Source organism: Comamonas granuli NBRC 101663 (assembly GCF_000739995.1).
Taxonomy (GTDB): domain Bacteria; phylum Pseudomonadota; class Gammaproteobacteria; order Burkholderiales; family Burkholderiaceae_C; genus Simplicispira; species Simplicispira granuli.
On sequence record NZ_BBJX01000013.1, the window covers coordinates 1 to 55152 of the forward strand.

At 67.9% G+C, this 55152-nt stretch carries 56 protein-coding genes, 1 tRNA gene and 2 pseudogenes (1 of these 59 only partly in view); 46 read left to right on the top strand and 13 right to left on the bottom strand.

Annotated features, from left to right (window positions below; all coding sequences use genetic code 11):
• On the top strand, positions 1–436 hold a 436-nt coding region (locus tag CGR01S_RS12910), incomplete at its 5' end, for a methyl-accepting chemotaxis protein (RefSeq protein WP_042427856.1).
• A 31-nt stretch (positions 437–467) separates the two neighbouring features.
• On the opposite strand, the gene gph is transcribed toward CGR01S_RS12910, so the two are convergent.
• The gene (gene gph, locus CGR01S_RS12915; protein WP_084690680.1) at positions 468–1181 is read right to left on the bottom strand and encodes a phosphoglycolate phosphatase; all 714 of its coding nucleotides are present in this window, start codon (positions 1179–1181) and stop codon (positions 468–470) included.
• Positions 1178–1858, bottom strand: coding sequence for a ribulose-phosphate 3-epimerase (gene rpe, locus CGR01S_RS12920; protein WP_042427859.1), 681 nt, complete (start codon positions 1856–1858; stop codon positions 1178–1180). The genes gph and rpe overlap by 4 nt, the downstream gene beginning before the upstream one ends.
• 30 nt (positions 1859–1888) lie before the next feature.
• On the opposite strand from rpe, the gene apaG reads away from it, so the two are divergent.
• From apaG to thiL, 5 genes are all read left to right on the top strand, one after another.
• Positions 1889–2290, top strand: a complete 402-nt coding sequence (gene apaG, locus CGR01S_RS12925; RefSeq protein WP_042428230.1) for a Co2+/Mg2+ efflux facilitator ApaG/CorD — start codon at positions 1889–1891, stop codon at positions 2288–2290.
• Positions 2290–4281 (top strand): transporter-like protein TlpB, encoded by a 1992-nt coding sequence (tlpB, locus tag CGR01S_RS12930; protein ID WP_042427862.1) that lies wholly within the window; start codon positions 2290–2292, stop codon positions 4279–4281. The genes apaG and tlpB overlap by 1 nt, the downstream gene beginning before the upstream one ends.
• A gap of 152 nt (positions 4282–4433) precedes the next feature.
• Complete coding sequence (locus tag CGR01S_RS12935) at positions 4434–5693, top strand: cation:proton antiporter (RefSeq protein ID WP_042427865.1); 1260 nt, start codon at positions 4434–4436, stop codon at positions 5691–5693.
• Positions 5683–6798, top strand: a complete 1116-nt coding sequence (locus tag CGR01S_RS12940) for a YbdK family carboxylate-amine ligase (protein ID WP_042427868.1) — start codon at positions 5683–5685, stop codon at positions 6796–6798. Before CGR01S_RS12935 ends, CGR01S_RS12940 begins: the two co-directional genes overlap by 11 nt.
• 15 nt (positions 6799–6813) lie before the next feature.
• Entirely contained in the window at positions 6814–7797 is a 984-nt protein-coding gene (gene thiL / locus CGR01S_RS12945; protein WP_042427871.1) for a thiamine-phosphate kinase, read from the top strand.
• A gap of 14 nt (positions 7798–7811) precedes the next feature.
• Here the strand turns inward: thiL and CGR01S_RS12950 are convergent, their stop codons facing one another.
• The gene (locus CGR01S_RS12950; RefSeq protein WP_042427873.1) at positions 7812–8708 is read right to left on the bottom strand and encodes a LysR family transcriptional regulator; all 897 of its coding nucleotides are present in this window, start codon (positions 8706–8708) and stop codon (positions 7812–7814) included.
• A gap of 102 nt (positions 8709–8810) precedes the next feature.
• Between CGR01S_RS12950 and CGR01S_RS12955 the strand changes: the two genes are divergently transcribed.
• The 5 genes from CGR01S_RS12955 to CGR01S_RS12975 all read left to right on the top strand — a co-directional run bounded on the left by CGR01S_RS12955 (position 8811) and on the right by CGR01S_RS12975 (position 11610).
• Positions 8811–9488 carry a Bax inhibitor-1/YccA family protein gene (locus CGR01S_RS12955; RefSeq protein ID WP_042427875.1) on the top strand — a complete coding sequence of 226 codons (678 nt, stop codon included), beginning with the start codon at positions 8811–8813 and terminating at the stop codon, positions 9486–9488.
• A 25-nt stretch (positions 9489–9513) separates the two neighbouring features.
• Positions 9514–9963, top strand: coding sequence for a hypothetical protein (locus tag CGR01S_RS12960; RefSeq protein WP_042427878.1), 450 nt, complete (start codon positions 9514–9516; stop codon positions 9961–9963).
• Positions 9964–10079: 116 nt separating this feature from the next.
• Entirely contained in the window at positions 10080–10556 is a 477-nt protein-coding gene (locus tag CGR01S_RS12965; RefSeq protein WP_042427881.1) for a universal stress protein, read from the top strand.
• A complete protein-coding gene (locus tag CGR01S_RS12970; protein WP_042427884.1) occupies positions 10556–11077 on the top strand; it encodes a phosphatidylglycerophosphatase A family protein in 522 nt (173 codons plus the stop codon). Before CGR01S_RS12965 ends, CGR01S_RS12970 begins: the two co-directional genes overlap by 1 nt.
• Before the next feature lie 113 nt (positions 11078–11190).
• Positions 11191–11610 (top strand): CinA family protein, encoded by a 420-nt coding sequence (locus CGR01S_RS12975; protein ID WP_439644748.1) that lies wholly within the window; start codon positions 11191–11193, stop codon positions 11608–11610.
• Here CGR01S_RS12975 and queA read toward each other — a convergent pair.
• Together queA and CGR01S_RS12985 are read right to left on the bottom strand one after the other, a co-directional pair.
• Positions 11599–12702, bottom strand: coding sequence for a tRNA preQ1(34) S-adenosylmethionine ribosyltransferase-isomerase QueA (gene queA, locus CGR01S_RS12980; protein WP_042427889.1), 1104 nt, complete (start codon positions 12700–12702; stop codon positions 11599–11601). The genes CGR01S_RS12975 and queA overlap by 12 nt on opposite strands.
• A gap of 102 nt (positions 12703–12804) precedes the next feature.
• A complete protein-coding gene (locus tag CGR01S_RS12985) occupies positions 12805–14085 on the bottom strand; it encodes a cyclic di-GMP phosphodiesterase (protein ID WP_042427891.1) in 1281 nt (426 codons plus the stop codon).
• 98 nt (positions 14086–14183) lie between these two features.
• On the opposite strand from CGR01S_RS12985, the gene recG reads away from it, so the two are divergent.
• Positions 14184–16277: an ATP-dependent DNA helicase RecG gene (recG, locus tag CGR01S_RS12990; protein WP_042427895.1), complete on the top strand. Its 2094-nt coding sequence runs from the start codon at positions 14184–14186 to the stop codon at positions 16275–16277.
• Here recG and CGR01S_RS12995 read toward each other — a convergent pair.
• Positions 16267–19047, bottom strand: a complete 2781-nt coding sequence (locus tag CGR01S_RS12995) for a bifunctional diguanylate cyclase/phosphodiesterase (protein ID WP_042427899.1) — start codon at positions 19045–19047, stop codon at positions 16267–16269. The genes recG and CGR01S_RS12995 overlap by 11 nt on opposite strands.
• A gap of 92 nt (positions 19048–19139) precedes the next feature.
• Between CGR01S_RS12995 and CGR01S_RS13000 the strand changes: the two genes are divergently transcribed.
• From CGR01S_RS13000 to ubiA, 3 genes are all read left to right on the top strand, one after another.
• Entirely contained in the window at positions 19140–20105 is a 966-nt protein-coding gene (locus tag CGR01S_RS13000; RefSeq protein WP_042427903.1) for a LysR substrate-binding domain-containing protein, read from the top strand.
• Positions 20106–20207: 102 nt separating this feature from the next.
• Positions 20208–20708, top strand: coding sequence for a Dps family protein (locus CGR01S_RS13005; protein WP_042427906.1), 501 nt, complete (start codon positions 20208–20210; stop codon positions 20706–20708).
• Between the two features lie 66 nt (positions 20709–20774).
• Positions 20775–21638 carry a 4-hydroxybenzoate octaprenyltransferase gene (ubiA, locus tag CGR01S_RS13010; RefSeq protein ID WP_042427909.1) on the top strand — a complete coding sequence of 288 codons (864 nt, stop codon included), beginning with the start codon at positions 20775–20777 and terminating at the stop codon, positions 21636–21638.
• 11 nt (positions 21639–21649) lie between these two features.
• Here the strand turns inward: ubiA and proC are convergent, their stop codons facing one another.
• From proC to CGR01S_RS13025, 3 genes are all read right to left on the bottom strand, one after another.
• On the bottom strand, positions 21650–22474 hold the full coding sequence (proC, locus tag CGR01S_RS13015; protein WP_042428232.1) for a pyrroline-5-carboxylate reductase: 825 nt from the start codon (positions 22472–22474) through the stop codon (positions 21650–21652).
• A 147-nt stretch (positions 22475–22621) separates the two neighbouring features.
• Positions 22622–24121: a glycerol kinase GlpK gene (glpK, locus tag CGR01S_RS13020; RefSeq protein ID WP_042427910.1), complete on the bottom strand. Its 1500-nt coding sequence runs from the start codon at positions 24119–24121 to the stop codon at positions 22622–22624.
• Between the two features lie 21 nt (positions 24122–24142).
• Entirely contained in the window at positions 24143–24910 is a 768-nt protein-coding gene (locus CGR01S_RS13025; protein WP_042427914.1) for a DeoR/GlpR family DNA-binding transcription regulator, read from the bottom strand.
• A gap of 188 nt (positions 24911–25098) precedes the next feature.
• Here CGR01S_RS13025 and CGR01S_RS13030 point away from each other — a divergent pair, with 188 nt between their 5' ends.
• The 25 genes from CGR01S_RS13030 (at position 25099) to CGR01S_RS13150 (ending at position 41970) form a co-directional block, all read left to right on the top strand.
• Entirely contained in the window at positions 25099–26178 is a 1080-nt protein-coding gene (locus CGR01S_RS13030) for an ABC transporter ATP-binding protein (protein WP_042427917.1), read from the top strand.
• Position 26179: 1 nt separating this feature from the next.
• A complete protein-coding gene (locus tag CGR01S_RS13035; protein ID WP_042428234.1) occupies positions 26180–27256 on the top strand; it encodes an ABC transporter ATP-binding protein in 1077 nt (358 codons plus the stop codon).
• Complete coding sequence (locus CGR01S_RS13040) at positions 27253–28149, top strand: carbohydrate ABC transporter permease (RefSeq protein WP_042427919.1); 897 nt, start codon at positions 27253–27255, stop codon at positions 28147–28149. The genes CGR01S_RS13035 and CGR01S_RS13040 overlap by 4 nt, the downstream gene beginning before the upstream one ends.
• Complete coding sequence (locus CGR01S_RS13045) at positions 28142–28954, top strand: carbohydrate ABC transporter permease (RefSeq protein WP_042427922.1); 813 nt, start codon at positions 28142–28144, stop codon at positions 28952–28954. The genes CGR01S_RS13040 and CGR01S_RS13045 overlap by 8 nt, the downstream gene beginning before the upstream one ends.
• 1 nt (position 28955) lies before the next feature.
• Entirely contained in the window at positions 28956–29264 is a 309-nt protein-coding gene (locus CGR01S_RS13050) for a DUF2160 domain-containing protein (protein WP_042427925.1), read from the top strand.
• A 179-nt stretch (positions 29265–29443) separates the two neighbouring features.
• Positions 29444–31177, top strand: a complete 1734-nt coding sequence (locus CGR01S_RS13055; RefSeq protein ID WP_042427928.1) for an ABC transporter substrate-binding protein — start codon at positions 29444–29446, stop codon at positions 31175–31177.
• Between the two features lie 91 nt (positions 31178–31268).
• The gene (locus CGR01S_RS13060; RefSeq protein WP_156967573.1) at positions 31269–32870 is read left to right on the top strand and encodes a glycerol-3-phosphate dehydrogenase/oxidase; all 1602 of its coding nucleotides are present in this window, start codon (positions 31269–31271) and stop codon (positions 32868–32870) included.
• Positions 32871–33066: 196 nt separating this feature from the next.
• The gene (rplN, locus tag CGR01S_RS13065; RefSeq protein ID WP_042427935.1) at positions 33067–33435 is read left to right on the top strand and encodes a 50S ribosomal protein L14; all 369 of its coding nucleotides are present in this window, start codon (positions 33067–33069) and stop codon (positions 33433–33435) included.
• Between the two features lie 10 nt (positions 33436–33445).
• Positions 33446–33766, top strand: a complete 321-nt coding sequence (gene rplX, locus CGR01S_RS13070; RefSeq protein WP_042427939.1) for a 50S ribosomal protein L24 — start codon at positions 33446–33448, stop codon at positions 33764–33766.
• A 10-nt stretch (positions 33767–33776) separates the two neighbouring features.
• Positions 33777–34316, top strand: a complete 540-nt coding sequence (gene rplE / locus CGR01S_RS13075; RefSeq protein ID WP_042427941.1) for a 50S ribosomal protein L5 — start codon at positions 33777–33779, stop codon at positions 34314–34316.
• An 8-nt stretch (positions 34317–34324) separates the two neighbouring features.
• A complete protein-coding gene (rpsN, locus tag CGR01S_RS13080) occupies positions 34325–34630 on the top strand; it encodes a 30S ribosomal protein S14 (protein WP_042427944.1) in 306 nt (101 codons plus the stop codon).
• Positions 34631–34652: 22 nt separating this feature from the next.
• Positions 34653–35048, top strand: a complete 396-nt coding sequence (gene rpsH, locus CGR01S_RS13085) for a 30S ribosomal protein S8 (RefSeq protein WP_042427946.1) — start codon at positions 34653–34655, stop codon at positions 35046–35048.
• A gap of 25 nt (positions 35049–35073) precedes the next feature.
• Complete coding sequence (gene rplF / locus CGR01S_RS13090) at positions 35074–35607, top strand: 50S ribosomal protein L6 (protein WP_042427948.1); 534 nt, start codon at positions 35074–35076, stop codon at positions 35605–35607.
• A gap of 11 nt (positions 35608–35618) precedes the next feature.
• Positions 35619–35984: a 50S ribosomal protein L18 gene (gene rplR / locus CGR01S_RS13095; RefSeq protein ID WP_042427951.1), complete on the top strand. Its 366-nt coding sequence runs from the start codon at positions 35619–35621 to the stop codon at positions 35982–35984.
• 17 nt (positions 35985–36001) lie between these two features.
• Positions 36002–36520, top strand: coding sequence for a 30S ribosomal protein S5 (gene rpsE / locus CGR01S_RS13100; RefSeq protein WP_042427954.1), 519 nt, complete (start codon positions 36002–36004; stop codon positions 36518–36520).
• A 13-nt stretch (positions 36521–36533) separates the two neighbouring features.
• Positions 36534–36716 (top strand): 50S ribosomal protein L30, encoded by a 183-nt coding sequence (rpmD, locus tag CGR01S_RS13105; RefSeq protein WP_042427957.1) that lies wholly within the window; start codon positions 36534–36536, stop codon positions 36714–36716.
• Between the two features lie 10 nt (positions 36717–36726).
• The gene (rplO, locus tag CGR01S_RS13110; protein WP_042428236.1) at positions 36727–37158 is read left to right on the top strand and encodes a 50S ribosomal protein L15; all 432 of its coding nucleotides are present in this window, start codon (positions 36727–36729) and stop codon (positions 37156–37158) included.
• Positions 37159–37177: 19 nt separating this feature from the next.
• Positions 37178–38491 carry a preprotein translocase subunit SecY gene (secY, locus tag CGR01S_RS13115; protein WP_042427960.1) on the top strand — a complete coding sequence of 438 codons (1314 nt, stop codon included), beginning with the start codon at positions 37178–37180 and terminating at the stop codon, positions 38489–38491.
• Between the two features lie 146 nt (positions 38492–38637).
• On the top strand, positions 38638–38751 hold the full coding sequence (rpmJ, locus tag CGR01S_RS13120; protein WP_003050535.1) for a 50S ribosomal protein L36: 114 nt from the start codon (positions 38638–38640) through the stop codon (positions 38749–38751).
• Positions 38752–38775: 24 nt separating this feature from the next.
• Positions 38776–39141 (top strand): 30S ribosomal protein S13, encoded by a 366-nt coding sequence (gene rpsM / locus CGR01S_RS13125; RefSeq protein ID WP_042427963.1) that lies wholly within the window; start codon positions 38776–38778, stop codon positions 39139–39141.
• Between the two features lie 18 nt (positions 39142–39159).
• On the top strand, positions 39160–39564 hold the full coding sequence (gene rpsK / locus CGR01S_RS13130) for a 30S ribosomal protein S11 (RefSeq protein ID WP_042427966.1): 405 nt from the start codon (positions 39160–39162) through the stop codon (positions 39562–39564).
• A gap of 93 nt (positions 39565–39657) precedes the next feature.
• Positions 39658–40281, top strand: a complete 624-nt coding sequence (gene rpsD / locus CGR01S_RS13135) for a 30S ribosomal protein S4 (RefSeq protein ID WP_042427969.1) — start codon at positions 39658–39660, stop codon at positions 40279–40281.
• Positions 40282–40393: 112 nt separating this feature from the next.
• Positions 40394–41386, top strand: a complete 993-nt coding sequence (locus tag CGR01S_RS13140; RefSeq protein WP_042427972.1) for a DNA-directed RNA polymerase subunit alpha — start codon at positions 40394–40396, stop codon at positions 41384–41386.
• An 88-nt stretch (positions 41387–41474) separates the two neighbouring features.
• Entirely contained in the window at positions 41475–41879 is a 405-nt protein-coding gene (gene rplQ, locus CGR01S_RS13145; protein ID WP_042427975.1) for a 50S ribosomal protein L17, read from the top strand.
• 14 nt (positions 41880–41893) lie between these two features.
• A tRNA-Met gene (locus tag CGR01S_RS13150) sits at positions 41894–41970 on the top strand.
• Between the two features lie 278 nt (positions 41971–42248).
• Here CGR01S_RS13150 and CGR01S_RS13155 read toward each other — a convergent pair.
• The 4 genes and pseudogenes from CGR01S_RS13155 to CGR01S_RS16915 form a co-directional block, all read right to left on the bottom strand.
• A pseudogene (locus CGR01S_RS13155) lies at positions 42249–42871 on the bottom strand (tyrosine-type recombinase/integrase).
• 296 nt (positions 42872–43167) lie between these two features.
• A complete protein-coding gene (locus tag CGR01S_RS13160) occupies positions 43168–46299 on the bottom strand; it encodes an efflux RND transporter permease subunit (RefSeq protein ID WP_042427978.1) in 3132 nt (1043 codons plus the stop codon).
• A gap of 15 nt (positions 46300–46314) precedes the next feature.
• Positions 46315–46818: a copper-binding protein gene (locus CGR01S_RS16910; RefSeq protein ID WP_500778390.1), complete on the bottom strand. Its 504-nt coding sequence runs from the start codon at positions 46816–46818 to the stop codon at positions 46315–46317.
• Between the two features lie 24 nt (positions 46819–46842).
• A pseudogene (locus CGR01S_RS16915) lies at positions 46843–47634 on the bottom strand (IS5 family transposase); the annotation flags it as partial.
• Between the two features lie 1034 nt (positions 47635–48668).
• Between CGR01S_RS16915 and CGR01S_RS13170 the strand changes: the two are divergent.
• The 6 genes from CGR01S_RS13170 to CGR01S_RS17235 form a co-directional block, all read left to right on the top strand.
• Positions 48669–49163, top strand: a complete 495-nt coding sequence (locus CGR01S_RS13170) for a copper chaperone PCu(A)C (RefSeq protein WP_042427981.1) — start codon at positions 48669–48671, stop codon at positions 49161–49163.
• Positions 49164–49292: 129 nt separating this feature from the next.
• Positions 49293–50129 carry a PhaM family polyhydroxyalkanoate granule multifunctional regulatory protein gene (locus tag CGR01S_RS13175; protein WP_042427984.1) on the top strand — a complete coding sequence of 279 codons (837 nt, stop codon included), beginning with the start codon at positions 49293–49295 and terminating at the stop codon, positions 50127–50129.
• A 150-nt stretch (positions 50130–50279) separates the two neighbouring features.
• Complete coding sequence (locus tag CGR01S_RS13180) at positions 50280–51506, top strand: cache domain-containing protein (RefSeq protein ID WP_042427988.1); 1227 nt, start codon at positions 50280–50282, stop codon at positions 51504–51506.
• On the top strand, positions 51507–52412 hold the full coding sequence (locus CGR01S_RS13185) for a sensor histidine kinase (RefSeq protein WP_052382561.1): 906 nt from the start codon (positions 51507–51509) through the stop codon (positions 52410–52412).
• A 34-nt stretch (positions 52413–52446) separates the two neighbouring features.
• Positions 52447–53088 (top strand): response regulator, encoded by a 642-nt coding sequence (locus tag CGR01S_RS13190; RefSeq protein WP_042427992.1) that lies wholly within the window; start codon positions 52447–52449, stop codon positions 53086–53088.
• A 231-nt stretch (positions 53089–53319) separates the two neighbouring features.
• Positions 53320–55152, top strand: the 5' portion of a protein-coding gene (locus tag CGR01S_RS17235; protein WP_042427995.1) for a methyl-accepting chemotaxis protein. Its footprint extends 165 nt past the window's final position; the window shows 1833 of its 1998 coding nt (coding positions 1–1833); the start codon lies at positions 53320–53322; the stop codon falls past the right edge of the window.

Sequence of the window (55152 nt, forward strand, 5' to 3'; positions counted from 1 at the left end):
TGCCGCCAAGGAGATCAAGCAGCTCATCGGCGCCAGCGCCGAGCGCGTGGAGGCGGGTTCGGCCCTGGTGGACCGCGCCGGCTCCACCATGCAGGAGGTGGTGCAGGCCATCCGCCGTGTGGCCGACATCGTGGGCGAGATCAGCGCCGCCAGCAGTGAGCAGAGCACGGGCGTGGCCCAGGTGGGCGAGGCCATCACGCAGATGGACCAGGCCACGCAGCAAAACGCCGCGCTGGTCGAGCAAAGCGCGGCTGCTGCGGGCAGCCTGCGCAACCAGGCCGCGCAGCTCGTGCAGACCATGTCCATCTTCCACACCGGCACGGGCAGCAGCGCCGCGGCGCGCGCGCTCATGGACCGCACCGCCGCCGAGCCCGTGCAGGCTGCGGCGGCCCCGGCGGCCCTGGCGGGGCAGGGCGCGCAGCGCCGGCTGCGCTGAGAGCCGGCGCCGGGCCCGGGGCGGCGGCGCGTCAGCGCCCCAGTGCGGCGAGCGAATCCACCCAGGCGTCGGCGTCCACGCTGCGCGCGCTCTGGCCGTGGTTGTAGCCGTAGGTCACCAGCACCACGGGGCAGCCGGCGGCGCGCGCGGCCTGGGCGTCGTTGCTCGAATCGCCCACCATCAGCGTGCGTGCGGGCTGCGTGCCCAGGGCCTCGCAGGTCATCAGCAGGGGCAGCGGGTCGGGCTTCTTGCGCGCGAAGCTGTCGCCGCCGAAGACCCGCTCGAAATGCGGCGCCAGGCCCTTGGCCTGCAGCAGCGGCTCGGCAAAGGCGCGCGGCTTGTTGGTCAGGCAGGCCAGGCGCAGGCCCGCCGCGCGCAGCGCCGCCAGCCCTTCTGCCGCCCCGGGGTAGACGCGCGCATGCGTGCCGTTGATGCGCCGGTAGTGGCGTTGGTAGCTCTCCCAGGCAGCGGGGTACAACGCTTCGATTTCTGTAGCTGCAGGCGCTTGCCCTGATTGGGCCAGAACGTGCTCAAGCACTGAACGCAGCAAATGCTCCGAGCCCTTGCCGACCCGGTGGGCGACGGCGGCGGGGGCGATGCCGGGCAGGCCCAGGTCCTGCAGCATGCCGCCCAGGGCGGCGGCGAAATCGCCCAGCGTATCGACCAGGGTGCCATCGAGGTCCACGATGGCGGCGTCCAGGCGCGCGCGCAGCGCGCCAGCGCCGAGCAGGAGCGGGGCGTTCACGCCAGTTGCGCGCGCATGGCGCCGATCACGCTCTGGTAGTCGGGCTTGCCGAAGATGGCGCTGCCCGCGACGAAGGTGTCGGCCCCGGCGTCGGCCACGCGGCGGATGTTGTCCTGCTTGATGCCGCCGTCCACCTCCAGGCGGATGTCCTTGCCGCAGGCGTCGATGCGCCGGCGCACGGCCTCGATCTTGCGCAGCGCCATGTCGATGAAGCTCTGCCCGCCAAAGCCCGGGTTCACGCTCATGATGAGGATGAGGTCGATGTCCTCGATCACCCAGTCGAGCACGTCCAGCGGCTCGGCCGGGTTGAACACCAGCCCGGGCCGCACGCCCTTGGCGCGCAGGGCCTGGATGCTGCGGTGCACATGCCGGCTCGCGTCGGGGTGGAAGCTGATGTAGTCCGCCCCCGCGTCGGCAAAGGCGGCGGCCAGCGCGTCCACGGGCTCGATCATGAGGTGCACGTCGATGGGCACGGCCTGGCCCGCGGGCGTCACCGCGTGGGGCTTGAGGGCCTGGCAGACCATGGGGCCGAAGGTGAGGTTGGGCACGTAATGGTTGTCCATCACGTCGAAATGGATCCAGTCGGCACCGGCGGCGATGACGCTGCGCACCTCCTCGCCCAGGCGGGCGAAGTCGGCAGACAGGATCGAAGGGGCAATGCGGTAGGTGGGGCTCATGGCGCAATTGTCGCAGTTACCATGCGCGCCATGAGTCCCAAGCACGCTTTCACCGTCGAGGTCCAGCCGCAGTACCTGCCGCAGGAGTCCGCGCCCGGGCAAGGCATCTACCGCTTCGCGTACACCGTCACCGTCACCAACACGGGCGCGGAGGCGGCGCAGCTCGTCGCGCGCCACTGGGTCATCAGCGACGCGCAGGGCCATACGCAGGAGGTGCGTGGCCTGGGCGTGGTGGGCCGCCAGCCCCTGCTGCAGCCCGGCGAGTCGTTCCAGTACACCAGCGGCTGCCCGCTGCGCACGCCCACGGGCACCATGCACGGCAGCTACCACTGCGTGGGCGCGGATGGCACGCCCTTCGAGGTGCCCATTGCCCTGTTCCTGCTGGAGGCCGCTGCCGACGGGGCGCCCGGCGCGCCGCGGGTGCTGCATTGATGGCGGCTTGCGCGAACGCCCCGGTGCCGGTGGAGCTGGAGCTGCTGCTCGCGCGCCTGGACGCCAGCGCCCCCCTGGCCGAACGCCACCTCTGGCTGCTGGACCTGCTCGCCTGGGTGCGCGGCCCGGCCGATGCGGTGCCGGCCGCCTGCGCGCGCGTGCACGCCTTCGTCGATGCCGTGCAGGCCCACCCGGCGGTGCAGCAGCGCCTGCAGGCCTGGTGGCAGGCCCTGGCCGAGACGGTGGACATCACCACCTTGCTGGCCGACTTCGGCTTTGCCGCGCGCAACGCCATGTTCAGCGAGATCGGTGAGCGCCTGCGCCGCAAGCTCCTGCCCGGCAGCCCCGAGACCATCGACGCCTCGGAGCTGTTCGCCCTGGCGCTGCCCACGGCGTTCGATGCCCAGTGGCTGGCCGCGCTGCCCGAGGACCTGGTGCAGCGCCTGGTGCCCCTGCTCGCCGGGCCCGGCAGCACGGGCCTGGCCTGGAAGACCGCGCTGCTCGACGCCATCACCTACTGCGCGGGGCAGATCCTCTCGACCGGCTTTGCGCCCGACCTGCGCCTGCGCATGAGCGAGGCGGCGCGCGAGTCCCAGCCCTTCCATGCGCTGATCCGCGACGTGGAGAGCCTGCGCGTGGAGGTGCTGCACGGCCTGCGCACGCCCGAGCGGCTGGACGCGGCCGCTCAGCGCCTGCGCGAGCGGCTCGACGCCTGCCGCGCCGCGGTCAACTCGGTGTACCCGCATTTCGCGGACAACGGCATCTCCGTGGGCCTGGTGTTTCGCATGCGCCAGTTGCGCGAGCGCATCCTGCGCGTGCGCGCGCTGCTCGACTGCGTGCTCTCGCCCACCCCGGCGCACAGCGCGGCGCAGTTGCTGGCGCAACTGGTCAAGGTCGGGCGCGAGCGGCGCAGCCTGCGCGTGCTGCTGGCGGCCAATACCTCGCTGCTGGCGGCCAAGGTGGCCGAGCGCAGCGCCGAGACGGGCGAGCACTACATCACGCGCACGGCCGCCGAGTACCGCAGCATGCTGGGCCAGGCCGCGGGCGGCGGCGCGGTGATGGCCTTCACCACGCTCATCAAGTTCGGCCTGTACGCGCTGGCGCTCTCGGCCTTCTGGGGCGGGTTTGCCGCCGGCATGAACTACGCGCTGAGTTTCGTGCTCATCCAGTTGCTGCATTTCACCGTGGCGACCAAGCAGCCCGCGATGACGGCCCCGGCCATGGCCGCCAAGCTCAAGGACCTGGGCCGCGCCGGGGCGGTGGAGTCCTTCGTCGACGAAGTCACGCACCTGGTGCGCTCGCAGGTGGCCGCCGTGCTGGGCAACGTGCTGGTGGTGTTCCCGGCGGCGCTGGCGCTGTCCCTGCTGTGGGGCGCGCTGTGGGGCCAGCCGCCCCTGGGCGCGGACCAGGCCCGGCATGTGCTCGATGCGCTGCACCTGCTCGGGCCCTCGCTGCTGTTCGCGGCCTACACCGGCGTGCTGCTGTTTGCCTCCAGCATCGTCGCCGGCTGGGCGGAAAACGCCTTCGTGCTGCTGCGCCTGGACTCGGCCCTGCGCTACCACCCGCGCAGCACGCGCTGGCTGGGCGCGGCGCGCGCGGCGCGCTGGGCGCGCTTTCTGCGGGCGAACATTTCCGGCTTTGCCGCCAATATCTCGCTGGGCTTCATGCTCGGGCTCACGCCGGCCGTCGCGGGCTTCTTCGGCCTGGGGCTGGATGCGCGCCACGTGACGCTCTCCTCGGGCCAGATCGGCGTGGCCAGCGCCACGCTGGGCTGGGACGCGCTGCACCTGGGGGCCTTCTGGTGGGCCGTGGCCATGATCCCGTTCAACGGCGCGCTCAACGTGGCCGTGAGCTTCTACCTGGCCTTTCACCTGGCGCTGCGCGCGCAGAACGTCAGCGGCGTGGAGCGCTCACGCATATACACTGCCATCCGTGCGCGCTTGCGCACCGCTCCCTGGAGCTTTTTTCTGCCTGAACGCCGCCGCGCCTGATGGCCGCGGCCGCGCCCCGCCTGGTGGGGCGCGCATTCAGGTCATCGCCCGGGCGGCCTGCGCCCCGGGGCCGCCGCTGCGCAGGCCCCGCCCGCCGCAGCCTCCGGCCCGCCCTGCCGGGCTCTACCCGAACGACGGAGAGGACGTACCGCATGAATGAACTGATGAACTTCTGGGCGCAGTGGCTGCGCCCCTCGGCCGGACTGCCCACGGTGCAGTGGTCCCTGCTGCTGGCCGTGGCCGCGGCCACGGGCTACCTGCTGCAGCGCCATGTGGGCCTGCCCAAGGTGGTGGGCTATTCGCTGGTGGGCACGGTGGCGGGCCTGGCGGGCTTCAGCGGCGCGGTCTGGCCGCTGCAGGGCATAGGCCTGTTCCTGCTGGAGCTGGGCATCGCCGTGGTGCTGTTCGAGTGCGGCGGGCGCATCCCGCTGCGCTGGTTCCGCCACAACCCCATGGTGCTGGTGCAAAGCGTGGTCGAGTCGGCGCTGACCTATTTCGCCGTGTTCTGGGTGCTGCTGTGGCTGGACGTGCCGGTGCGCGCCGCCGGGCCGCTGGCCATCGTGGCGCTGGCCGCCTCGCCCGCAGTGCTCACGCGCGTGGTGGCCGACACGCAGGCCGCCGGGCCGGTGACCGAGCGCGCCATCGTGCTGGCCAGCCTCTCCACGCTGTACGCGCTCACGCTGGGCAGCGCGCGCGCCGAGCTCATCAACCGCAGCAGCGTCACCCTGCTCGATACGCTCTCGCCGGTGCTGGTCGTGCTGGGCGTCTCCATCGCCGTGGCGGCCCTGCTGGCGCTGGTGCTGCGCGCGGCGCTGCGCTTCATGAGCCCGACGAGCGAGAACACCGCCATGCTGCTGCTCGCGCTCGTGGCCGCGGCCACGGCGGTGGCCACGCACATGGGCGGTTCGGCGCCGCTGGCGGCGCTGCTGGCGGGCATGCTGCTCAAGCAGGTGCACCCGCGCCCCTGGGCCTGGCCGCGCCAGCTCGGCACGGCCTCCGCGCTGCTGACCATGCTGATGTTCGTGCTCGTTTCCACCGTGGCCGCGCAGGCCGACTGGAGCGCCCCCGTGGCCGGCGTGGTGCTGGCCCTGATCGCCGTGCGCCTGCTGGCCAAGGCCGTGGGCGTGGGCCTGGGCAACGTGGGCAGCGGCGCGAGCTGGCTGCAGGCGCTGTGGCTGGGCTGCGCGATGACGCCCATGTCGGCCATCGCGCTGCTCATCGCCTCGCAGTTCGCGCTGGCCTCGCCCTCCACCGGGCACCTGATCGCGCGCGTGGCGCTGCCGGCCATCCTGCTCATGGAGGTGCTGGGCGCCATCATCGCCACCGTGGCCGTCTACCGTGCGGGCGAAAGCTCCAAACCCTGGGCGCCGCTGGCGCGCATCCGCAAGGAAGGAGAACACCATGAGCCTTGAGGCCTTCCACCAATCCGCGCCGCTGACGCTGGGCGTCGAGCTGGAACTGCAGCTCGTGAACACGCACAACTACGACCTGGCGCCCTACGCGGCCGACATGCTGCGCCTGATGCACAAAATCCCCCTGCCCGGCAGCGTGGTGCCCGAGATGACGAACAGCATGATCGAAATCTCCACCGGCGTGTGCCACAGCAGCAGCGAGGTGCTGGGGCAGCTCACGCAGATCCGCGACGCGCTGGTGCGCTGCGCCGACAAGCTCAACATCGCCGTGGCCGGCGGCGGCACGCACCCGTTCCAGCAGTGGCACGAGCGGCGCATCTACGACAAGCCGCGCTTCCAGGAGCTCTCGCAGCTCTACGGCTATCTCTCCAAGCAGTTCACCATCTTCGGCCAGCACGTGCACATCGGCTGCCCCGACGCCGACGCCGCGCTGCTCATGCTGCACCGCATGAGCCGCTATATCCCGCACTGCATCGCGCTGTCGGCCTCCAGCCCCTATGTGCAGGGGCACGACACGCAGTTCGACTCGGCGCGGCTCAACTCGGTGTTTGCCTTCCCGCTGTCGGGCCGCGCGCCCTTCGTGCTCACCTGGGACGATTTCGGCCGGTTCTTCGACAAGATGACGCGCACCGGCGTGGTCAAGAGCATGAAGGACTTCTACTGGGACATCCGCCCCAAGCCCGAGTACGGCACCATAGAGATCCGCGTGTTCGACACGCCGCTCACCATCGAGAAGGCAGCGGCGCTGTCGGGCTTCGTGCAGTCGCTGGCCGCCTGGTTCCTGGCCGAGCAGCCCTTCCAGCCCGCGGAGGACGACTACCTAGTCTACACCTACAACCGCTTCCAGGCCTGCCGCTTCGGCCTGGAGGCCGTGTACGTGGACCCGGCCACGGGCGAGCACATGCCGCTGCGCGAGCACCTGCTGCGCACGCTCGAGCAGATCGCCCCGCACGCCCAGGCGCATGGCGCCACGGCCGCGCTGCACCTGCTGGCGGGCGACGCCCAGGCCGGCGAGAACGACGCACGCTGGCTGCGCGGCTGCCAGCGCGAGGAGCAGCTCCTGGCCGAGGTGAGCCGCCAGGCGGCGCTGCGCTTTCGCGGGTGAAGGCGGTGCACACCCATGGGTGAATTCGACCTCATTGCGCGCCATTTCACGCGCCCCGTGCCGCCCGGCGGTGCGGCGGTACTGGGCGTGGGCGACGACTGCGCACTGCTCGCGCCGCGGCCGGGCATGCACCTGGCCGTCTCCAGCGACATGCTGGTCGAGGGGCGGCATTTCTTCCCCGACGTGGACCCCGAGGCCCTGGGCCACAAGGCGCTGGCGGTGAACCTGTCCGACCTGGCCGCCTGCGGCGCGCGCCCGCTGGCCTTCACGCTGGCGCTGGCCCTGCCGCAGGCCGACGATGCCTGGCTGGCCGCGTTCGCGCGCGGCCTGCTGCGCCTGGCCGATGCGCACGGTTGCGCGCTCGTGGGCGGCGACACCACGCGCGGGCCGCTCAATATCTGCATCACCGTGCTGGGCGAAGTGCCGGCGGGCCAGGCCCTGCTGCGCAGCGGCGCGCGCGCGGACGAGGACATCTGGGTCAGCGGCAGCCTGGGCGATGCGCGCGCGGCGCTGTGCGCCCTGCAGGGCCAGGCCGCCTTGCCCCCGCAACTGCTGCAGGCGGCGCGCCAGCGCCTGGAGCGCCCCACGCCGCGCGTGGCCCTGGGACAGGCGCTGCGCGGCATCGCCAGCAGCGCGCTGGATGTGAGCGACGGCCTGCTCGGCGACCTGGGCCACATCCTGCGGGCCTCGGGCGTGGGGGCCTGCATCGACACCTCCAGGACTATCGAATTGATAGCTATTGGCGCTCAAGCAGCAAGCGCTGGAACCCATTTTGACCCCGAATTTCTGCACCAGTGCACGCTCGCCGGGGGGGACGACTACGAGCTGCTGTTCACCGCCCCCGCCGCGGCGCGCGCCGCCGTGCAGGCCGCCGCCCAGGGCTGCGGCACGCCGGTGGCGCGCATCGGCCGCACCGAGGCGCAGCCCGGGCTGCGCCTGGTCGACGGCCAGGGGCGCGCCGTGCCCGGGCGCTTTGCGTCCTTCGACCACTTCGCCTGAAGGCGCGCCGCGGTTCAGGCCGCCGACCGGGCCTCCAGCAGCCGCAGCACCAGCGGGTGCGCCACACGCCGCTCGGTGCTGATGGCGAAGTAGTGCTCCTCCACGCCGTCGCAGGTGCCCACCAGCCGCACGCCGGTGCGCTGCTCCAGGGCCTGCTGCGCGGCCACGGCGCCGGGGAACACGCCCAGCCCGGAGGCGCCGAAGGCCTCCAGCAGGGCGTTGTCCTCGAACTCGCCCACGATGCGCGGGCGCAGGCCCTTGTGGGCCAGCCACTGGTCGAGCTGGCCGCGCACGGTGGCGTGCGCCGTGGGCAGCAGCACGGGCACCTGCTGCAGCGCCGCCGGGAAGTCCTGCGCCGCCTGCGCCCACCAGCAGGGCGCCGCATACCAGCCCATGGCCGCGCGGCCCAGCGGGTGGTTGTGCACGCGCAGGTGCGGGCGGAACGGCGCCGGGTGGTCAGCGAGCACCACATCCAGGCGCTGCAGCGCCAGGTCGGCCAGCAGGTCGGCCATTTCGCCCTCGTGGCAGACCAGGCGCAGGCCCGGCACCTCCAGCACCGGGTGCAGCAGGCGCTGCACCTCGGGCTTGGGCAGGCCGTCGGCAATGCCCACCACCAGCCGCACGGCAGGCTGCTGCGCCTGGGCGCGCACCAGCTCGGGTAGGGCCTCGCCCAGGGGAAAGATCTGCTCGGCCTGGCGCAGCGCCACCACGCCCGCCTCGGTCAGGGCCAGTCCGCGCCCCGCGGGGCGCAGCAACTGGCAGCCCAGGTCGCGCTCGAGCTCGCGCACCTGGGCGCTGACGGTCTGCACCGCCATGTCCAGCCGCGCCGCCGCGCGCGACATGCTGCCCTCGCGGGCCACGCGCCAGAAGTAGTACAGATGCCGGTAATTGAAGGGCAGGGGATGGTTCATATTCAGATATTACCGAAGTCAAATTCATATTTCATCTGCTTTTTTCTGTAGATCAATGGCCTTACCTTCGCTCCATTCCTTGTTTTTCTGGAGACCTGTTCCATGAACGCCCCTTCGATCCGCCGCCTGGACGCCGCGCACTCCGGCCTGGCTGCCACGCTGTCCACGCACCGCGTGCTGCGCAATACCTACGCCCTGCTGTCGCTCACGCTGCTGCTGAGCGCCGCCGTGGCCAGTCTGTCGGCCGCGCTGCGCCTGCCGCATCCGGGCCTGCTGCTCACGCTGGTGGGCTATTTCGGCCTGCTGTTCTTCATCCACAAGCAGCAGAACAGCGGCTGGGCCGTGGCGGGCGTGTTCGCCCTCACCGGCTTCATGGGCTACACCCTGGGGCCGGTGCTGGCCGCACAACTGGCGCTGCCGGGCGGCGCGCAGACCATTGCGCTGGCCCTGGGCGCCACGGGCGCGACCTTCCTCGCGCTCTCGGGCTGGGTGCTGGCCACGCGCCGCGACTTCAGCTTCCTGGGCGGCTTCTTGTTCGCGGGCATGGTGATCGCCATCCTCGCGGGGCTGGCCGCCATGTTCTTCCAGATGCCTGCGCTGGGCCTGGCGGTGTCGGCCATGGTCGCGCTGCTCTCGGCCGGGCTGATCCTGTTCGAGACCAGCCGCATCGTGAACGGCGGCGAGACCAACTACGTGCTCGCCACCGTGGGCCTGTTCGTCTCGCTGTTCAACCTGTTCACCAGCCTGCTGAGCCTGTTCGGCCTCGGCGGCAACGACTGATCGCATTCTTGCCAAGGAGTACCCCATGACCCCCGTTTCCCTGCCCCGCACGGCCGCCGCCGTCATCGCCGTGAGCATGGCGGCCTTCGCCCTGTCCACGCCCGCGCACGCCAAGCGCCTGGGCGGCGGCGCGCGCAGCATGGCCCCGGCGCGCATCGGCCAGGCGCCGGCCAAGCCCGTGCCGCCCGCCGCGCCGCAGGCACCGGCCGCGGCCGCACCTGCCGCCGCCCCGGCGCCGGCCGCAGCGCCCGCCGCCCGCGGCCCCGGCCTGATGGGCACCATGGGCGCCGCCGCCGTGGGCGCCGTGGCCGGCACCATGGCCGGCAATGCCCTGGCGGGCAGCGCCGCGCCCCAGGACCCCCAGGCCGCCAAGCAGGCCGAGGCCCAGGCCGCCGAGAAAGAGGCCCAGGAGCTGCAGCGCAAGGCCGACGAGGCCAAGGCCAAGGCGGCTGCCGCGCGCGCGGCGGCGCAGTAAGGCCGGGGCGCGCGATGCGCCCCCGATACTGCACCGGCACACCGGGGCATGCGCCAGGCCCGGGGCGCTGGCGCACAATGGCGGGCTGAGAAAAACCACCACCGCACCGACCGGCCATGTACACACGCATCCTCGTTCCCATCGACGGCAGCCCCACCTCCGACCGCGCGCTGGAAGAAGCCAGCCAGCTCGCCCTGCTCACCGGCGCGCAGGTGCGCCTGCTGCACATCGTGGGCCCCGCTGGGCAGGTGCGCGGCTTTCCGCGCCCCGATGCCCCCGCCGCCCCCGACCTGGCCCAGGCGCGCGCGCAAGGGCAGGCCCTGCTCGCCCGGGCGCGTGAGCAACTGGCGGGCGCGGGCGTAGCCACCGACGCCGAACTGATCGAACAGCGTGACGCCAGCGTGGCGCGCCTGGTGGTCGAGTACGCCAGCGACTGGGGCGCCTCGCTCATCGTGCTGGGCACGCAGGGCAAGCACGGCATCGAGCGCATGCTGCTGGGCAGCGACGCCGAGCAGATCGCGCGCTACGCCGCCATGCCCGTGCTGCTCGTGCGCCGGCCCCCCAAGGGCGGCGCCCGGGCCGCCAGCGCCTGATGGCCGGCGCTGGCGCGCCCGCGCCCACCCGTCCGGGCGTGCGCTTTCTGCTCGCGCACCCGGCGCATTTCCTGGCGCTGGGCGCGGGCGCGGGCCTCTCGCCCGTGGCGCCCGGCACCGTGGGCACGCTGTGGGCGTGGCTGGCCTTCGGCGTGCTGCAGCGCTGGTTCCCCACGCCGCTGGCCATGGGCCTGTGCCTGGGCGCGAGCACGCTCGTGGGCTGGTGGGCCTGCACGCTCACGGCGCGCCACATGGGCGTGGCCGACCCGGGCAGCATCGTCTGGGACGAGATCGTCGCCTTCTGGCTGGTGCTGTGGCTGGCCATGCCCATGGGCTGGGCGGGGCAGAGCGCGGCCTTTGCGCTGTTTCGCTTCTTCGATGCGGCCAAGCCCGGCCCCGTGGCCTGGGCCGACGGCCTGTTCAAGGGCCTGGGCTGGCGCGGCGGCTGGGGCATTTTGTTCGACGACTTCGTCGCCGCCTTTTGCACGCTGCTGGTGATTGCGCTGTGGAGGTTCGCATGAGCGCTGATGCTGCGCCTGGTATGCTATCGAATCAGGAGCTACTGGCGCTGGATGGACAAGCGCTGGAGCCCCTTTTGCTGCATATTGCCGCGCGGCTGCAGGCGCGCGGCCAGATGCTGGCGGCGGCCGAGAGCTGCACGGGCGGCCTGATCGCCGGGGCCTGCACCCACCTGGCGGGCTCCAGCCTATGGTTCGAGCGCGGCTTCGTGAGCTATTCCAACGCCGCCAAGACCGAGCTGCTGGGCGTGGACCCGGCCCTGATCGCGCGGCACGGCGCCGTGAGCGAGCCCGTGGCGCGCGCCATGGCCGAGGGGGCGCTGGCGCGCTCGCCCGCCCAGGCCAGCCTGGCGGTGACGGGCGTGGCCGGGCCCGGGGGCGGCAGCCCGGACAAGCCCGTGGGCACGGTGTGGTTCGCCTGGTGCGTGGACGGGCGCACGCACAGCCAGTGCCAGCACTTTGCCGGCGGCCGCGCCGCCGTGCGCGCGGCCACGGTGGCGCACGCGCTGGAGCGGCTGGGCGCGTTACTCGGCTGAGCGCGCCAGCAGCATGGCGTCGCCATAGCTGAAGAAGCGGTAGCGCTGCGCCACCGCGTGCCGGTACAGCGCCATCACGTGCTCGTAGCCGGCAAAGGCGCTCACCAGCATCATCAGCGTGCTCTTGGGCAGGTGGAAGTTGGTCACCAGCAGGTCCACGACCTGGAAGCGAAAGCCCGGGGTGATGAAGATGTCGGTCTCGCCCGTGGTGGCGCCGCTGCGCGCCCAGGATTCCAGCGTGCGCACCGTGGTCGTGCCCACGGCCACCACGCGCCCGCCGCGCTGGCGGCAGCGCTCCAGCGCGGCCAGCGTGGCCGGCGGGATCTCGTACCACTCGCTGTGCATGCGGTGCTCGGCCAGGTTCTCGGTCTTGACGGGCTGGAAGGTGCCCGCGCCCACGTGCAGCGTCACGCTGGCCTGCTGCACGCCCAGCGCGGCCAGTTGCGCGAGCACGCCGGCGTCGAAATGCAGGGCCGCCGTGGGCGCGGCCACGGCGCCGGGGGCGCGTGCGAACACGGTCTGGTAGCGCTCGGCGTCCGCGGCGGCGTCGGGGTCGTGGTCCGCGTTCTGCTGGCGCTCGATGTAGGGCGGCAGCGGCAGGTGGCCGTGCCGCTCCATCAGCTCCCAGGGGCTCTCGCCCTTCGGGCCGTACAGGGCAAAGCGAAACAGCGGCCCGTCGGCGTCCGGCCAGCGCGCGAGCAGCCGGGCGTCGAAGCCGCCGCCGCCCAGCCCGCCGGCCAGGTGCACCGTGGCGCCGGGCAGGGGCTTCTTGCTCACCTTCATGTGGGCCACGACTTCGTTGCCCGCGAGCACGCGCTCGATCAGCAGCTCCAGCTTGCCGCCGCTGGCCTTCTCGCCGAACAGGCGCGCCGGCACCACGCGCGTGTCGTTGAAGACGAGCAGGTCGCCGCTGCGCAGCAGTGGCGGCAGCTCGCGGAAGATGCGGTCCGCAGGCTGGGGGTCGCGGCCGTCGAGCAGGCGGGCGCTGCTGCGTTCGGCGGCGGGGTGCTGGGCGATGAGTTCAGGGGGCAGCGAAAAATCGAAGTCGCTGAGCGTGTAGGCGCGCGCGGCGCCGGGGGCAGGGTGGGGCATGGGGCTTGAGGGCCGGACGGGCCCGTTCCAAGAACAAAGAGCGCCATTGTGGCAAAAGGCGTGCGCCCGCACGGGGCCGGCGGCCACCGCGGGCCGCGGCACTCACCAGGGCTGGCCTTCGATGCCGCTCCAGAGCGTGTGCAGGTCGGGGAAGCGCCATTTCTCGGGGTCTTCGCGCGCCACGATGCGGTCGTTGCAGCCGGGCGCGGCCAGGTTGATGGCCTCGGGCGGGAAGCGCAGGCCCGACTTGGTGGAGAAGAACACGCGCACCTTGGGGGTCACGAGCGAGGCGCTGTTCTGCTCCAGCACCACGCCGATGCGCCCGGACTCCAGGCGCACGAGCGAGCCCACGGGATAGATGCCTATGCCCTTGACGAAGGCCTGGAACAGGCGCGGGTCGAAATGGCCGCGCGTCCAGTCGGCCATGCGGCGGATGGACTCGGCCGGGTCCCAGCCGCGCTTGTAGGGCCGGTCGGAGGTGATGGCGTCGTAGACATCGCAGATGGCGGCCATGCGCGCGATGGTGCTCAGCTTGTCGGCGCCCAGGCGGTCGGGGTAGCCCGAGCCGTCCATCTTCTCGTGGTGGTGCAGGCAGGCGTCGAGCACGGCGGGCTCGGCGCCCTGGCCCTCGCGCAGCATCTTCCAGCCTTCGAGCGGGTGGCTCTTGACGAGCGTGAACTCCGCGTCGGTCAGCTTGCCCGGCTTGTTGAGCACGGCCAGCGGGATGGCGGCCTTGCCCAGGTCGTGCAGCAGCCCGGCCAGGCCGGCGGTGCGCGTCTGGGTGTCGTTCAGGCCGATCTGGCGCGCCAGCGCCACCATCAGGGCGCACACGGCCACCGAGTGCATGTAGGTGTATTCGTCGGCCGTCTTCAGGCGCGCCAGGCTGATGAGCGCGCCCGGGTTGCGCGCCACCGAGTCGGCGATGTCCTGCACCAGGCCGGAGGCCGCCTCGGCGTCCACGGCCTTGCCCATGCGCGCCTCCTGGAACATGGACATCACGGCCACCTTGGACTGGTTGCAGATCCTGGCCGCGCGCTGCAGCTCGGCCTGCGTGCTGGTGGGGCGCAGGTCGCGCTGGGGCGGCGGGGGCTGCTCGGGTTCGGTCACCTTGAACGGGGGCAGGTCGGCGAGCTGGCCGAAGTCGGTCTGGATGCGCTCCTCGACCTCCTCGGGCGAGAGCGCGGGGCGGCCGCGCGCCACGTCCTTGCCGCGGTCGGTGTCTATCCATACCTCCCGCACCGAGGTGGCGCGGATGCGCTCGAGGTCCTTGGGGTCGTTGAGCACGAACTTCGTGCGCCAGAAGGGGTGGTCCATCCACGAGCCGCAGAACTCGTGCAGGTACATGCCCAGGGTCAGGTCTTCCACATGAATGCGCTTGAGCATGGTGCGGTAGCGAAGGGGATACAAAAAAATACAGTTCCCCGCCATGGTAGTCTTTTTCGCTCCGCCCCGTCCGCACTGCCGCTTCCTTTCGACTCCCGATGCCTGCCGCCCCCAGCCCCGCCCAGCAGGCCCTGCGCAAGCTGGGCCTGACGCGCGACATCGACCTGGCCCTGCACCTGCCGCTGCGCTACGAGGACGAGACGCGCATCACCCCCCTGCAGAGCGCGCGCGACGGCGCGGTGGTGCAGATCGAGGCCACGGTCACCGCCAGCGAGGTGCAGTTGCGCCCGCGCCGCCAGCTCCTGGTGCACGTGGACGACGGCACCGGCACCTGCGAGCTGCGCTTCTTCAGCTTCTACCCCTCGCAGCTCAAGACCATGGCCGTGGGCGCGCGCCTGCGCATCCGCGGCGAGGTCAAGGGCGGCTTCTGGGGGCGGCAGATGCTGCACCCGGCGGTGCGCGCTGCCCACGGCGCGCTGCCCACGGCGCTCACGCCGGTCTACCCCAGCACCGCCAGCCTGCCCCAGCCCTACCTGCGCCGCGCCATCGCCACCGCGCTGCAGCGCGCCGACCTGTCCGACACCCTGCCGCCCGGGGTCGCGCCGCCGCTGGTGCGGGTTTGGGGTCAAAATGGCCCGCAGAGCCCGTACAGCCTGCGCGAGGCGCTATTGTTTTTGCACCACCCGGCACCCGAGGTGGCCCTGGCCACGCTCGAAGACCACAGCCACCCGGCCTGGCAGCGCCTCAAGGCCGAGGAGCTGCTGGCCCAGCAGCTCAGTCAGCAGCAGTCGCGCCTGGCGCGCAGCCGCCTGCGCGCCCCGGTGCTGCGCGCGCCGCACGCTGCGCCGGCCGCCCCGCTGCATGCGCAACTGCTCGCCCAGCTCCCCTTTGCCCTCACGGCCGCGCAGCAGCGCGTGGACGGCGAGATCGCCGCCGACCTCGCGCGCCCCGTGCCCATGCACCGCCTGCTGCAGGGCGACGTGGGCGCGGGCAAGACCGTGGTGGCCGCGCTGGCGGCCTGCCGCGCCATGGACGCGGGCTGGCAGTGCGCGCTCATGGCGCCCACGGAAATCCTGGCCGAGCAGCACTTTGCCAAGCTGGTCGGCTGGTTGGAGCCGCTGCTGGCCGCCAGCGGCCGCCGCGTGGCCTGGCTGTCGGGCGGGCAGAAGAAGAAGGAGCGCGCCGCCATGCTGGCGCTGGTGGAGAGCGGCGCGGCCGCGCTGGTGGTGGGCACGCATGCCGTGATCCAGGAGCAGGTGCGCTTCCAAAACCTGGCGCTGGCCATCATCGACGAGCAGCACCGCTTCGGCGTGGCGCAGCGCCTGGAACTGCGCCGCAAGCTGCAGGCGCAGGGCATGGAGCCGCACCTGCTGATGATGAGCGCCACGCCCATCCCGCGCACCCTGGCCATGAGCTACTACGCCGACCTGGACGTCTCGGTGATCGACGAGCTGCCGCCGGGGCGCACGCCCATCGTCACCAAGCTGATCGCCGACAGCCGGCGCGACGAGGTGATCGCGCGCATCGCCGCGCAGGTGGCCGCCGGGCGGCAGGTGTACTGGGTGTGCCCGCTGATCGAGGAGAGCGAGGCGCTGGACCTGTCCAACGCCACGGCCACGCATGCCGAGCTCAGCGCGGCCCTGCCCGGTGCGATGGTGGGCCTGCTGCACTCGCGCATGCCCGCGGCCGAGAAGAAGGCGGTCATGGCGCAGTTCAGCGGCGGGCAGATGGGCGTGCTGGTGAGCACCACGGTGATCGAGGTGGGCGTGGATGTGCCCAACGCCTCGCTCATGGTCATCGAGCATGCCGAGCGCTTCGGCCTGTCGCAGCTGCACCAGTTGCGCGGGCGCGTGGGGCGCGGCGCGGCCGCCTCGGCCTGCGTGCTGCTCTATGCCACGAACGACAGCGGCCGCCTGGGCGAGACCGCGCGCGAGCGCCTGCGCGCCATGCTGGAGACGAACGACGGCTTCGAGATCGCCCGGCGCGACCTGGAGATCCGCGGGCCGGGCGAGTTCCTGGGCGCGCGCCAGTCGGGCGATGCGCTCTTGCGCTTTGCCGACCTGGCCACGGACGCGCCGCTGCTCGAATGGGCCCGCGCGCTGGCGCCGCAGATGCTCGCGCAGCACCCGGAGCTGGCCGCCCGGCATGTGGCGCGCTGGCTCGGCGGCAAGGCCGACTACCTCAAGGCGTAGGAGGGGTGTTGCCGGCGGGCGGGCGGGTGGCCAGGTGGGCCGCCTCCCAGGCCTCGATGGGCATGGGCCGGCCCAGCAGGTAGCCCTGGCAGAACTGGCAGCCGTGCTCGACGAGGAAGGCACGGTGCTCCGCCGTCTCCACGCCCTCGGCGACGATCTCCAGCCCCAGCGCATCGCTCATCACCAGGATGGCGCGCACGATGGCGTTGCTGGTGTTGTCGCTCAGCATGTCGTGGATGAAGGACTGGTCGATCTTGATCTGGTCGAAGGGCAGGCGCTTGAGGTAGGACAGCGAGGAGTAGCCCGTGCCGAAATCGTCCAGCGCGAAGCGCATGCCCAGCCCGCGCAACTGGTGCATGCGCTCGATGGTGGTTTCGGTGTCGTCCAGGATGGCGCTCTCGGTCAGCTCCAGCTTGAGTCCGCCGGCGTCGATGCGGTGGCGCTCGATGGCGGCGCGCACCTGGGCTGCGAAATCGGCCTGGTGGAACTGCCGCGCGCTCACGTTGATCGCCAGCGTCAGGTGGCGCGTGGCGCTCTGGCTTTGCCAGCGGGCGAGCTGGCGGCACGCGGTGTCGAGCACCCACTGGCCCATGGGCACGATCAGGCCGGTCTCCTCGGCCAGCGGGATGAACGCGGCGGGCGAAATCAGCTTGCCGTCGGCGCCGATCCAGCGGATCAGCGCCTCGGCGCCCACCACGGCGCCGTGCTGGTCCACCTGCACCTGGTAGAACATCTGGAAGGCCTGGATCTCGATGGCGTCGCGCAGCGCCATCTCCAGGGCGGCGCGCGCATCGACGGCGGCCTGCATGGGCGCGTCGAAGAACAGCATGCCGTTGCCGCCCTCGTCCTTGGCGCGGTAGAGCGCCACCTCGGCCTGCTTGAGCAGGGTGTCGGGCGCGGGCGTGCCGGCGCCGAAGAAGGCCATGCCCATGCTGGTGGTGGCGTAGAGCCGCCGGGCATCCCCCAGGTCGTAGGGGGCGGCGAGCACCTGGTGCACGTTGCGGGCGATGGCCTGGGCCCGTTCCGCGGCGCCGCCGATGTCGGGCACGATGATGCCGAAGGTGTTGCTGCCCAGGCGCGCCACGGTGCTGCCCGCGCCGGTGCAGCCCTGGATGCGCCGCGCCATCTCGCGCAGCAGCCAGTCGCCCGTGGCGTGCCCGCGCGTGTCGTTGATCTGCTTGAAGCGGTCGATGTCGATCAGCAGCAGCAGGCCCTGGGACGGGCCCTGCGCGCTGGCCGCGACGGCCTGCTGCAGGTGATCGTGCAGCAGGGCGCGGTTGGGCAGGCCGGTGAGCGCGTCGTAGTAGGCGAGCTGGTGGACCAGCGCCTCCGACTGCTTGCGCTGCGTGATGTCCTCCTTGGTGGACACATAGTGCGTGACCTGGCCGTCCCCGTCGAAGATGGGGGCGATGGTGGCCATCTCCACATAGGTGCTGCCGTCCTTGCGGGTGTTGATGAGCTCGCCACTCCACACCTTGCCCGCCTTGAGCGCCCCCCACATGGCGGCGTAGGTGGCGGGCGGGGTGAGGCCGCGGTTGAGGATGCGCGGGTTGCGTCCCAGCACCTCCGCGCGCGTGTAGCCCGTGGAGCGCAGAAAGGCGTCGTTCACGTACTGGATGCGCGCCTCGGTGTCGGTGATGATGATGGCCTCGGGGCTTTGCTCCACGGCGGTGGAGAGGCGGCGCAGGTCCACGTCGCGCTTTTGCAGCTCGCTGGCCATGTGGTTGATGCCCTGCTCGACGGCGCGCAGCTCGCGCACGCGCGAGAGGCGCCGGATGCGCGTCTGCAGGCGGCCGGCGGCCACGCTGTCGATGGCGGCCGTGATCTGGCGTGTCCAGGTCTCGGTCAGGCCATAGATGTAGTAGCGCGCCGCCAGCGCCGACACCAGCGCGATGCCGGCCAGCAGCAGGATGCGCCACCAGAACCCCTGGTCGATGCGCGCCACCGTGCGGTCCAGCGGCGCACCGATGGCCACGAGCAGCGGCGTGCGGGAAAAGTGCGGCGTCCCGATGCCGTACATGCGGCGGTTGCCGTCCAGCCCCTCGATTTCGCCGATGCGCCGGCCCTCCCGCAGCGCCTGCAGGAACGGCGCGGCCCCCGCCGCCGGCTGCTGCGTGACCGGCGGGCGGCTGGCCGCCGGGTGGTAGGAGAGCACCGTGCCGGTATCGCTGAGCAAAAAGGCGTTCCAGCCCTCGGGCAGCTGGAACTCGGCGATCAGCTTGTCGAACCAGCCGAGCTGGATGGAGGCGAACAGCACCGCCTGGAGCGTGCCGTCGGCCGCGCGCACCGGGTAGCCGAACACCATGCCGGGCTTGCGGGAGATCCGCCCGGTGACGAATTCGCCCGAGGTGATGCTGTTGCCGGCCCGGGCGTCCTGGAACCAGGCGCGGTCGCTCACCGAGACGGGGGCCGGCGCCGGGCGGGCGCTGCAGAACACCGTGCCGTCGGGCAGGGCCGCCCCGAGGTTGGCGAAATCCTCCATGGACTGCAGCAGGCGCTGCGCCAGGCCGGAGCAGTCCTGGGGGTCGAGCGACTGCAGGTTGTCGGCGCGCGCCATGATCTGGAAGGTCTGGCGCATGCTGCGCAGGGCGGCGTCCTCGGTCAGGCGCGCCGCCGCGAGCATGCGCGAGACCTCGCTCTCCAGCGCCGCGATGGCGTCCTGGCGCCGTTCGCGGTAGTCGAAGAAGGCCATCAGGAAGACCGGAAGGCAGGCCATGCCGATGACCACCCACAAACGCAGGTGCAGGGACCGGGGTGTACGCAAAGCCATGGTGGGTGCATCATAAGAGGCATGCGGGGCGCCCGCACCCGGGGCAGGGACGCCGGTCTCTGGCGCGCCGGAATCTTTACACTGCCATCCTCATGACCCTCACCGAACTCAAATACATCGTGGCCGTGGCACGCGAGAAGCACTTCGGCCGCGCGGCCGAGGCCTGCTACGTATCGCAGCCCACCTTGTCGGTCGCCGTCAAGAAGCTGGAGGAGGAGCTCGACGTCAAGCTCTTCGAGCGCAGCGCGAGCGAGGTCAGCGTCACGCCGCTGGGCGAGGAGATCGTGCGCCAGGCGCAAAGCGTGCTGGAGCAGGCCGCCGCCATCAAGGAAATCGCCAAGCGCGGCAAGGACCCGCTGGCCGGCGCGCTGACGCTGGGGGTGATCTACACCATCGGCCCCTACCTGCTGCCCGACCTGGTGCGCCAGGCCATCAAGCGCACGCCGCAGATGCCGCTGATGCTGCAGGAGAACTTCACCATCAAGCTGCTGGAGATGCTGCGCACGGGCGAGATCGACTGCGCCATCCTGGCCGAGCCCTTTCCCGACACGGGCCTGGCCATCGCGCCGCTGTACGACGAGCCCTTCATGGCCGCGCTGCCCAGTCACCACCCGCTGGCACAGCACAAGAGCGTGTCGGCGCACGAGCTCAAGGGCGAGAACATGTTGCTGCTGGGTGCCGGGCACTGCTTTCGCGACCATGTGCTGGAGGTCTGCCCCGAATTCGCGCGCTTTGCCAGCAATGCCGAGGGCATCCGCAAGACCTTCGAGGGCTCCTCGCTGGAGACCATCAAGCACATGGTGGCCGCGGGCATGGGCGTGACGCTGGTGCCGCGCCTGGCCGTGCCGCGCGACGCGCTGCAGAGCACGGCGCGCCGGCGCAAGAGCGACGAGCCGCACATCTGCTACCTGCCCATCCAGGAGTCCGACGGCAGCGCCCCGCCCACGCGCCGCGTGGTGCTCGCCTGGCGGCGCAGCTTCACGCGCTACGAGGCGATTGCCGCGCTGCGCAATGCCATCTACGCCTGCGAGCTGCCCGGCGTCACGCGCCTGAGCTGAGAAGGTGTGAACGAACCCACCATGCCCGAGCAGGCCGGATTCATTCACACCTTCTGAGTGCGCATGCGCTACAGTGAACCCACCGCCTGAAAGGAGTGAACCATGGCCAAAGCCCCCAAGACCACCGCACCCGCCATCCACATCGGCATCAGCGAGAAGGACCGCGCCGCCATCGCCCAGGGCCTGGCGCGCCTGCTGGCCGACACCTACACCCTGTACCTGACCACGCACAACTTCCACTGGAACGTGACCGGGCCCATGTTCAACACCCTGCACGCCATGTTCATGGGGCAGTACACCGAGCTGTGGAACGCGGTGGACCCGATCGCCGAGCGCATCCGTTCGCTGGGCCATGTGGCGCCGGGCTCGTACGCCGAGTTCGGCAAGCTCGCCAGCGTGCCCGACGCGCCGGCCAAGCCGCCCAAGGCGCTGGAGATGGTGCGCGTGCTGGTCGAGGGCCACGAGGCCGTGGCGCGCACCGCGCGCAGCCTGTTCCCGCTGGTGGACAAGGCCAGCGACGAGCCCACGGCCGACCTGCTCACCCAGCGCCTCGCGGTGCACGAGCAGACCGCCTGGATGCTGCGCTCCCTGCTAGAAGATTGATAGCTTGTAGCGCTGGCTGCACAAGGGCTTCGGCCCTTTTTTCTTTGTTTTTCCGGATACCCCGCGATGCCCCTGCGTGAGCGCCTGGCCCTGTACCTGAACCTGATCCGCTTCGACCGCCCCGCCGGCTGGCTGGTGCTCGTGTGGCCTACGCTGGTGGCGCTGTGGGCGGCGGCGGGGGGCTTTCCGGGCTGGCACTTGCTGGCGGTGTTCGTGGCGGGCACGGTGCTCATGCGCAGCGCCGGCTGCTGCATCAACGACATCGCCGACCGCGACTTCGACCGCCACGTCAAGCGCACCCAGGCGCGCCCCATCACCACGGGGCGCATCTCCGTCAAAGAGGCGGCCCTGCTGGGCGCGGTGCTGGCGCTGGTGGCGTTCGCCCTCGTGCTCACCACCCGCTGGGAGGCGGTGGCCTGGTCGGTGCCCGCGGTGCTGTGCACCATCCTCTACCCGTTCACCAAGCGCTTCTTCGCCATGCCGCAGGCCTTTCTGGGCCTGGCGTTCAACTTCGGCATCGTCATCGCCTTTGCCGCCGTGCAGGGGCAGGTGCCGGGCACGGCCTGGGTGCTGTGGCTGGCCAACCTGTGCCTGGTGCTGGCCTACGACACCGAGTACGCCATGGTGGACCGCGACGACGACCTGAAGATCGGTATCCGCACCTCGGCCATCACGCTGGGGCGCTGGGACGTGGCGGGCGTCATGCTGTGCTTCGCCCTCAGCCTCGCGCTCACGGCCGCGGCGCTGTGGCCGCTGGTGCCGGGCTGGCCGCTGGCGCTGGGCCTGGGCGCGGCGGCGGCGCAGGTGCTGTGGCATTACACGCTCATCCGCCAGCGCACGCGGCAGGGGTGTTTTACCGCCTTCAGCCAAAGCCACTGGATAGGCGCCGCCCTGTTCGCCGGGGTGGCGCTGGGCTGGGCCCTGAAGTAACGCGGGCGGCCCTAGCGGCCGAACTCCGCCGCCAGCTCCTGCGCGCGCTGTTCGGCCGCGCGGATGGCCGCAATGAAATGCTCGGGCACATGCTGCGCCTGCAGGTGGCTGATGGCCGCGTGCGTGGTGCCGCCCTTGCTGGTGACGCGCTGGCGCAGCACCTCGGGGCCTTCGTCCGAGCGCGCCGCCAGCTCGGCCGCGCCCTGGAAGGTGGCCACGGCCAGCCGGTAGGCCTGGTCGGCGGGCAGGCCCATGTCCACGCCGGCCTGGGTCATGGCCTCCAGGAACAGGAACACATAGGCGGGCCCCGAGCCCGAGAGCGCGGTCACGGCGTCGAGCTGCGCCTCGCGCTCGACCCACAGCGTCTGGCCCGTGCTCTGCGCCACCTGCTCGGCCAGGCGCCGGCCGGCGGCGTCCACCTGCGGGCGCGCGAACAGCGCCGTCATGCCCATGCCCACCAGCGCGGGGGTGTTGGGCATGCTGCGCACGATGCGCTCGCTGCCCAGCCAGCGCGTGATGCTGTCGCTGGTGATGCCCGCGGCCACGCTCAGGTGCAAGGCCTGCGCGGTGTGCGGCGCGGCGGCCTGGGCGGCTGCGTGGAAGGTTTGCGGCTTGACGGCCCACACCACCAGGCCCGCGCGCGCCAGCGCCGCCGTGGGCGCGCTGTGCGCGGCAATGCCCCAGCGCTGCTGGAGCGCGGCGCGGGTGGGCTCCAGGGGCTCGACCACGTCGATCTGGCTGGCGGGCAGGCCGCGCTGGAGCAGGCCGCCGATGATGGCGCCGGCCATGTTGCCGCCGCCGATGAAGGCTATGGGGGGAAAGGTGTCGTGCGTCATGGCGGGCATTGTGCGCCACATGGGCGCCGCGGCGCCGGTCGGGGGCGGCGCTCTTGAAACAATAGCTGCTTGCGCAGGTTATTCAAAGAATTCAGATAAGAACTGGCCTGAAAACCTCTTGCAGCCTGCGCAGGCAGCTATCGTTTTTCAGGATTCGGGCAGCGTGGCCTGGGCCACGGCATGCTCCCAGCGCGCCATGAGCGACTGCGCCTGCGCGCGGGGCAGGGTGGGCACGAAGCGGCGCTCGGCGCGCCACAGGTCCGACAGCTCGGCCGTGCTGGCGTACACGCCGCTGGCCAGGCCCGCGAGGTAGGCCGCACCCAAGGCCGTGGTCTCCACCACGGCCGGGCGCACCACGGGGATGCCCAGCAGGTCGGCCTGGAACTGCATGAGCAGGTCGTTGACGCAGGCGCCGCCGTCCACGCGCAGCTCGGACACCGGGCTGCCGCCCGCGGCCACGGCGTCGCGGCCCATGGCGGCGAGCAGGGCGGCGCTCTGGTAGGCGATGGATTCGAGCGCGGCGCGCGCGATGTGCGCAATGGTGGTGCCGCGCGTGAGCCCGGTGATGGTGCCGCGCGCCTCGGGCTTCCAGTAGGGGGCGCCCAGGCCGGTGAAGGCGGGCACCATCATCACGCCGCCCGAGTCGGGCACGCTCTCGGCGAGCGCCTGCACCTCGGAGCTGGCCGAGATGGCGCGCAGCCCGTCGCGCAGCCACTGCACCACGGCGCCGCCGACGAACACGCTGCCCTCCAGCGCAAAGGCCGGCTGGGCCGTGGGCTGGGCGGCGCTGGTGGTGATCAGGCCGTTGTGGCTGCTCTGGAACTGGCCGCCCGTGTGCATGAGCATGAAGCAGCCCGTGCCGTAGGTGTTCTTGGCCATGCCGGCGGAGAAGCAGGCCTGGCCGAACAGGGCGCTTTGCTGGTCGCCCGCCACGCCGCCGATGGCGATGGGGCCGCCCAGCAGGTCGGCCTGGGTGCGGCCGAAGTCGCTGGCCGAGGGCAGCACCTCGGGCAGCAGCGAACGCGGAATGCGCAGCAGGTCGAGCAGCTCCTGGTCCCATTGGTTGGTGTGCACGTTCAGCAGCATGGTGCGGCTGGCGTTGGAGACGTCCGTCACGTGGCGCTGGCCGCCCGTGAGCTGCCAGATGAGCCAGCTGTCGACCGTGCCGAAGGCCAGCTCGCCGCGCTCGGCCGCCGCGCGCGCGCCGCCCACGTGGTCCAGCAGCCACTGCAGCTTGGTGCCCGAGAAGTAGGCGTCCACCAGCAGCCCGGTCTTGGCCTGGATGGTGGCGGCATGGCCCTGGGCGCGCAGTTGTGCGCAGGCGGGCTCGGCGCGCCGGTCCTGCCAGACGATGGCGTGGTGCACGGGCTGGCCGGTCTTGCGGTTCCACAGCACGGTGGTCTCGCGCTGGTTGGTGATGCCCAGCGCGCGCACCTCGCTTGCGGCAATGCCGGCCTGCGCCAGGGCCTCGCGCGCCGTGGCGAGCTGCGTGCGCCAGATCTCCAGGGGGTCGTGCTCCACCCAGCCGGGCTGCGGGTAGATCTGGGGCAGCTCGCGCTGGGCCTGCGCGACGATGCGGCCGCGCTCGTCGAACACGATGCTGCGCGAGCTGGAGGTGCCCTGGTCGAGTGCAAGCAGGTAGGTCATGGGAAGGCGTGGGGAATAGGGTCAGTCGGTGGCCACGACCAGCTGCACGTCGGCGTTTCCGAGCAGGGCGGGGAAGGGCTCGGGCGGCGGCGCGTCGGTGAACAGGCGGTCGATCTGGTCGAGCGTGGCCAATTGCACCATGGCCGGGCGGTTGAACTTGCTGTGGTCGGCGGCGAGCCAGACCTCGCGCGCGTGCTCCACGATGGTCTGCGCCACCTTCACCTCGCGGTAGTCGAAGTCGCGCAGCGTGCCGTCGTCCTCGATGCCCGAGATGCCGATGATGGCGATGTCCACGCGGAACTGGCGGATGAAGTCCACCGCCGCCTCGCCCACGATGCCGCCGTCGCGCGTGCGCACCACGCCGCCGGCGACGATGACCTCGCAGTCCGGGTTGCCGCACAGGATGGCCGCCACGTTGAGGTTGTTGGTGATCACGCGCAGGCCCTGGTGGCGCAGCAGCGCCTTGGCGATGGCCTCGGTCGTGGTGCCGATGTTCAGGATCAGCGAGCAGTGGTGCGGCACCTGCGCGGCCACGGCGCGCGCGATGCGCGCCTTGCCCTCGGAGTTGAGCGTCTCGCGCTGGTTGTGGGCGATGTTCTCCACGGTGGAGCTGGGCAGGCGCACGCCGCCGTGAAAGCGCGAGAGCAGGCCCTGCTCGGCCAGGCGCTGCACGTCGCGCCGCACGGTCTGCAGGGTCACGCCCAGGGTCTCGGCCAATTGCTCGACTGTGGCCGACTTGCGCTCGCGCAGCTCTTCCAGCAACTGGATCTGGCGGGGATTGGTGTTCACGCTGAGGAGGGAGGGGGTGGTGATTCTGCTACTGTAAAACGAAAAAAAAAGAAAAAATTAAGGGAAAACCATAGGGCAATGCGCGCAAAAAAGAACAAAAATGAAAAAATACGAACATCAACGCGCTGTCCCGGGTCTGCCCATGGCCCAGGACGGGGCCGCGGCAGCCCGCCGCCTGGGGTAAGCACATGGATTTGGCATTGGAGCGCATCCACAAGAAGGTGGGTGCGCAGACCTGGTTGTACGAGCTGGACATGGCCTTGCAGAGCAATGCCGTGACCGTGCTGCTGGGCGCCACGCAGGCCGGCAAGACCAGCCTGATGCGCATCATGGCCGGGCTGGATGCGCCCACGGGCGGCCGGGTGCGCGTGGACGGGCGCGACGTCACCGGCATGCCGGTGCGCGAGCGCAACGTGGCCATGGTGTACCAGCAGTTCATCAACTACCCCTCGCTCACGGTGGCCGAGAACATCGCCTCGCCGCTCAAGCTGCGCGGCGAGAAGAACACCGCGGCGCGCGTGCGCGAGCTCGCCGAGCGCCTGCACATCGACATGTTCCTGGACCGCCTGCCGGCCGAGCTCTCGGGCGGCCAGCAGCAGCGCGTGGCGCTGGCGCGCGCGCTGGCCAAGGGCGCGCCGCTGATGCTGCTGGACGAGCCGCTGGTGAACCTGGACTACAAGCTGCGCGAGGAGCTGCGCGAAGAGCTCGCGCAACTGTTCGCCGCGGGCCAGTCCACCGTGGTCTACGCCACCACCGAACCGGGCGAGGCGCTGCTGCTGGGCGGCTACACCGCCGTACTCGACGAGGGGCGCCTGCTGCAGTACGGCCCCACGGCCGAGGTGTTCCACGCGCCGTGCTCGCTGCGCGTGGCGCGCGCCTTCAGCGACCCGCCCATCAACCTGGTGCCGGCCGTGGCCACCCCCGCGGGCCTGCGCCTGCAGGGCGGCCTGGAGCTGGCGCCGCGCCTGCCGCTGGCCGCGGCCAGCGCCGCGGACCTGACCGTGGGCCTGCGCGCCAGCGCGCTGCGCGTGCAGGCGCGGCCGGGGGACGTGGCGGTGCAGGGCCAGGTGGAGCTGGCGGAAATCTCCGGCTCCGACACCTTCGTGCACGTGGCCACGCCGCTGGGCGAGGTGGTGGCGCAGCTCACCGGCGTGCACTACTTCGCCCTGGGCAGCATGCTCAGCCTGTATTTCGACCCGGCGCAGGTCTACGTGTTCGCCGGCCATGGCGCCCTGCTGCTGGCGCCCGCGCGCATGGGAGGGCACTGACATGGCGCACATCACGCTGGATCTGGCGCATTCGTACAAGCCGCGCCCGCAGCAGGACAGCGACTATGCCCTGCTGCCCCTGGCGATGGAGTTCCAGGACGGCGGCGCCTACGCGCTGCTGGGGCCCTCGGGCTGCGGCAAGACGACCATGCTCAACATCATGTCGGGCCTGCTCGTGCCCTCGCACGGCAAGGTGCTGTTCGATGGGCGCGACGTCACGCGCGCCAGCCCGCAGGACCGCAACATCGCTCAGGTGTTCCAGTTCCCGGTCATCTACGACACCATGACCGTGGCCGAGAACCTGGCCTTCCCGCTCAAGAACCGCAAGCTGCCCGAGGCGCGCATCCGCGAGCGTGTGGGCAGAATCGCCGAGATGCTGGAGATGAGCGGCCAGCTCGACCAGCGCGCCGCGGGCCTGGCGGCCGACGCCAAGCAGAAGATCTCGCTGGGCCGCGGCCTGGTGCGCGAGGACGTGGCGGCCGTGCTGTTCGACGAGCCGCTCACCGTCATCGACCCGCACCTCAAGTGGCAACTGCGGCGCAAGCTCAAGCAGATCCACCACGAGCTCAAGCTCACGCTGATCTACGTCACGCACGACCAGGTCGAGGCGCTCACCTTCGCCGACCAGGTGGTGGTCATGAGCCGCGGCAAGGTGGTGCAGCTCGGCACGCCCGATGCGCTGTTCGAGCGCCCGCAGCACCAGTTCGTGGGGCATTTCATCGGCTCGCCGGGCATGAACTTCCTGCCCGCGCAGCTCGAGGGCGGGCGCCTGCAGGTGGCCGGCCACGCGCTGGAGCTGCCCGCGGGGCGCAGCCTGCCCGCGGGTGCGCTGCAGGTGGGCGTGCGCCCCGAGTACCTGGCGCTGGCCCAGCCCGGGCAGGCGGGCGCCCTGCCGTGCGCCGTGCAGCGCGTGCAAGACATCGGCACCTACCAGATGCTCACCGCGCAGGTGGGCGCGCACCTGCTGCGCGCGCGCTTTTCCCCCGAGCAGCGCCTGCCCGCGCCGGGCGAGACCGCCTGGCTGCAGGTGCTGGGCGCGCACACCTGCTTTTACCAAAACGAGGAGTTGCTGGCGTGAGTGCAACCACCAAACCCGTGAACCAGAAGGCCTGGTTCCTCATCCTGCCCGTGCTGCTGTGCGTGGCGTTCTCGGCCATCGTGCCCTTGATGACGGTGGTCAACTACTCGGTGCAGGACATCATCTCGCCCGAGCGCCGCGTGTTCGTGGGCACCGAATGGTTTGCCGCCGTGATGCGCGACGAGGAGCTGCACGCGGCCCTGTGGCGCCAGCTCACCTTCTCGCTGGCCGTGCTGCTGGTGGAGATCCCGCTGGGCATTCTGCTGGCGCTGTCCATGCCCGCGCAGGGCTGGAAGGCCTCGGCCGTGCTGGTGCTGGTGGCGCTGTCGCTGCTCATCCCGTGGAACGTGGTGGGCACCATCTGGCAGATCTACGGCCGCACCGACATCGGCCTGCTGGGCGCGGCGCTGCAGTCCATGGGCATCGACTACAACTACACCGGCCACGCCAGCGACGCCTGGGTCACCGTGCTGGTGATGGACGTATGGCACTGGACGCCGCTGGTGGCGCTCTTGTGCTATGCGGGCCTGCGCTCCATTCCCGACGCCTACTACCAGGCCGCGCGCATCGACGGCGCGAGCAAGCTGGCCGTGTTCCGCTACATCCAGTTGCCCAAGATGCGCGGCGTGCTCATGATCGCCGTGCTGCTGCGCTTCATGGACAGCTTCATGATCTACACCGAGCCCTTCGTGCTCACGGGCGGCGGGCCGGGCAATGCGACCACCTTCCTGTCGCAGTACCTCACGCAGAAGGCCGTGGGCCAGTTCGACCTGGGACCGGCGGCCGCCTTCTCGCTGATCTACTTCCTCATCATCCTGCTGCTGTGCTTCATCCTCTACAACTGGATGCAGCGCGTGGGCACCACGGCCAAGGAGGGCGCGGGCCATGAATGACAAGCGCTTCCAGAAACGCACGCTGTTTCTCATCGCCTACCTGGTGTTCGCCATCCTGCCCATCTACTGGATGGTGAACATGAGCTTCAAGACCAACGAGGAGATCCTGTCGAGCTTCTCGCTCTGGCCCCAGCACTTCACCTGGGACAACTACAAGACCATCTTCACCGACGAGAGCTGGTATTCGGGCTACATCAACAGCCTGATCTACGTGGCCATCAACATGGTCATCGCCCTCACCGTGGCGCTGCCCGCGGCCTATGCGTTCAGCCGCTACCAGTTCCTGGGCGACAAGCATGTGTTCTTCTGGCTGCTGACCAACCGCATGACGCCGCCGGCGGTGTTCCTGCTGCCGTTCTTCCAGCTCTACACCACCGTGGGGCTGATGGACACGCACATCGCCGTCGCCCTGGCGCACCTCTTGTTCAACGTGCCGCTGGCGGTGTGGATCCTGGAGGGCTTCATGAGCGGCATCCCGCGCGAGATCGACGAGACGGCGTACATCGACGGCTACTCGTTCCCGCGCTTCTTCCTCACGATCTTCCTGCCGCTCATCAAGGCCGGCGTGGGCGTGGCGGCGTTCTTCTGTTTCATGTTCTCGTGGGTGGAGCTGCTGCTGGCGCGCACGCTCACCAGCGTGAACGCCAAGCCCATCGTCGCCACCATGACGCGCACCGTGAGCGCCAGCGGCATGGACTGGGCGACGCTGGCCGCCGCCGGGGTGCTGACCATCGTGCCCGGGGCGATCGTCATCTGGTTTGTGCGCCATTACATCGCCAAGGGCTTTGCCATGGGGAGGGTGTGACATGTTCGAGTGGATGGCCTGGACCACGCCGGTGGCCGTTTTCTTCACCTGCATCGCCCTCATGCTGATCGCCATGACGGTGTGGGAAATCCGCTCTCCCACCGTGGAGCGCAAGGGCTTTCTGCCCATGGCCACCACGCGCGGCGACCGCCTGTTCATCGGCCTGCTCACGGCCGCCTACATCAACCTCGCCTGGGTGGGCCTGGGCGAGAAGATGGCCCAGTGGTTCTCCCTGGAGGCCGAGCCCTCGGTGTGGATCAGCTTCGTGCTCTCCATGCTGGTGCTGGCGCTGGTGCTGCGCAAAGGCTGATATGAAAACGATAGCTGCCAGCGCTTGCTGAAAGAGCATTTCAGATTGTTTTTGCTTTGGAAATGGCTTTTGGTAAGCGCCAGCAGCTCTGATTTTGATAGTAGCAAAGGGCCGACCCGTTCCTCCCCCGAGGTCACAGGCCCATCCAACGATGGGGAGTCTGATGTGAGGAGACAACAATGAAGATGCAGTTCACGGCGATCGCATTCGCCACCGCAGCCATGGCCCTGGGCCAGGCGGCTTGGGCCGGCGAGGCCGAAGCCAAGAAGTGGATCGACAGCGAGTTCCAGCCCTCGACGCTGAGCAAGGATCAGCAGATGGCCGAAATGAAGTGGTTCATCGAGGCGGCCAAGAAGCTCCAGGCCAAGGGCGTGAAGGAGATCTCCGTCGTCTCCGAGACCATCACCACGCACGAATACGAATCCAAGACCCTGGCCAAGGCCTTTTCCGAGATCACCGGCATCCAGGTCAAGCACGACCTGATCCAGGAAGGCGACGTGGTCGAGAAGCTGCAGACCTCCATGCAGTCGGGCAAGTCCATCTACGACGGCTGGATCAGCGACTCCGACCTCATCGGCACGCACTACCGCTACGGCAAGATCCTGAACCTGACCGACTACATGGCCGGCGCCGGCAAGGATTACACCAACCCCGGGCTGGACCTCAAGGACTTCATCGGCACCAAGTTCACCACCGCGCCCGACGGCAAGCTCTACCAACTGCCCGACCAGCAGTTCGCCAACCTGTACTGGTTCCGCGCCGACCTGTTCGACCGCAAGGACCTCAAGGACAAGTTCAAGGCCAAGTACGGCTACGACCTGGGTGTGCCGCTCAACTGGTCTGCCTATGAGGACATCGCCGAGTTCTTCACCAACGACGTCAAGCAGATCGACGGCAAGCCCATCTATGGCCACATGGACTACGGCAAGAAGGACCCCTCGCTGGGCTGGCGCTTCACCGACGCCTGGCTGTCCATGGCCGGCAGCGCCGACATCGGCACGCCCAACGGCCTGCCCATCGACGAATGGGGCATCCGCGTGGCCGACGACAAGTGCACGCCCGTGGGCGCCAGCGTGGCCCGCGGCGGCGCGACCAACTCGCCGGCCGCCGTCTACGCGCTCACCAAGTACGTGGACTGGATGAAGAAGTACGCGCCCAAGGAAGCCATGGGCATGACCTTCGGCGAAGCCGGCCCCGTGCCCGCCCAGGGCCAGATCGCGCAGCAGATCTTCTGGTACACCGCCTTCACCGCCGACATGAACAAGCCCGGCCTGCCCGTGGTCAACGCCGACGGCACGCCCAAGTGGCGCATGGCCCCCGGCCCCAACGGCCCCTACTGGAAGCAGGGCATGCAGAACGGCTACCAGGACGTGGGCAGCTGGACCTTCTTCAAGGACCACAACCCCGACCGCCTGGCCGCCGCCTGGCTGTACGCGCAGTTCGTGACCGCCAAGACCACCTCGCTGAAGAAGACCGTGGTCGGCCTCACGCCCATCCGCGAGTCCGACATCCGCTCCAAGGCCATGACCGACATGGCGCCCAAGCTCGGCGGCCTGGTCGAGTTCTACCGCAGCCCGGCGCGCGTGGCCTGGTCGCCCACCGGCACCAACGTCCCCGACTACCCCAAGCTCGCCCAGCTCTGGTGGAAGAACGTGGCCCAGGCCGTCACGGGGGAGAAGACCCCGCAGGCCGCCATGGACACGCTGGCCGACGAGATGGACCAGGTCATGGCCCGCCTGGAGCGCGCCGGCATGGAGCGCTGCGCGCCCAAGCTCAACAAGAAGGAAGACCCCAAGAAGTGGCTGAGCGACAAGCACGCTCCCTGGGCCAAGCTGGCTAATGAAAAGCCCAAGGGCGAGACCATCAACTACAACACCCTGCTGCAGGCCTGGAAGGACGGCAAGGTGCGCTGATCGCACTGCACACCCCTGAGCGGCAGCGCCGCTTCCCCCCGTCCGCGCAGCGCCGGTTGCGTGGGCCGGGGGGACACCATGGATGACCGAGATGACCACAGACTCCCCCGCACCCACCCGGCGCGCTGAACTGCTCGAGCGCCTGTCCGAGCCCATCACCTATGACCTGGCGGTCATCGGTGGCGGTGCCACGGGCCTGGGCGTGGCGCTCGATGCCGCGGTGCGGGGCTTTTCCGTGGTGCTGGTGGAATCGCACGACTTTGCCAAGGGCACCTCCTCGCGCGCCACCAAGCTGGTGCACGGCGGCGTACGCTACCTGGCCCAGGGCAATATCGCCCTGGTGCGCGAGGCTCTGCACGAGCGCACCACGCTCCTGCGCAACGCCCCGCACCTGGCGCAGCCGCTGGCCTTTGTCATGCCCTCCTACCGCTGCTGGGAAACGCCTTTCTACGGCGCGGGCCTCAAGATGTACGACGCCCTGGCCGGCAGCGCCGGCCTGGGCGCCACCGAATTCCTCGGGGTGCAGCGCACCCTGCAATGCCTGCCCACCGTGCGCCCGCAGGGCCTCAAGGGCGGCGTCAAATACTGGGACGGGCAGTTCGACGACGCCCGCCTGGCCCTGGCCCTGGCGCGCACGGCGGCGCGGCACGGCGCCCTGCTGGTGAACTACTGCGCCGCCCGCCAGTTGGTGCACGAGGGCGGCCGCGTGAGCGGCCTGCTGTGCCAAGACCAGGAAACCGGCACCACCTACCCGGTGCGTGCGCGCTGCGTGGTCAACGCCACCGGCGTCTGGGTGGACGCCCTGCGCCAGCAGGACAGCCAGGCCCTGGGCCGCACGGCCCAGCCCATCGTGGCGCCGAGCCAGGGCGTGCACGTGGTCGTGGACCGCGAGTTCCTCCCCACCGACCACGCGCTCATGGTTCCCAAGACCGCCGACGGCCGCGTGCTGTTCGCCGTGCCCTGGCTGGGCAAGGTCATCCTGGGCACCACCGACAGCCCGCGCCCCGACCTCGAGCGCGAGCCCGAACCCTTTGCCGAGGAACTGCGCTTCATCTTGGGCGAGTCCGCGCGCTACCTGAGCCGCGCGCCCACGGCGCAGGACATCCGCAGCATCTGGGTCGGCCTGCGCCCCCTGGTCAAACCCCAGGACGACGACGGCAACCACACCAAGAGCCTGAGCCGCGAGCACACCGTGCTCGTCAGCCGCAGCGGCCTGGTCACGGTGACCGGCGGCAAATGGACCACCTACCGCGCCATGGCCGAAGACGTGCTGGCCAAATGCTTCGCCGACGGCCTGCTCCCGGCGCGGCCCGCGGGCGCCACCGCCCACCTGCCGCTGGTCGGCACGCCCCAGGAGCCGGTGAGCCACCGCATGTGCGAGCCCCAGGGCTGGCATTCCTATGGCGCGGAGCAGGGCGCCGTCCAGGCCCTGCCGGGGGCGGACCATGCCCTGGGCGGCGGCGTGGCCGAGGCCATGGTACGCTTCGCCGCCCGCTACGAGTACGCCCGCACCGTCGAGGACGTGCTCGCCCGGCGCCGCCGCCTGCTGTTCCTCGACGCCCGCCTCGCCATGGACGCCGCCCCCGCCGTGGCGCAGGTGCTGCAGCAGGAAACGGGCGCCGATCCCGGCCTGGAGCCCTTCCTGGCCCTGGCCCGGCGCTACATGGGCCAGGGCAGCGCCGCCGTCGCGTAAGCGCAACGCCATCGGCGGCCCGATGCCCGCCAAGGTGCTTGACACGCCGTCTGCACCTTGCCATAATCGCGTGCTTCGCTGAGAAAAAGGCGAACTTTCTGCCCAGGAAAGCCCCGCAAATGGTTTGCGGGGTGGACAACGGGCCCAAGACTGACTGTGGGGCGCGAGCCTTGCGGTACAAGTTGGGAATATTGAAATGATCCAGACAGAAACTCGGTTAGACGTTGCCGACAATACCGGCGCGAAGTCCGTCCTGTGCATCAAGGTGCTGGGGGGTTCCAAGCGCCGCTATGCCAGCGTGGGCGACATCATCAAGGTCACCGTCAAGGAGGCAGCGCCTCGTGGCCGTGTGAAAAAGGGCGAAATCTACAGCGCCGTCGTGGTGCGCACCGCCAAGGGCATTCGCCGTGGCGATGGTTCGCTCGTCAAATTCGATGGCAACGCAGCCGTGTTGCTCAACGCAAAGCTGGAGCCCATCGGCACCCGCATCTTCGGACCCGTCACGCGCGAACTGCGCAGCGAGCGCTTCATGAAGATCGTGTCCCTGGCTCCCGAAGTTCTCTGAAGGACGCGCCATGAACAAGATTCGCAAGGGCGACGAGATCATCGTGATCGCAGGCCGCGACAAGGGCAAGCGTGGCACCGTCACGCTGCGTGCGGACGACTCCCATGTGGTGGTCGAGGGCATCAACCTCGTCAAGAAGCACGTCAAGCCCAACCCCATGAAGGGCACGACCGGCGGCATCGTCGAGAAGGCCATGCCCATCCACCAGTCGAACGTGGCCATCTTCAATGCTGCGACCGGCAAGGCCGATCGCGTGGGCATCAAGGTCCAGGCCGATGGCACGCGCGTTCGCGTGTTCAAGTCCAGCGGCGCCGAAATCAAGACCGCGTGAGGTGTAAGAAATGGCACGACTCCAACAACACTACCGCGAGAAAGTCGCACCCGAACTGATGAAGAAGTTCGGCTACACCTCGCCCATGCAGGTGCCCCGCCTGACCAAGATCACGCTCAACATGGGCGTGAGCGAGGCTGTGGCTGACAAGAAGGTCATGGACAACGCCGTGGCCGATCTGACCAAGATCGCCGGCCAGAAGCCTGTGGTCACCAAGGCCAAGAAGGCTATCGCCGGTTTCAAGATCCGCGAAGGCCAGGCCATCGGCTGCATGGTCACGCTGCGCGGCGTGCGCATGTACGAATTCCTGGATCGCTTCGTCACCGTGGCCCTGCCGCGCGTGCGTGACTTCCGTGGTGTCTCCGGCCGCGCCTTCGATGGCCGTGGCAACTACAACATCGGTGTCAAAGAGCAGATCATCTTCCCCGAAATCGAGTACGACAAGGTCGACGCTCTGCGGGGTCTGAACATCAGCATCACCACCACGGCACAGACCGACGAAGAGTGCAAGGCACTGCTCGCGGGCTTCCGTTTCCCGTTCAAGAACTGAGGCGGCGTATGGCAAAGAAAGCTTTGATCGAGCGCGAACTCAAGCGCGAAAAACTGGCCGCCAAGTACGCAGCCAAGTACGCAGAACTCAAGGGCATCGCCGGTGACGCCAAGCGCACCGACGAAGAGCGCGAAGCCGCCCGCCTGGGTCTGCAAAAGCTCCCGCGCAACGCGAACCCCACGCGCCAGCGCAACCGTTGCGAGATCACGGGTCGCCCCCGCGGCACGTTCCGCCAGTTCGGTCTGGGACGCGCCAAGATCCGTGAAATGGCCTTTGCCGGTGACATCCCCGGTGTCACCAAGGCAAGCTGGTAAGGCCTAGCAGGAGAGATACAAAATGAGCATGAGTGATCCCATTGCTGACCTGCTGACCCGCATCCGCAATGCGCAGATGGTGTCCAAGGCCACGGTGACGGTGCCCTCTTCCAAGGTGAAGGTGGCCATCGCCCAGGTGCTGAAGGACGAAGGCTACATCGACGGCTTCCAGGTGAAGACCGAAGGTGGCAAATCCGAAATCGAAATCGCGCTGAAGTACTACGCCGGCCGTCCCGTGATCGAGCGTATCGAGCGCGTGAGCCGTCCTGGCCTGCGCGTGTACAAGGGCCGTGATTCCATTCCTCAGGTCATGAACGGCCTGGGTGTGGCCATCGTCACGACCCCCAAGGGTGTGATGACCGATCGCAAGGCGCGCGCCACCGGTGTCGGCGGCGAAGTGCTTTGCTACGTCGCCTGACGCGAGGCATGGAGGAAATACTGAAATGTCCCGAGTAGCAAAACAACCCGTGACCATCCCCGCTGGCGTGGATGTGTCCATCAAGGATGACCAGATCTCCGTCAAAGGCGCTGGTGGTACCCTGTCCCTGGCCCAGAACGTGCTGGTCAAGGTCGTGAACGACGGTGGCAAGCTGAGCTTCGAGCCGATCAACGACTCGCGCGAGGCCAACGCCATGAGCGGCACCATCCGCCAGCTGGTCAACAACATGGTGGTCGGTGTGAGCAAGGGCTTCGAGAAGAAGCTCAGCCTGGTGGGCGTGGGCTTCAAGGCCGCCGCCGCAGGCAGCAAGCTCAACCTGGCCATTGGTTTTTCGCACCCCGTGAACATCGAGATGCCTGCCGGCATCTCGGTGGCAACGCCCACGCCGACGGAAATCGTCGTCAAGGGTGCCGACCGCCAGGCCGTGGGCCAGGTGGCTGCCAATATTCGTGCTGTTCGTCCGCCCGAGCCCTACAAGGGCAAGGGTATCCGCTATGCGGACGAGAAGATCACGATCAAAGAGACCAAGAAGAAGTAAGGAGCTGCAGTATGTTGAGCAAGAAAGAGCAGCGTCTTCGCCGTGCCCGCCAGACCCGCATTCGCATTGCGCAGCAAGGCATTGCGCGTCTGACGGTCAATCGCACCAACCTGCACATCTACGCTGCCGTCATCTCCGGCGACGGCAGCCGCGTGCTGGCCAGCGCCTCCACCGTCGAGGCCGAGATCCGCTCTGCCCTGGGCGGTTCCGGCAAGGGCGGCAATGCGGCCGCGGCCCAGATCATCGGCAAGCGCATCGCCGAAAAGGCCAAGGCTGCCGGCATTGAAAAGGTGGCATTTGATCGTGCAGGCTTTGCCTACCACGGCCGCGTCAAGGCTCTGGCTGACGCCGCCCGCGAAGCAGGCCTGCAGTTCTAAGCGGATCGGATTACAAAATGGCTAAATTTCAACCCCGAGTGCAAGACGAAGGTCGCGACGACGGCTTGCGCGAAAAGATGATCGCGGTCAACCGCGTCACCAAGGTCGTCAAGGGTGGTCGCATTCTTGGTTTTGCTGCGCTGACCGTGGTCGGCGACGGCGACGGCCGCGTCGGCATGGGCAAGGGCAAGTCCAAGGAAGTGCCTGCCGCCGTGCAAAAGGCCATGGAAGAAGCGCGTCGCAACATGGTCAAGGTGTCGCTCAAGAACGGCACCATCCACCACCAGGTCACCGGCCACCACGGCTCGGCTTCCGTGATGATGGCGCCGGCCCCCAAGGGTACCGGCATCATCGCCGGCGGCCCCATGCGCGCCGTTTTCGAGGTGATGGGCATGACCGACATCGTCGCCAAGAGCCATGGCTCGTCGAACCCCTACAACATGGTTCGCGCCACGTTCGACGCACTCAACAAGTCCACCACGGCCGCCGAAGTCGCTGCCAAGCGTGGCAAGTCGGTCGAAGACCTCTTTGCCTGACAGGAGAACCCGGATGTCTACGCAACAAACCGTCAAGGTTCAGCTCGTGCGCAGCCCTATCGGCACCAAGGAGTCGCACCGCGCTACCGTGCGCGGCCTCGGCTTGCGCAAGCTCAACAGCGTCAGCGAACTGCAGGATACCCCTGCCGTGCGCGGCATGATCAACAAGATCAGCTATCTGGTCAAAATCCTCTGAGAGGTTGATGATGGAACTCAATAGCATCAAGCCTGCAGCGGGTGCCAAGCACGCCAAGCGCCGTGTGGGCCGCGGCATCGGTTCCGGCCTGGGCAAGACCGCAGGTCGTGGCCACAAGGGCCAGAAGTCGCGTGCAGGCGGCTACCACAAGGTGGGCTTTGAAGGCGGTCAGATGCCGCTGCAGCGCCGCCTGCCCAAGCGCGGCTTCAAGTCGCACCTGCTGCAATTCAACGCCGAAGTGACGCTCGCCGCGCTCGACAAGCTCGGCCTGCCCGAAGTCGATCTGCTGGCCCTCAAGCAGGCAGGCCTGGTGGGCCAGCTCGCCAGGACCGTGAAGATCATCAAGACCGGTTCGATCTCCAAGGCCGTCAAGCTCAGTGGCATCGGTGCCACGGCAGGTGCCAAGGCTGCCATCGAGGCGGCTGGCGGTTCCCTCGCCTGAGTCGCTGGAGTATTGATTCGTGGCAACGAACGCAGCCTCCATTGCAAAAACCGGCAAGTACGGTGACCTGCGTCGCCGGCTGGTCTTTTTGCTGCTGGCTTTGGTCGTCTACCGCATTGGTGCGCACATCCCCGTGCCGGGCATCGACCCGGCGCAGCTCAAGCAGCTCTTCAGCGGGCAGCAGGGCATCCTGAACCTGTTCAACATGTTCTCGGGCGGGGCGCTCTCGCGGTTCACCGTGTTTGCCTTGGGGATCATGCCGTACATCTCGGCATCGATCATCATGCAGCTGATGACCTACGCCGTCCCGACCTTCGAGCAATTGAAGAAAGAGGGAGAGGCTGGCCGCCGCAAGATCACGCAGTACACGCGCTATGGCACCCTGGGCCTGGCCATTTTCCAGTCGCTGGGCATTGCCGTGGCGCTGGAGGGCACGGCGGGTCTGGTGCTGGCGCCGGGCTTCGGTTTCCGTCTCACCACCGTGGTCAGCCTGACCACCGGCACCATGTTCCTCATGTGGCTGGGCGAGCAGATCACCGAGCGCGGTCTGGGCAACGGCATCTCCATCCTGATTTTCGGAGGGATTGCCGCCGGACTGCCGAGCTCCATCGGCGGGCTGCTGGAGCTGGTGCGCACGGGTGCCATGAGCATCATCGCTGCCATCTTCATCGTGCTCATCGTGGGCCTCGTGACCTACTTCGTGGTGTTCGTGGAACGCGGGCAGCGCAAGATTCTCGTGAACTATGCACGGCGCCAGGTCGGCAACAAGGTGTATGGCGGGCAATCGTCCCACCTGCCCCTGAAGCTGAACATGGCTGGCGTGATTCCGCCGATCTTTGCGTCGTCCATCATTCTGCTGCCCGCAACGGTCGTCAACTGGTTCAGTTCGGGTGAATCGATGCGCTGGCTCAAGGACATCTCGGGTGCGCTCACCCCTGGTCAGCCGATCTACGTGATGTTCTATGCCGCTGCCATCATCTTCTTCTGTTTCTTCTACACGGCCCTGGTGTTCAACAGCCGGGAGACTGCAGACAACCTGAAGAAGAGCGGCGCATTCATCCCGGGCATCCGCCCGGGCGAACAGACGGCGCGCTACATTGATAAAATCCTGCTCCGTTTGACCTTGATGGGCGCGATCTACATCACGTTCGTGTGCTTGCTGCCCGAATTCTTGATCATCAAGTACAACGTTCCGTTCTATTTTGGCGGCACGTCCCTGCTGATCATCGTGGTGGTGACCATGGATTTCATGGCCCAGGTGCAGAACTATCTGATGTCCCAGCAGTACGAGTCCTTGCTGAAGAAGGCCAGTTTCAAACCTGTGGGCATGTAGCCTTCCCCCACCGGGGAAGGCCGGAAAACAAGGGTGCACCTGGAACCAACCGGTGCAGATTGAGTGGAAAGCCCGGCATTCATCGGGCGCAAGAGTGTTTCAGGCAGAGCTTGCCGGAGCGCTAGATCTGGTTTTAGGAGAATGAAATGAGAGTTTCGGCTTCGGTCAAGAAAATCTGCCGCAACTGCAAGATCATCCGCCGCAAGGGTGTGGTGCGCGTGATCTGCACGGACCAGCGCCATAAGCAGCGCCAGGGTTGATTCAGAACATATTAGAGGACGCATATGGCACGTATCGCTGGTATCAATATTCCGCCGCATCAGCATGCCGAGATCGGTCTGACTGCCATCTATGGCATCGGCCGCACCCGCGCGCGCAAGATCTGCGAAGCCTGCGGCATCGCGTATTCGAAGAAGATCAAGGATCTGACGGACGGCGATCTCGAGAAAATCCGCGACCAGATCGCCCAGTTCACCATCGAAGGTGACCTGCGCCGCGAGACCACGATGAACATCAAGCGCCTGATGGACATCGGCTGCTACCGTGGTTTCCGTCACCGCCGTGGTCTGCCCGTGCGGGGCCAGCGCACCCGCACCAATGCACGTACCCGCAAGGGCCCGCGCAAGGCTGCTGCTGCACTGAAGAAGTAAGAAGTTTGAAAGACTCCTATGGCCAAGTCTCCTGCCAATAACGCCGCACAGCGCGTGCGCAAAAAGGTCCGCAAGAACGTGTCGGACGGCATCGCCCACGTGCATGCATCGTTCAACAACACCATCATCACCATCACCGATCGCCAGGGCAACGCCTTGTCCTGGGCGTCTTCGGGTGGTCAGGGCTTCAAGGGTTCGCGCAAGTCGACGCCTTTTGCCGCCCAGGTGGCCTCTGAAATGGCCGGCCGTGCCGCCATGGAGCAGGGCATCAAGAACCTGGATGTTGAAATCAAGGGTCCCGGCCCCGGCCGTGAATCCTCGGTGCGCGCCCTGGGCGCGCTGGGTATCCGCATCACCTCGATCTCCGACGTGACGCCGGTTCCCCACAACGGCTGCCGCCCGCAAAAGCGCCGCCGTATCTGATCGTTGATGAAGCCCACCGCCGCCTGTGAACGCTCCGGCGACCCAGGCGGCTCCCGCAATGGTTTGCGGTAGTTGACATAAAAGGATATTCAAGTGGCACGTTATCTCGGCCCCAAGGCCAAACTCTCCCGCCGCGAAGGCACCGACCTGTTCCTCAAGAGCGCGCGCCGCTCGATTGCCGACAAGTGCAAGTTCGAAGCCAAGCCCGGCCAGCATGGGCGCATCTCGGGTGCGCGCACTTCCGACTTCGGCCTGCAACTGCGCGAAAAGCAGAAGGTCAAGCGCATGTATGGCGTGATGGAAAAGCAGTTCCGCCGCTACTTCGAGGAAGCCGACCGCCGCAAGGGCAACACCGGCTCGAACCTGCTGTCGCTGCTGGAGTGCCGCCTGGACAATGTGGTGTACCGCATGGGCTTTGGCTCCACCCGCGCCGAAGCGCGCCAGCTCGTCTCGCACAAGGCCATTCTGGTGAACGGTCAGGCCGTGAATATCCCCTCGTTCCTGGTGAAGACGGGTGACGTCGTTTCCGTGCGCGAGAAGTCCAAGAAGCAGGCGCGCGTGGTCGAAGCCCTGCAACTGGCACAGCAAGTGGGCATGCCCGCCTGGGTCGAGGTGAATGCCGACAAGGCAGAGGGTGTCTTCAAGAAGGTGCCGGACCGCGATGAATTTGGCGCCGACATCAACGAATCGCTGATCGTCGAACTGTACTCTCGCTGATCCGCGGGCTGTCGCAGTCAATCCAACGTACCTGTACCGCGAGGCATCGCGGTACAGGCGCTTCACCAGCCTTACCGGTGTAACGAGCTGGGGGTATTGAGAGGAAGTCTGAATGCAAACAAATCTGCTGAAGCCCAAGACGATCCAGGTCGAGCAACTGGGCCCCAACAAGGCCAAGGTGGAGCTGGAGCCTTTCGAGCGCGGGTATGGCCACACGCTGGGCAACGCCATCCGGCGCGTGCTGCTCTCGTCCATGGTGGGTTATGCAGCAACGGAAGTGACCATCGCCGGCGTGCTCCACGAGTACTCGTCGATCGATGGCGTGCAGGAGGATGTGGTCAACATCCTGCTCAACCTCAAGGGCGTGGTGTTCAAGCTGCACAACCGCGATGAGGTCACGCTGAGCCTGCGCAAGGACGGCGAAGGCGTGGTCACCGCGCGTGACATCCAGACCCCGCACGACGTCGAGATCATCAATCCCGACCATGTCATTGCCCATCTCTCCAAGGATGGCAAGCTGGACATGCAGATCAAGGTCGAGAAGGGCCGCGGCTACGTGCCCGGCAACCAGCGCCGCTATGGCGATGAGTCGAACAAGACCATCGGCCGCATCGTGCTGGACGCTTCGTTCTCGCCCATCCGCCGCGTGAGCTACACGGTCGAGAGCGCCCGTGTGGAGCAGCGTACCGACCTGGACAAACTGGTGCTGGAGATCGAGACCAGCGGCGCCATTTCTGCCGAAGAGGCGGTGCGCGCTTCGGCCAAGATCCTGGTGGAGCAGCTCGCGGTGTTCGCGCAGCTCGACGGTGGCGACATCTTCGAGGCGCCTGCCTCGGGTGCGCGTTCCTCGGGTGCGACCTTCGATCCGATTCTGCTGCGTCCGGTGGACGAGCTCGAGCTCACGGTGCGCTCGGCCAACTGCCTCAAGGCAGAGAACATCTACTACATCGGCGACCTGATCCAGCGTACCGAGAACGAGCTGCTCAAGACCCCCAACCTGGGCCGCAAGTCGCTCAACGAGATCAAGGAAGTTTTGGCTTCGCGCGGCCTCACGCTGGGCATGAAGCTGGAGAACTGGCCCCCCGCCGGTCTCGACAAACGTTGATTTATAATCCGCGGTTCTTTTTCAGAACCTGTGCTCCGGGCAGTACCTGATACGGCTGCCCGCTTTAATTACTTACAAGGAAAGCACCATGCGCCACGGAAACGGCCTTCGCAAACTCAATCGCACCAGCTCGCACCGCAAGGCGATGCTGCAGAACATGATGAACTCGCTCATCGAGCACGAGGCCATCAAGACCACCCTGCCCAAGTCCAAGGAACTGCGCCGCGTGATCGAGCCCATGATCACCCTGGCCAAGGTCGACAGCGTTGCCAACCGCCGCCTGGCTTTTGACCGCCTGCGCGACCGCGACAGCGTGACCAAGCTGTTCAATGAGCTGGGCCCGCGCTTCAAGACCCGTCCCGGTGGCTACACCCGCATTCTGAAAATGGGTTTCCGCGTGGGTGACAACGCTCCCATGGCGCTGATCGAACTGGTCGAGCGCGCAGAAGATGCAGCGCCCGCAGCAGATGCTGGCGCAGCAGCCGAAAAGTAAGCTATAATCTTAGTCGCGCGATGGAGCAGTCTGGTAGCTCGTTGGGCTCATAACCCAAAGGTCGGAGGTTCAAATCCTTCTCGCGCAACCAATAAAATAGCGGTACTCGCTAACAGTAAACGCCCACTTCTCAGTGGGCGTTTTTGTTTGTGCCCTAGTTGTGCCCATTCTGTGCCCCTCTTGTGCCCACGCAGATTTGGCCGATCACGATTTTGACCATTGGGTAGATTTGGCTAATTTCACAGCTATGACTGACTCTTCAAGGCTGATTACAGCCGCTCGGAGTTGAGACTCGAACGACCGGCTGCTCCAGAAGCAGCCGGTCATTGGCAGCTAGCGCTTTCGTCTCATCGATTGCGGCGACTGCCCTTAAATTTCCGTTTGCTCGGAAATCTCCAGGGCATCATCAACCTCGATGCCAAGGTACCTGACCGTTGATTCCAGCTTTGAGTGCCCAAGGAGCAATTGCACTGCGCGCAGATTCTTTGTTCGTCGGTAAATCAGCGTTGCCTTGGTCCTTCGCATGGAGTGTGTGCCGTAGTCCGCGCGGTCCAGTCCAAGGTCGTCGACCCAATGCCCAAGAATTCTGGCGTACTGTCGGGTTTCAAGATGAGGTGAATCGTGGAGCCTGCTTGGAAACAGGAATTGTTCTGACTTCAGCCCGGCCTGTTTGATCCACGTCTGCAGGGCGTCTCGGGTGGTCTGTGTGATTTCGAATTGCACCGGACGCTGAGTCTTGCTCTGCATGACGATGACACGTGTGGCCATCTGATCTCCATGGCACACGTCCCGGACCTTGAGGGCCACAAGGTCGCATGCGCGCAGCTTGCTGTCGATGCCTAGGTTGAACAGTGCAGCTCACGCACCCGACCTTCAATCTGGAGGCGGACATGCAGCGCCCAAATGTCCTTCAGCTTAAAAGGTGCCTTTTGCCCGACGATCTTTCCCTTGTTCCACGGCTCGCGATGATCGGCATTACCTGCGGTTTTCATGATGGTCTCCCACCGAGTTGAGGGCTTTATAGGATGCGCCCTCGCATCGTTAGATTACCGTCTATTACCCGCAGCTAGCGAACAATGTGCAGCGCTCGGCGTCGACGTCCGACACAGACATCGCCGATGTACCCGGTATGCGCTGCACCGAATCGGGTGATCTGTCCGTCATGACGCGCATAGGCTCGAGTGCCCCGCACCAATCGCATGGAGATTGACCGGAGCCATCAGAGTCGTCGTCTACATGCTCCCTCCATCAGGTAACAGATGAGAGAAGCCTCAAGTATTTGACGGAATTAGGCCACCACGCTTTTTAGTTTCCATTGTTTGACCAGGCCGTAGATCGCCGGAATCACCGCCAGCGTGAGCACGGTCGAAGAAATCATCCCGCCCACCATCGGGGCAGCGATACGGCTCATCACTTCCGAGCCGGTGCCCGTCCCCCACAGGATGGGCAGCAGGCCCGCCATGATGGCGACCACGGTCATCATCTTGGGGCGCACCCGCTCGACCGCGCCTTCCATGATGGCTTCGTAGAGATCGGCCACGCCAGGCTCCTTGTTTTCCGATCGGCGCCGGGCCTGAATCTCTTCCCAGGCATGGTCGAGGTAGATCAGCATGATGACGCCCGTCTCTGCTGCCACCCCGGCCAGTGCGATGAAGCCCACCGCGACAGCCACCGACATGTTGTAGCCCAGCCACCACATAAGCCAGATGCCCCCCACAAGGGCAAACGGCACCGACAGCATGACGATCAAGGTTTCGGTCAGGCGCTTGAAGTTCAGGTACAGCAGCAGGAAGATGATGAGCAAGGTGACCGGGATGACGACCTTCATCTTCTGCACCGCGCGCTCCATGGATTCGAACTGGCCGCTCCAGGTGGCGTAGTAGCCGGGCGGGAACTGAACTTGCTCGTTCACGGCCTTGCGCGCGTCGGCCACATAACCGCCGATGTCGCGGTCCCGGATGTCGACAAAGATATAGGCCGACAGCAGCGCGTTTTCGGTACGGATGCCGGGTGCCCCCTTGGCGACTTCCACGCGCGCCACCTGTCCCAGCGGGACCATGGCGCCGTCCATGGTGGGCACCAGCACTTCACGGGCGATCTGCTGCGGGTCGGCGCGCAGCTCGCGCGGGTAGCGCACCGTCACGCCAAAGCGCTCGCGGCCTTCCACCGTGGTGGTCACCATTTCGCCGCCCAGGGCCGTGCCAATGACATCCTGCAGCTCTCCTACCCCCAGGCCGTAGCGTGCCAGTTGCGCCCGGTCGGGTTCGATATTGAGGTAAAAGCCCCCGGTGATGCGTTCCGCGAACGCCGAGGTCGTTCCGGGCACCTGCTTGACCACGGTCTCGATCTCGCGCGCCAGGCGCTCCATCTCGCCCAGGTCCTTGCCGAAGACCTTGATGCCAATGGGCGTGCGGATGCCGGTGGAAAGCATGTCGATGCGGGCCTTGATGGGCATGGTCCAGGCGTTGGACACGCCAGGAAACTGCAGTGCCTGGTCCAACTCCGCGATCAGCTTGTCGATCGTCATGCCCGTGCGCCACTCGGACTCCGGCTTGAGGTTGATGACGGTTTCGAACATCTCGGTCGGTGCCGGGTCCGTGGCCGTGTTGGCGCGCCCGGCTTTGCCGTACACCGACGCCACCTCGGGGAAGCTCTTGATGATCTTGTTCTGCGTCTGCATCAGCTCGGCCGCCTTGGTGATGGACATCCCGGGCAGCGACGCGGGCATGTACAGCAGCGTGCCTTCGTTGAGCGTGGGCATGAACTCCGAGCCGAGCTGGCTGGCGGGGTAGAACGACACGCCCAGCACGATGATCGACGTGGCAACCGTCAGTTTCTTCCACCGCATCACGGCGGCGATGATGGGACGGTAGATCCAGATGAGGAACCGGTTCACCGGGTTGCGTGCCTCCGGCATGATGCGCCCACGGATGAACAGCATCATCAGCACGGGCACCAGCGTCACCGACAGTAGCGCGGCACCGGCCATGGCAAAGGTTTTGGTATAGGCCAGTGGCGAGAACAGGCGGCCTTCCTGCGACTCCAGCGTGAACACCGGCAGGAAGGACACGGTGATGATGAGCAGCGAGAAGAACAAAGCCGGGCCCACCTCCTTGCAGGCGGCAATCATGGCTTCCACGCGATCGGTGTTGGTGTGCTCCTCGGGCAGGCGCTCCAGGTGCTTGTGGGCGTTCTCGATCATGACGATGGCCGCGTCCACCATGGCACCGATGGCAATGGCGATGCCCCCCAGGCTCATCAGGTTGGAGTTCATGCCCAGGAGGCGCATGGAGATGAAGGCGATCAGCACCCCCACCGGGAGCATCAGGATCGCCACCAAGGCTGAGCGCACATGCATCAGAAAGACCACGCAGACCAGCGCGACGATCAGGCTTTCTTCGATCAGTGTGCGCTTGAGCGTTTCAATCGCGCGGTGAATCAGGTCGGAGCGGTCGTACACCGCCTCGATGGTGACACCCTGCGGCAGGCCGGTCGACACCTCGGCGATCTTCTCCTTCAGGTTGTGAATCACTTCCAGCGCGTTCTGGCCGTAGCGCGCCATGGCGATGCCCGAGACCACCTCGCCCTCGCCATTGAGCTCCGTCAGACCCCGGCGCTCGTCGGGCGCCAACTCCACGCGGGCGATGTCACGGATGAGAACCGGCGTGCCCTTGTCGGCCTTGACCACCAGGTTCTCGATGTCGCCAACGCCGCGCAGGTAGCCCTTGCCGCGCACCATGTACTCGGTCTCGGCCATCTCCACCACGCGGCCGCCCACGTCTCGGTTGGAGTCGCGCACCACCTGCGACACCTTGGCCAAGGGAATACCGTAGGCGCGCAGCTTCACCGGGTCGACGGTGATCTGGTAGGTCTGCACGAAGCCGCCGATCGACGCCACCTCGGCCACGCCATGGGCCTTGGTGAGCTGGTAGCGCAGGTACCAATCCTGCAGCGTGCGCAGCTCGGCCAGGGTCTTGTCCTTGGCCAGCAGCGCATACTGGTAGACCCAGCCCACGCCGGTGGCGTCTGGCCCGATCTGCGGCGTCACGCCCTTGGGCATGCGCCCGGCGGCGAAGTTGAGGTATTCGAGCACGCGCGAGCGGGCCCAGTAGATGTCGGTGCCGTCCTCGAAAATGATGTAGACGAACGAGGCGCCGAAGAAGGAGAAGCCGCGCACCACCTTGGACTTGGGGACCGACAGCATGGAGGTGGTCAGCGGGTACGTGACCTGGTCCTCGACCACCTGCGGGGCCTGGCCCGGGTATTCGGTGTAGACGATGACCTGTACGTCCGACAAGTCCGGCAGCGCGTCCAGCGGCGTCTTGAGCACGGCATAGACACCGCCGACGATGACGAACAGGGTCGCCAGCAGCACCAGGAAACGGTTTCTCCCCGACCAGTCAATGATCTTCGCAAGCATGGTGTTTCCCGAGGATCAGTTGTGGCCGGCGTGCGGATTGGCCGTGGTTTTGCCACGGGGCTTGGCGGCGGTGATCACCCACTCGCCCTGGCCGCGTTCGACGAATTCGAACGCCACCGCCGCGCCCGGTTGGAGGTCCTTCAGCAAGGCACTGTTCGCCACCTTGAACTCCATGGACATGGCCGGCCATTTGAGGCTGGCCACCGGGCCATGCGCCAGGGTGACCGTGGAGGTTTTGGTGTCGACCTCCTCCACCGTGCCTTCGGCTTGGTGGCCCACGCCGGTGACGGCCTGGGTACTGGTGGAACCCTCCGTGGGGATTTGCGCACCGTGTCCTGCATGTCCCAGGCTCCCGACGGCAGCCTTGAGGTTGCTTTCCGCATCGATGAGGAAGTTGGCGGCCACCACCACCATCTCGCCATCCCGCACGCCCTCGATGATTTCGATGCGGTCCTCGCTGCGGGCACCGACCTTCACGTCACGGGGCTCGAAACGGCCCTCCTGGAGTTGCACCAGCACGATCTGGCGCGTGCCGCTGTCGATGTCCGCGCCCAGCGTGATCGTGATGGGCTCATCGCCCGGTAGCGCCTGGCGCGCATCGTTGATCATGGCCTTGGCCGCTTCGCGCTCTGCATGCCCGTCAGCCTGAGTGACCACGGCGCTGACCACCAGTCCATGGCGGTTGTCAGTAAGCGTGTGGCCCATAAAGCGCAACTCGCTGGCCGTTTTGCCCTTGCGGTACAGCCGTGCGTCCCCGTCCGTGGTGGATTCATGGGTGTCGTTGCTGCGCTTTTGGTCTTTGAAGTCGCCCGCGTCGGTATCGTCGTCGCCCTGGCGGTCTTTGCGCACAAAGCTCTTGTGGCCCGCCCAGGCCTGGATCAGGGTGCCGTCCACGCTGAAGTGTTCGCCCGAGAGCAGTTCCTGTTCCTGGGCTTGCTGCACGATCTGGTTGAAGAACTCGATGACCGCATCGTGCTCGATCAGGCGTTCGCGGTTCTTGCTGAAGACGGTGGGCACCCAGACCGCATCGTCCATGGCCAGGCCAATGAACCAGCGAAACAGCAGGTTGTATTGGGTCTGCTCCATGAGCTGGCGTTCTGAGCGTACGCTGTAGAGCACCTGAATGAGCATGGCGCGCAGCAGCTTCTCGGGGGCAATGCTGGGGCGCCCGCCCTTGATGTCGGCCGCATACATCTGAGCGAACAACTCGTCCATACTCGCCAAGGCCTTGTTGACCATCATGCGGATCACGCGCAAAGGATGGTCTGCGGGCACGAAGTCATCGAGGTGGCGCATGGTGAACAGGCTCTCGGTGAAGGTGTCGGCTCCGCGCATGGATGGCTTGTCTGGTGGTTCGGGGGAATGTCTCGATTGTCCTGCCTCGGTGGCAGGCGCAGAGGGTTGGCGGGGAGTATTTCAGCAGCCTGCTAATGAGGCGGCGGCGATAAGGCTTGAATGCATGCCCAATGGTCGGGCGTAGGCCGATGCCAGTGAAGCAGCGCATGAAGCCCAGCGTGACAATTTTGGATGTAGAGAGGGGTCAATAGGGGCACTGTGTCACAGCTGACATCCCCATTTATAGAGGAGGAGCACGCACCCACACGATTGAAACCGAACGACCTACTCGTATGGTTTGTGGCCTCATAACCCAAAGGTCGGAGGTTCAAATCCTTCTCGCGCAACCAAACACAGCAGCTTGCTGCACACAGAACGCCCACTTTGCAGTGGGCGTTTTTGTTGGTGCGTCCTGGAGCGGCATACGGGCGGCGGTTCGGCGCGCTCTTGGCACTCCTACAATAGCCGCATGTCGACTCCGCGACGCCACCGCCGGTTTGCCAGCATGCTGCTGGCCTCCTTCACCGTGGTGCTGGTGGCGGCCCTGGTGGCGCCCTGGCTGCGCACGGCCGATGCAGCGGAGCGCATTTGTTCTGCACAGCCACAGGTCCAGTGGCGTGTGGTGGCCTGGCAGGGCGCGGGAGAGCCTTCTTCGGGCACCCATGGGATCGATTGCCCCTTGTGCCCACCCCTGTGGGCGCCGCAATCCGCGGCGCCGCGGCTGCAGTTGCAGACCCCGGGGGTATGCGCGGCGCCCGTGCACTGGGCTGCCGCCCCCCAGGGGAGCGTTCCCCGCAAGGCACACAGGGCGCGGGCCCCTCCGCGCGCGTGGTTGCCGCTGGCTGGATGGGCGTGACGTTCCGGGCAGGCGAGCCCGCGCTGCGCTCTCATCCAGGGCTGCTATTTTTTCGATAGCTGCTTGCGCTTGATAGAAGAGCCTTAGAGTCATATTTCACCTAAATTGTGTGCGGTGTGCCCACCCGGGTTGCCGGTGTGTGCTGTCCGCCACGGATGAACGAAGTTTTGGAGTTTCCATGTACGTTGCACGCATTGCCACCCCCTTGATTGCTGCGCTCACCCTGTGGGCAGGCGCCGCCCATGCACAGTCCTCCGCACCTGTTGCCGCCGATGGCGTCTGGGTCCGGTCCAGTGTGCAGGGGCAAAAAGCCACCGGCGCCTTCATGCGCCTGACGGCGCAGGAGTCCACGCGCCTGGTGGGTGCGGCCTCGCCCGTCGCCGGCGTGGTCGAGGTCCACGAGATGAAGATGGAGGGCGATGTCATGAAGATGCGCGCCATTGCCGGCTTGGAGCTTCCCGCGGGCAAGTCCGTGGAACTCAAACCGGGCGGCTACCACGTGATGCTCATGGACCTCAAGCAGCCCCTGGCCAAGGGGGATTCCGTGCCGCTGACCCTGGTGTTCAAGAATGCCCAGGGCGTCGAGAGCAAGCTGGAGCTCCAGGCGCCGGTGGCGGCGCAGGGTGCCGCCGCGGCCCATGGGGGCGGGCACGGCATGCACCAGCACAAGTAAGGCGCTGCCCCCTCGCAGGCCGGCACGGCACCGGCCTGCGGGGCCCGCCCGGGGCCGCGCCCGTGGCGGAAGGGACCATTGTTGGAGTAAGCTGTCCGCATCGTCAATTCCCAACCCACCGGAGTGGCCATGAGCGACGCATCCCCCCTTGGTTTCGGCAAGTTCGTACCAGGCTTCGAGTTCCTCCAGAACCTGGCCAAAGGCGCATCGAGCAATATCCCGCAACTGCCCAGCCTGGCCAACTGGGTGGCCCCCACGATCAGCGTGGAGGAGCTGGAAAAGCGCATCGAGGAGCTCAAGTCGGTCCAGTTCTGGCTGGAGCAGAACTCGCGCGCCCTGGCGGCGACCATCCAGGCGTTGGAGGTGCAGAAGATGACCCTGGCCACGCTCAAGGGCATGAACTTCAGCGTGGGCGATGTCGCCAACGCCTTCAAGCTCAAGACGGCGGACACCGTGATGGAGGGCGTGCACAAGGCGGGTGAAACCCTGGCGCATGCGGCGCAGGCCGTCTCGGGCGCAGCCAGCCGCGTGGTGGAAAAGGCAGCGCCGGAGGCTGCCGCGCCTGCGCCAGCCGCGAAAAGGGCCAAGGCCGGGGCGCGCAGCAAGCCCAAGGCAGCGGCGGCCGCCGCACCGGGCCTGGTCGATCCCATGCAGTGGTGGGGCGCCTTGACGCAGCAGTTCCAGCACATCGCCGCCAACGCCATGAAGGATGCGGCCAAGCAAACCGCGCTGGACACCACCCGCAACATGGCCACCGGGCTCGCCAAAGAGGCCTTGAAGACTGCCACCGGCATGGCAGCGCGGGGCGTGCAGAGTGTGCAGGGCGCCGCCCGGCGAGCCGCTGCCACGCCGGCTGCGCAACCCGCCCAGGCTCCGCGCGCCAAGGCAGGGCCGGCCCGCAAACCCGCGGCCCGCAAGACGGCGCCACGCGCCGCCGCCAAGGCCCCGGCGCGCAAGAAGGGCTGAGTGCCGGCGGGCGCGCCCCGTTGCGCCCGCGATTGATTGCCTTTGCAGGCGCGCTGTCCCGGGCTGCCGGGTCCCGTGCGGTGCATGCTGCTTGCACGGCGGCGCGCCGCACGCGGGCAAGGCCGCTTTCTTCTCCGGGAGACCCCGTCCTTGTGGAACATCTTTCGCCAATCGATCCGCACCCAGCTGCTGTTCCTGCTGTGCGTGGCCCTGCTGCCACTGCTGGCCCTGCTGTTCTTTCAGAACCATCGCGAACGCGCCGATGCGCGCAACGATGCCTTTGCGCGTGTCCGCATGGTGGCCGAGCAGACGGCGCAGCGGCTGAACCAGTATCTGGTCGATCATGAGGGGGTGCTCGCGCGCATCGCCGCGCGTCCCGGAGTGCGCGCGCTGGATGGGCAGGCCTGCGATCCCCTGATCCATGAGTTCGTGCGCCTTTTCCCGGAGTACACCAATCTCGCCGTGCAGGACCTGCAGGGGGGTAATGACGGCTCGTTCCTCGAGCGCAAATTCACGCCCGAGATGCTGGAGCGGGTGCCCGGTTACCTGCAGGCGCACGCGGCCGACGGCATGACCGTGGGTGGGGCGGTCTGGGGCCCTGTGTCGGGCCGTTGGGTGGCCAGCCTGTTCTACCCGGTGCGCGACGCGCAGAACCGCACCGCGGGGCTGATGCGCCTGCCCATGGATCTGCGGGTCCTGAGCGAGCGCCTGCTGCCGCTGGTACCGGCGGGCACGCTGGTGGTGGTGGCCGACGCACAAGGCCGCATCCTGATGCGCTCGCGCGACCCGCAGGACTGGATGGGCCGCCCGGTATCGGACGCCATGCGCGCGCTGGCCGAGAACCCGGGCCGGGGTGCCTGGGCCGCCGTCCCTGGCGTTGACGGCGTAGAGCGCCTTTATGCCGTGGCCGCCGTGCCCCGTGCGCACTGGACGGTGTACACCGGCGTGCGGGCGGACGAGGTCTTTGCACCTTCGCATGCGTCTTTTGCACGCGGGCTCGCGCTGGCCGCCGGCTTTGCCTGCCTGGCGCTGCTGCTCGCCTGGCGCATCGCGCAGCGCATCGTGCGGCCCATCGACGCCCTGCACCAGACCACATCGCAGGTGGCCGCTGGACAGGCCCAGGCCCGCGTGGCCATCGATGGCGGTGCCCGCGAGCTGCAGGCCGTAGCCGCAGAGTTCAACCGCATGCTCGACAGCCGCGAGCGTGCCCTGCAGGAGCTTGCCGACAGCGAGTCGCGGTTTCGCACGCTGTCCGATCTTTCCTCGGACTGGTACTGGGAGCAGGATGCGCAGCACCGCATCGTGCGTCTGGATGGCCGCGTGGCGGAAGGAACGGGCCTGCCCGAGCAGGTCTACCTGGGCAAGACGCGCTGGTAGGTGCCGGCCCTCAACCTGACCGAGCAGGATTGGGCGGCGCACCGCGCGGTGCTGCAGGCGCGCCAGCCCTTTCGCAATTTCATCATCCAGCGGCGCGACGCCCAAGGGGCGATTCGCTGGGGCGCGGTCAGCGGCGCCCCCGTCTTCGATGACCAGGGACAGTTCTGCGGCTACCGTGGCGTGGGGCGCGACATGACCCAGGCCAAGCGACAGGAGCAGGACCGCCTGGGCCTGGCGCTGCACATCGAGGAGCTTTCGCGCCGGCTGGTGCACACGCAGGAGGAGATCCGCCGCCGTTTTTCGCGCGAACTGCACGACCGCACCAGCCCGAACCTGGCGGCGCTGCGCATCAGCCTGGACATGCTCAGCCGCACCGCGCCGGCAGAGGGCGGCACCGCCGAGACCGGGGAGCGCCTGGAGGACATGCGCGCGCTGATCGAGGACACGACGCAGAGCGTGCGCGAGATCTGCGCCGAGCTGCATCCTTCCGTCCTCGACCGGGGCGGCTTGCTGGCCGTGGTGCGCAGCTATGCCAGCCAGTTTGCCCGGCGCACCGGCATGCAGGTGCACGTGTGCTGCGCGCATGGCGAGGTGCGCCTGGCTCCGGAGCGCGAGCTGGCGCTGTTTCGCATCGTGCAGGAGGCCATGACCAACAGCGCCAAGCATGCCCAGGCCAGGACCATCACCGTGCAGATGCAGCTCCTCGTGGCGCCGCTGACCCTGTGCGTCAGTGACGACGGTCTGGGTTTCGACGTGGAGCAGGCCATGCGCGAGCGCCGCACGGGCGGGCTGGGCCTGATCAATATGCGCGAGACGGCGGAATTTGCCGGCGGACGCCTGAGCCTGCACTCCGCGCCGGGGGCGGGAACGCGCATCTGTGTTGAAATCTCGCCCGCGTGTGCATGAGACCAGCGACCCGAGGACGCAGAAAGCCAGGCCGATGAAGACCCCGATCCTGTTGGCAGACGATCACCAGCTGTTCCGCGAGGCGCTGCGCCACCTGCTCGACTCGCAGCCCGACATGGTGGTGGCCGGACAGGTCGGCAGCGGCCTGCAGGTGCTGGAGCAGGCCCGTGCCTGCCAGGCGCAGGTCGTGTGCATGGATATCAGCATGCCCGGCATGGATGGCACCGAGGTCACGCGCAGCCTGCTGGCGGCCTTGCCGCAGGTCAAGGTGATTGCCTTGTCGGCCTACTCCGACCAGCAGTACGTGCTGGACATGCTGCAAGCGGGCGCCGTGGGCTATGTGACCAAGGCCGAGGCCAGCGACGAGCTCTTGCGTGCGATCCGTGCCGTGCTGCGCGGCTGCACCTACCTGTGCCCGGACGTGGCCGGTGCCGTGGCCAGCGCGGTCACGGGCCAGGGCGCTGCCGGGGTGCCGCGCACGCGCCTGGGCATGCGCGAGCGTCAGGTACTCAAGCTCGTCGCCGAGGGACATACCTCGGGCCAGATCGGAGAGATACTCAGCATCGCCCCGTCCACGGTGGATGTGCACCGGCGCAACATCATGCGCAAGCTCGACCTGCACAGCGTGGCCGAATTGACCCGCTACGTCATCCAGAACGAACGCGCGGCGCGTTGAGGCATCGTGCACGCGCCGCGGGAGGCGGTCGCTTCTTGTGTGACAGCTTTACTACCGGTCTTCAGGTATTTAGAATACCCGTACCGGGGAATGTTTCAATTTGTGTCACATCAATACAGTTGCATTTCCGATGGATGTGCGCGCCCATCCTCTTGCGGCCCAGCGGCCCAGGGAATACAAAGTCTCCTGGCGAAACTCCGCCCCCACTGACCGCTTCACCACACCACGCGCATGTCAAACCTCCTGCACCGACTGGGCCTGGCCCAGAAGTTCACCGTTCTCGGCCTGCTGGCCCTGTGCATGGTCGCCTTGCCCACCGTGCTCTACCTGCAGCGCGCCTTTGCCGATGTGGCGCTGGCGCAGCGCCAGGTGCAGGGTGGCCGGGTCGTGGGTGAAGTCAACCGCGTGGTCCAGTCCATGCAGGTGCACCGCGGGCTGTCGGCGGGCATGCTCAGCGGCAATGCCGCATTGGAGCAGCGCCGCCCGGGCGTGAGCGCAGGCCTCACGCAGGCCATGGACAAAGTCGAGCAGGTGCTCAAAGAGGTCCAGGCGCCGGCGTCCATCCAGGCGCAGTGGGCAGAGCGCCGCCAGGCCTGGGCCGGCCTGGAGCCGGCGGTGGCGGGCCGCCAGTTGTCGGTGGATGAAAGCACGCAAAAGCACACGCAACTGGTCACGTCCACCCTGCTGTTCGGCGACGCCGTGATGGACGCCTTCGGCCTGTCGCTGGACTCCGACCTCGCCACCCACATGCTCTCGCGCGCCAGCCTGGTCAACGCCATGCAAATGACCGAGTACCTGGGCCAGATGCGCGCGCGCGGCACGGCCCTGCTCACCCAGGGGGAAATCACCCCCCAGGGGCGTGCGGCGCTGCAGGCCTTGCACCGCCTGGCCCAGCAGGCCCAGGGTGACTGGTCGCGCAACCTGGGCAAGGCCGCAGCGGCCGATGCACGCATCCGCACCGGCCTGGAGGCGGCGGCGCGCCAGCAGAGCGAGGCCGTGGGCGCCACCCTGGGCCTGGCGCAAAAGGAGCTGATCGACGCCGCGCAGGCGGGCCTGCAGCCGGATGTGTACTTTGACAATTTCACGCGCACCATCGACGGCATCTACCGTTTCAACGCGGACGCCATGGCCGTGCTCAGCCAGGTGCTGAAAGAACAGGCCAGCCAGGCCAGCCGCCTGGCCTACGGCATGCTGGTGCTGCTCTTCGTGGGCATGGCCGGCGCAGTGGCGCTGGCACTGGCATTTGTGCGCAGCATCACCGGGCCGGTGCGCCAGGCCGTGGGGCTGGCGCAGGCCGTGGCCGGGGGCGACCTGACCGGCCGCATCGACGTGCAGGGGACGAACGAAATCGCCCGCTTCATGCAGACGCTCATGGAAATGCAAGGCCACCTGGGGGGCGTGGTGGGCCGGGTGCGCGAGGGTGCGCACGGCGTGGCCACGGCGAGCATGCAGATCGCCCAAGGCAACCACGACCTGGCAGCGCGCACCGAAAGCCAGGCCAGCGCGCTGGAGCAGACGGCGGCCGCCATGGAGCAGCTCAACTCCACGGTGCGCCAGAACGCCGATAGCGCTGCGCAGGCCAACCAGCTCTCGCAAAGCGCGAGCACCGTTGCGGAGCGCGGGGGCACAGTGGTGGCGCAGGTGGTCGAGACCATGAAGGGCATCAACGACAGCTCGCGCAAGATCGCCGACATCATCCAGGTGATCGACTCCATCGCCTTCCAGACCAACATCCTGGCGCTCAACGCTGCCGTCGAGGCGGCGCGCGCCGGCGAGCAGGGCAAGGGTTTTGCCGTCGTGGCCGGCGAAGTGCGCAGCCTGGCGCAGCGCTCGGCCCAGGCAGCCAAGGAGATCAAGCAGCTCATCAGCGCCAGCGTCGAACGCGTGGAACAGGGCACGGCGCAGGTCGATCAGGCCGGTGCGACCATGCACGAGGTGGTGCAGGCCATCCAGCGCGTCACCCAGCTCATGAACCAGATCAGCACCGCCAGCCATGAGCAAAGCATGGGGGTCTCGCAGGTGGGTGAGGCGGTGACCCACCTCGACCAGGTGACGCAGCAGAAC

Coding starts and splice junctions, on each gene's coding strand:
- rpe (WP_042427859.1), bottom strand. CDS start 1,858: ATGAGCCCCACCTACCGCATTGCCCCTTCGATCCTGTCTGCCGACTTC.
- apaG (WP_042428230.1), top strand. CDS start 1,889: ATGAGTCCCAAGCACGCTTTCACCGTCGAGGTCCAGCCGCAGTACCTG.
- tlpB (WP_042427862.1), top strand. CDS start 2,290: ATGGCGGCTTGCGCGAACGCCCCGGTGCCGGTGGAGCTGGAGCTGCTG.
- CGR01S_RS12935 (WP_042427865.1), top strand. CDS start 4,434: ATGAATGAACTGATGAACTTCTGGGCGCAGTGGCTGCGCCCCTCGGCC.
- CGR01S_RS12940 (WP_042427868.1), top strand. CDS start 5,683: ATGAGCCTTGAGGCCTTCCACCAATCCGCGCCGCTGACGCTGGGCGTC.
- thiL (WP_042427871.1), top strand. CDS start 6,814: ATGGGTGAATTCGACCTCATTGCGCGCCATTTCACGCGCCCCGTGCCG.
- CGR01S_RS12950 (WP_042427873.1), bottom strand. CDS start 8,708: ATGAACCATCCCCTGCCCTTCAATTACCGGCATCTGTACTACTTCTGG.
- CGR01S_RS12955 (WP_042427875.1), top strand. CDS start 8,811: ATGAACGCCCCTTCGATCCGCCGCCTGGACGCCGCGCACTCCGGCCTG.
- CGR01S_RS12960 (WP_042427878.1), top strand. CDS start 9,514: ATGACCCCCGTTTCCCTGCCCCGCACGGCCGCCGCCGTCATCGCCGTG.
- CGR01S_RS12965 (WP_042427881.1), top strand. CDS start 10,080: ATGTACACACGCATCCTCGTTCCCATCGACGGCAGCCCCACCTCCGAC.
- CGR01S_RS12970 (WP_042427884.1), top strand. CDS start 10,556: ATGGCCGGCGCTGGCGCGCCCGCGCCCACCCGTCCGGGCGTGCGCTTT.
- CGR01S_RS12975 (WP_439644748.1), top strand. CDS start 11,191: ATGCTGGCGGCGGCCGAGAGCTGCACGGGCGGCCTGATCGCCGGGGCC.
- queA (WP_042427889.1), bottom strand. CDS start 12,702: ATGCCCCACCCTGCCCCCGGCGCCGCGCGCGCCTACACGCTCAGCGAC.
- CGR01S_RS12985 (WP_042427891.1), bottom strand. CDS start 14,085: ATGCTCAAGCGCATTCATGTGGAAGACCTGACCCTGGGCATGTACCTG.
- recG (WP_042427895.1), top strand. CDS start 14,184: ATGCCTGCCGCCCCCAGCCCCGCCCAGCAGGCCCTGCGCAAGCTGGGC.
- CGR01S_RS12995 (WP_042427899.1), bottom strand. CDS start 19,047: ATGGCTTTGCGTACACCCCGGTCCCTGCACCTGCGTTTGTGGGTGGTC.
- CGR01S_RS13000 (WP_042427903.1), top strand. CDS start 19,140: ATGACCCTCACCGAACTCAAATACATCGTGGCCGTGGCACGCGAGAAG.
- CGR01S_RS13005 (WP_042427906.1), top strand. CDS start 20,208: ATGGCCAAAGCCCCCAAGACCACCGCACCCGCCATCCACATCGGCATC.
- ubiA (WP_042427909.1), top strand. CDS start 20,775: ATGCCCCTGCGTGAGCGCCTGGCCCTGTACCTGAACCTGATCCGCTTC.
- proC (WP_042428232.1), bottom strand. CDS start 22,474: ATGACGCACGACACCTTTCCCCCCATAGCCTTCATCGGCGGCGGCAAC.
- glpK (WP_042427910.1), bottom strand. CDS start 24,121: ATGACCTACCTGCTTGCACTCGACCAGGGCACCTCCAGCTCGCGCAGC.
- CGR01S_RS13030 (WP_042427917.1), top strand. CDS start 25,099: ATGGATTTGGCATTGGAGCGCATCCACAAGAAGGTGGGTGCGCAGACC.
- CGR01S_RS13035 (WP_042428234.1), top strand. CDS start 26,180: ATGGCGCACATCACGCTGGATCTGGCGCATTCGTACAAGCCGCGCCCG.
- CGR01S_RS13045 (WP_042427922.1), top strand. CDS start 28,142: ATGAATGACAAGCGCTTCCAGAAACGCACGCTGTTTCTCATCGCCTAC.
- CGR01S_RS13050 (WP_042427925.1), top strand. CDS start 28,956: ATGTTCGAGTGGATGGCCTGGACCACGCCGGTGGCCGTTTTCTTCACC.
- CGR01S_RS13055 (WP_042427928.1), top strand. CDS start 29,444: ATGAAGATGCAGTTCACGGCGATCGCATTCGCCACCGCAGCCATGGCC.
- CGR01S_RS13060 (WP_156967573.1), top strand. CDS start 31,269: ATGACCACAGACTCCCCCGCACCCACCCGGCGCGCTGAACTGCTCGAG.
- rplN (WP_042427935.1), top strand. CDS start 33,067: ATGATCCAGACAGAAACTCGGTTAGACGTTGCCGACAATACCGGCGCG.
- rplX (WP_042427939.1), top strand. CDS start 33,446: ATGAACAAGATTCGCAAGGGCGACGAGATCATCGTGATCGCAGGCCGC.
- rplE (WP_042427941.1), top strand. CDS start 33,777: ATGGCACGACTCCAACAACACTACCGCGAGAAAGTCGCACCCGAACTG.
- rpsN (WP_042427944.1), top strand. CDS start 34,325: ATGGCAAAGAAAGCTTTGATCGAGCGCGAACTCAAGCGCGAAAAACTG.
- rpsH (WP_042427946.1), top strand. CDS start 34,653: ATGAGCATGAGTGATCCCATTGCTGACCTGCTGACCCGCATCCGCAAT.
- rplF (WP_042427948.1), top strand. CDS start 35,074: ATGTCCCGAGTAGCAAAACAACCCGTGACCATCCCCGCTGGCGTGGAT.
- rplR (WP_042427951.1), top strand. CDS start 35,619: ATGTTGAGCAAGAAAGAGCAGCGTCTTCGCCGTGCCCGCCAGACCCGC.
- rpsE (WP_042427954.1), top strand. CDS start 36,002: ATGGCTAAATTTCAACCCCGAGTGCAAGACGAAGGTCGCGACGACGGC.
- rpmD (WP_042427957.1), top strand. CDS start 36,534: ATGTCTACGCAACAAACCGTCAAGGTTCAGCTCGTGCGCAGCCCTATC.
- rplO (WP_042428236.1), top strand. CDS start 36,727: ATGGAACTCAATAGCATCAAGCCTGCAGCGGGTGCCAAGCACGCCAAG.
- rpmJ (WP_003050535.1), top strand. CDS start 38,638: ATGAGAGTTTCGGCTTCGGTCAAGAAAATCTGCCGCAACTGCAAGATC.
- rpsM (WP_042427963.1), top strand. CDS start 38,776: ATGGCACGTATCGCTGGTATCAATATTCCGCCGCATCAGCATGCCGAG.
- rpsK (WP_042427966.1), top strand. CDS start 39,160: ATGGCCAAGTCTCCTGCCAATAACGCCGCACAGCGCGTGCGCAAAAAG.
- CGR01S_RS13140 (WP_042427972.1), top strand. CDS start 40,394: ATGCAAACAAATCTGCTGAAGCCCAAGACGATCCAGGTCGAGCAACTG.
- rplQ (WP_042427975.1), top strand. CDS start 41,475: ATGCGCCACGGAAACGGCCTTCGCAAACTCAATCGCACCAGCTCGCAC.
- CGR01S_RS13160 (WP_042427978.1), bottom strand. CDS start 46,299: ATGCTTGCGAAGATCATTGACTGGTCGGGGAGAAACCGTTTCCTGGTG.
- CGR01S_RS13170 (WP_042427981.1), top strand. CDS start 48,669: ATGTACGTTGCACGCATTGCCACCCCCTTGATTGCTGCGCTCACCCTG.
- CGR01S_RS13175 (WP_042427984.1), top strand. CDS start 49,293: ATGAGCGACGCATCCCCCCTTGGTTTCGGCAAGTTCGTACCAGGCTTC.
- CGR01S_RS13190 (WP_042427992.1), top strand. CDS start 52,447: ATGAAGACCCCGATCCTGTTGGCAGACGATCACCAGCTGTTCCGCGAG.